Source organism: Brevundimonas sp., from assembly GCF_046295775.1.
GTDB lineage: Bacteria > Pseudomonadota > Alphaproteobacteria > Caulobacterales > Caulobacteraceae > Brevundimonas.
Window position 1 is genome coordinate 219454 of sequence record NZ_JBKBML010000001.1, and the last position, 56094, is coordinate 275547.

At 70.2% G+C, this 56094-nt stretch carries 52 protein-coding genes and 1 pseudogene; 27 read left to right on the plus strand and 26 right to left on the minus strand.

What is annotated here, in order from left to right; translation table 11 throughout:
- Positions 1-115: 115 nt before the first annotated feature.
- Together ACK4I0_RS01165 and ACK4I0_RS01170 are read left to right on the plus strand one after the other, a co-directional pair.
- Entirely contained in the window at positions 116-331 is a 216-nt protein-coding gene (locus tag ACK4I0_RS01165; protein ID WP_409607157.1) for a hypothetical protein, read from the plus strand.
- A 51-nt stretch (positions 332-382) separates the two neighbouring features.
- Positions 383-688, plus strand: coding sequence for a hypothetical protein (locus ACK4I0_RS01170; protein WP_409607159.1), 306 nt, complete (start codon positions 383-385; stop codon positions 686-688).
- A gap of 393 nt (positions 689-1081) precedes the next feature.
- Here ACK4I0_RS01170 and ACK4I0_RS01175 read toward each other — a convergent pair whose 3' ends face one another.
- Positions 1082-2362 (minus strand): glycosyltransferase, encoded by a 1281-nt coding sequence (locus ACK4I0_RS01175; RefSeq protein ID WP_409607161.1) that lies wholly within the window; start codon positions 2360-2362, stop codon positions 1082-1084.
- 157 nt (positions 2363-2519) lie between these two features.
- Here ACK4I0_RS01175 and galE point away from each other — a divergent pair, with 157 nt between their 5' ends.
- The 5 genes from galE (at position 2520) to ACK4I0_RS01200 (ending at position 8156) form a co-directional block, all read left to right on the plus strand.
- The gene (gene galE / locus ACK4I0_RS01180) at positions 2520-3539 is read left to right on the plus strand and encodes a UDP-glucose 4-epimerase GalE (protein WP_409607163.1); all 1020 of its coding nucleotides are present in this window, start codon (positions 2520-2522) and stop codon (positions 3537-3539) included.
- Complete coding sequence (locus tag ACK4I0_RS01185) at positions 3536-4834, plus strand: family 1 glycosylhydrolase (protein ID WP_409607165.1); 1299 nt, start codon at positions 3536-3538, stop codon at positions 4832-4834. Before galE ends, ACK4I0_RS01185 begins: the two co-directional genes overlap by 4 nt.
- An 85-nt stretch (positions 4835-4919) precedes the next feature.
- Positions 4920-7274, plus strand: a complete 2355-nt coding sequence (gene glf, locus ACK4I0_RS01190) for a UDP-galactopyranose mutase (RefSeq protein WP_409607167.1) — start codon at positions 4920-4922, stop codon at positions 7272-7274.
- 4 nt (positions 7275-7278) lie between these two features.
- Positions 7279-7482: a hypothetical protein gene (locus tag ACK4I0_RS01195; protein WP_409607169.1), complete on the plus strand. Its 204-nt coding sequence runs from the start codon at positions 7279-7281 to the stop codon at positions 7480-7482.
- A 95-nt stretch (positions 7483-7577) separates the two neighbouring features.
- Positions 7578-8156 carry a DUF4142 domain-containing protein gene (locus tag ACK4I0_RS01200; protein ID WP_409607171.1) on the plus strand — a complete coding sequence of 193 codons (579 nt, stop codon included), beginning with the start codon at positions 7578-7580 and terminating at the stop codon, positions 8154-8156.
- An 88-nt stretch (positions 8157-8244) separates the two neighbouring features.
- On the opposite strand, the gene ACK4I0_RS01205 is transcribed toward ACK4I0_RS01200, so the two are convergent.
- The 3 genes from ACK4I0_RS01205 to ACK4I0_RS01215 form a co-directional block, all read right to left on the minus strand.
- On the minus strand, positions 8245-8748 hold the full coding sequence (locus tag ACK4I0_RS01205; RefSeq protein WP_409607173.1) for a ferritin-like domain-containing protein: 504 nt from the start codon (positions 8746-8748) through the stop codon (positions 8245-8247).
- A gap of 103 nt (positions 8749-8851) precedes the next feature.
- Positions 8852-9544, minus strand: coding sequence for a Crp/Fnr family transcriptional regulator (locus ACK4I0_RS01210; RefSeq protein ID WP_409607175.1), 693 nt, complete (start codon positions 9542-9544; stop codon positions 8852-8854).
- 323 nt (positions 9545-9867) lie between these two features.
- Positions 9868-10617 (minus strand): SDR family NAD(P)-dependent oxidoreductase, encoded by a 750-nt coding sequence (locus ACK4I0_RS01215; RefSeq protein ID WP_409607177.1) that lies wholly within the window; start codon positions 10615-10617, stop codon positions 9868-9870.
- 171 nt (positions 10618-10788) lie between these two features.
- Between ACK4I0_RS01215 and ACK4I0_RS01220 the strand changes: the two genes are divergently transcribed.
- The 4 genes from ACK4I0_RS01220 (at position 10789) to ACK4I0_RS01235 (ending at position 14552) form a co-directional block, all read left to right on the plus strand.
- On the plus strand, positions 10789-11373 hold the full coding sequence (locus tag ACK4I0_RS01220; protein ID WP_409607179.1) for an SRPBCC family protein: 585 nt from the start codon (positions 10789-10791) through the stop codon (positions 11371-11373).
- A gap of 53 nt (positions 11374-11426) precedes the next feature.
- The gene (locus ACK4I0_RS01225) at positions 11427-12608 is read left to right on the plus strand and encodes a zinc-dependent alcohol dehydrogenase (protein WP_409607181.1); all 1182 of its coding nucleotides are present in this window, start codon (positions 11427-11429) and stop codon (positions 12606-12608) included.
- 125 nt (positions 12609-12733) lie between these two features.
- Positions 12734-13489: a Crp/Fnr family transcriptional regulator gene (locus tag ACK4I0_RS01230; protein ID WP_409607183.1), complete on the plus strand. Its 756-nt coding sequence runs from the start codon at positions 12734-12736 to the stop codon at positions 13487-13489.
- 148 nt (positions 13490-13637) lie between these two features.
- Entirely contained in the window at positions 13638-14552 is a 915-nt protein-coding gene (locus ACK4I0_RS01235) for a manganese catalase family protein (RefSeq protein WP_409607185.1), read from the plus strand.
- Positions 14553-14634: 82 nt separating this feature from the next.
- Here the strand turns inward: ACK4I0_RS01235 and ACK4I0_RS01240 are convergent, their stop codons facing one another.
- Complete coding sequence (locus ACK4I0_RS01240) at positions 14635-15783, minus strand: alpha/beta fold hydrolase (RefSeq protein ID WP_409607187.1); 1149 nt, start codon at positions 15781-15783, stop codon at positions 14635-14637.
- A gap of 143 nt (positions 15784-15926) precedes the next feature.
- Complete coding sequence (locus tag ACK4I0_RS01245) at positions 15927-16664, minus strand: Crp/Fnr family transcriptional regulator (protein ID WP_409607189.1); 738 nt, start codon at positions 16662-16664, stop codon at positions 15927-15929.
- A 33-nt stretch (positions 16665-16697) separates the two neighbouring features.
- Here ACK4I0_RS01245 and ACK4I0_RS01250 point away from each other — a divergent pair, with 33 nt between their 5' ends.
- Complete coding sequence (locus ACK4I0_RS01250; RefSeq protein ID WP_409607191.1) at positions 16698-16922, plus strand: DUF6894 family protein; 225 nt, start codon at positions 16698-16700, stop codon at positions 16920-16922.
- Between the two features lie 59 nt (positions 16923-16981).
- Here the strand turns inward: ACK4I0_RS01250 and ACK4I0_RS01255 are convergent, their stop codons facing one another.
- Positions 16982-17968: an alpha/beta hydrolase family esterase gene (locus tag ACK4I0_RS01255; protein ID WP_409607193.1), complete on the minus strand. Its 987-nt coding sequence runs from the start codon at positions 17966-17968 to the stop codon at positions 16982-16984.
- Positions 17969-18427: 459 nt separating this feature from the next.
- Positions 18428-19033: a cysteine hydrolase gene (locus ACK4I0_RS01260; protein WP_409607195.1), complete on the minus strand. Its 606-nt coding sequence runs from the start codon at positions 19031-19033 to the stop codon at positions 18428-18430.
- Between the two features lie 259 nt (positions 19034-19292).
- Between ACK4I0_RS01260 and ACK4I0_RS01265 the strand changes: the two genes are divergently transcribed.
- From ACK4I0_RS01265 to ACK4I0_RS01275, 3 genes are all read left to right on the plus strand, one after another.
- A complete protein-coding gene (locus ACK4I0_RS01265) occupies positions 19293-19460 on the plus strand; it encodes an endonuclease/exonuclease/phosphatase family protein (RefSeq protein ID WP_409607197.1) in 168 nt (55 codons plus the stop codon).
- Positions 19461-19620: 160 nt separating this feature from the next.
- Positions 19621-19830 (plus strand): hypothetical protein, encoded by a 210-nt coding sequence (locus ACK4I0_RS01270; protein ID WP_409607199.1) that lies wholly within the window; start codon positions 19621-19623, stop codon positions 19828-19830.
- 463 nt (positions 19831-20293) lie between these two features.
- Positions 20294-20482, plus strand: coding sequence for a hypothetical protein (locus tag ACK4I0_RS01275; RefSeq protein ID WP_409607201.1), 189 nt, complete (start codon positions 20294-20296; stop codon positions 20480-20482).
- Positions 20483-20788: 306 nt separating this feature from the next.
- Here the strand turns inward: ACK4I0_RS01275 and ACK4I0_RS01280 are convergent, their stop codons facing one another.
- From ACK4I0_RS01280 to ACK4I0_RS01290, 3 genes and pseudogenes are all read right to left on the minus strand, one after another.
- On the minus strand, positions 20789-21208 hold the full coding sequence (locus tag ACK4I0_RS01280; RefSeq protein ID WP_409607203.1) for a hypothetical protein: 420 nt from the start codon (positions 21206-21208) through the stop codon (positions 20789-20791).
- A 765-nt stretch (positions 21209-21973) separates the two neighbouring features.
- Positions 21974-22207: a cold-shock protein gene (locus ACK4I0_RS01285; RefSeq protein ID WP_409607315.1), complete on the minus strand. Its 234-nt coding sequence runs from the start codon at positions 22205-22207 to the stop codon at positions 21974-21976.
- 87 nt (positions 22208-22294) lie between these two features.
- A pseudogene (locus tag ACK4I0_RS01290) lies at positions 22295-22462 on the minus strand (cold-shock protein); the annotation flags it as partial.
- A gap of 429 nt (positions 22463-22891) precedes the next feature.
- Between ACK4I0_RS01290 and ACK4I0_RS01295 the strand changes: the two are divergent.
- From ACK4I0_RS01295 to ACK4I0_RS01320, 6 genes are all read left to right on the plus strand, one after another.
- A complete protein-coding gene (locus tag ACK4I0_RS01295) occupies positions 22892-23125 on the plus strand; it encodes a hypothetical protein (protein ID WP_409607205.1) in 234 nt (77 codons plus the stop codon).
- Positions 23126-23142: 17 nt separating this feature from the next.
- Positions 23143-23679, plus strand: coding sequence for an arylesterase (locus ACK4I0_RS01300; RefSeq protein ID WP_409607207.1), 537 nt, complete (start codon positions 23143-23145; stop codon positions 23677-23679).
- 437 nt (positions 23680-24116) lie between these two features.
- A complete protein-coding gene (locus tag ACK4I0_RS01305; RefSeq protein WP_409607209.1) occupies positions 24117-25754 on the plus strand; it encodes a sensor histidine kinase in 1638 nt (545 codons plus the stop codon).
- A gap of 153 nt (positions 25755-25907) precedes the next feature.
- On the plus strand, positions 25908-28985 hold the full coding sequence (locus ACK4I0_RS01310; protein ID WP_409607211.1) for a PAS domain S-box protein: 3078 nt from the start codon (positions 25908-25910) through the stop codon (positions 28983-28985).
- A gap of 635 nt (positions 28986-29620) precedes the next feature.
- A complete protein-coding gene (locus ACK4I0_RS01315; protein ID WP_409607213.1) occupies positions 29621-29848 on the plus strand; it encodes a hypothetical protein in 228 nt (75 codons plus the stop codon).
- 457 nt (positions 29849-30305) lie between these two features.
- On the plus strand, positions 30306-31721 hold the full coding sequence (locus ACK4I0_RS01320; protein ID WP_409607215.1) for a dihydrolipoyl dehydrogenase: 1416 nt from the start codon (positions 30306-30308) through the stop codon (positions 31719-31721).
- Between the two features lie 55 nt (positions 31722-31776).
- On the opposite strand, the gene ACK4I0_RS01325 is transcribed toward ACK4I0_RS01320, so the two are convergent.
- A complete protein-coding gene (locus tag ACK4I0_RS01325) occupies positions 31777-32583 on the minus strand; it encodes a glucose 1-dehydrogenase (RefSeq protein ID WP_409607217.1) in 807 nt (268 codons plus the stop codon).
- A gap of 329 nt (positions 32584-32912) precedes the next feature.
- Here ACK4I0_RS01325 and ACK4I0_RS01330 point away from each other — a divergent pair, with 329 nt between their 5' ends.
- Positions 32913-34688 carry a glycoside hydrolase family 15 protein gene (locus ACK4I0_RS01330; protein ID WP_409607219.1) on the plus strand — a complete coding sequence of 592 codons (1776 nt, stop codon included), beginning with the start codon at positions 32913-32915 and terminating at the stop codon, positions 34686-34688.
- Positions 34689-34737: 49 nt separating this feature from the next.
- Here ACK4I0_RS01330 and ACK4I0_RS01335 read toward each other — a convergent pair whose 3' ends face one another.
- Positions 34738-35631, minus strand: a complete 894-nt coding sequence (locus tag ACK4I0_RS01335) for an SDR family oxidoreductase (RefSeq protein ID WP_409607221.1) — start codon at positions 35629-35631, stop codon at positions 34738-34740.
- A 460-nt stretch (positions 35632-36091) separates the two neighbouring features.
- Between ACK4I0_RS01335 and ACK4I0_RS01340 the strand changes: the two genes are divergently transcribed.
- The gene (locus tag ACK4I0_RS01340; RefSeq protein ID WP_409607223.1) at positions 36092-36826 is read left to right on the plus strand and encodes a hypothetical protein; all 735 of its coding nucleotides are present in this window, start codon (positions 36092-36094) and stop codon (positions 36824-36826) included.
- 31 nt (positions 36827-36857) lie between these two features.
- Here the strand turns inward: ACK4I0_RS01340 and ACK4I0_RS01345 are convergent, their stop codons facing one another.
- The 10 genes from ACK4I0_RS01345 to ACK4I0_RS01390 form a co-directional block, all read right to left on the minus strand.
- Positions 36858-37697, minus strand: a complete 840-nt coding sequence (locus ACK4I0_RS01345) for a glycosyltransferase family 2 protein (RefSeq protein WP_409607225.1) — start codon at positions 37695-37697, stop codon at positions 36858-36860.
- Positions 37694-38275 (minus strand): SAM-dependent methyltransferase, encoded by a 582-nt coding sequence (locus tag ACK4I0_RS01350; RefSeq protein ID WP_409607227.1) that lies wholly within the window; start codon positions 38273-38275, stop codon positions 37694-37696. Before ACK4I0_RS01350 ends, ACK4I0_RS01345 begins: the two co-directional genes overlap by 4 nt.
- A complete protein-coding gene (locus tag ACK4I0_RS01355; protein ID WP_409607229.1) occupies positions 38265-38957 on the minus strand; it encodes a PIG-L deacetylase family protein in 693 nt (230 codons plus the stop codon). Before ACK4I0_RS01355 ends, ACK4I0_RS01350 begins: the two co-directional genes overlap by 11 nt.
- Entirely contained in the window at positions 38954-40087 is a 1134-nt protein-coding gene (locus ACK4I0_RS01360) for an acyl-CoA dehydrogenase (protein WP_409607231.1), read from the minus strand. The genes ACK4I0_RS01355 and ACK4I0_RS01360 overlap by 4 nt, the downstream gene beginning before the upstream one ends.
- Entirely contained in the window at positions 40084-41205 is a 1122-nt protein-coding gene (locus ACK4I0_RS01365) for a glycosyltransferase (protein ID WP_409607233.1), read from the minus strand. The genes ACK4I0_RS01360 and ACK4I0_RS01365 overlap by 4 nt, the downstream gene beginning before the upstream one ends.
- A complete protein-coding gene (locus ACK4I0_RS01370; protein ID WP_409607235.1) occupies positions 41202-42179 on the minus strand; it encodes a glycosyltransferase in 978 nt (325 codons plus the stop codon). The genes ACK4I0_RS01365 and ACK4I0_RS01370 overlap by 4 nt, the downstream gene beginning before the upstream one ends.
- Positions 42176-43327 (minus strand): glycosyltransferase family 4 protein, encoded by a 1152-nt coding sequence (locus tag ACK4I0_RS01375; protein ID WP_409607237.1) that lies wholly within the window; start codon positions 43325-43327, stop codon positions 42176-42178. Before ACK4I0_RS01375 ends, ACK4I0_RS01370 begins: the two co-directional genes overlap by 4 nt.
- A gap of 152 nt (positions 43328-43479) precedes the next feature.
- Positions 43480-44748: a sugar MFS transporter gene (locus tag ACK4I0_RS01380; protein ID WP_409607239.1), complete on the minus strand. Its 1269-nt coding sequence runs from the start codon at positions 44746-44748 to the stop codon at positions 43480-43482.
- A 34-nt stretch (positions 44749-44782) separates the two neighbouring features.
- Positions 44783-45907, minus strand: coding sequence for a glycoside hydrolase family 5 protein (locus ACK4I0_RS01385; protein WP_409607241.1), 1125 nt, complete (start codon positions 45905-45907; stop codon positions 44783-44785).
- A 99-nt stretch (positions 45908-46006) separates the two neighbouring features.
- Entirely contained in the window at positions 46007-47239 is a 1233-nt protein-coding gene (locus ACK4I0_RS01390) for an MFS transporter (protein ID WP_409607243.1), read from the minus strand.
- A 114-nt stretch (positions 47240-47353) separates the two neighbouring features.
- On the opposite strand from ACK4I0_RS01390, the gene ACK4I0_RS01395 reads away from it, so the two are divergent.
- The 4 genes from ACK4I0_RS01395 (at position 47354) to ACK4I0_RS01410 (ending at position 54230) form a co-directional block, all read left to right on the plus strand.
- Complete coding sequence (locus tag ACK4I0_RS01395; protein WP_409607245.1) at positions 47354-48388, plus strand: LacI family DNA-binding transcriptional regulator; 1035 nt, start codon at positions 47354-47356, stop codon at positions 48386-48388.
- Positions 48389-48501: 113 nt separating this feature from the next.
- Positions 48502-51231, plus strand: a complete 2730-nt coding sequence (locus ACK4I0_RS01400; protein WP_409607247.1) for a TonB-dependent receptor — start codon at positions 48502-48504, stop codon at positions 51229-51231.
- A 70-nt stretch (positions 51232-51301) separates the two neighbouring features.
- Entirely contained in the window at positions 51302-53806 is a 2505-nt protein-coding gene (locus ACK4I0_RS01405; protein ID WP_409607249.1) for a glycoside hydrolase family 3 protein, read from the plus strand.
- A gap of 79 nt (positions 53807-53885) precedes the next feature.
- Positions 53886-54230 (plus strand): glycine zipper domain-containing protein, encoded by a 345-nt coding sequence (locus tag ACK4I0_RS01410; protein ID WP_409607251.1) that lies wholly within the window; start codon positions 53886-53888, stop codon positions 54228-54230.
- A 230-nt stretch (positions 54231-54460) separates the two neighbouring features.
- On the opposite strand, the gene ACK4I0_RS01415 is transcribed toward ACK4I0_RS01410, so the two are convergent.
- From ACK4I0_RS01415 to ACK4I0_RS01425, 3 genes are all read right to left on the minus strand, one after another.
- Entirely contained in the window at positions 54461-55243 is a 783-nt protein-coding gene (locus ACK4I0_RS01415) for an alpha/beta hydrolase (RefSeq protein WP_409607253.1), read from the minus strand.
- Positions 55244-55334: 91 nt separating this feature from the next.
- Positions 55335-55517 (minus strand): hypothetical protein, encoded by a 183-nt coding sequence (locus ACK4I0_RS01420; RefSeq protein WP_409607255.1) that lies wholly within the window; start codon positions 55515-55517, stop codon positions 55335-55337.
- A 25-nt stretch (positions 55518-55542) separates the two neighbouring features.
- Positions 55543-55950: a GreA/GreB family elongation factor gene (locus ACK4I0_RS01425; RefSeq protein ID WP_409607257.1), complete on the minus strand. Its 408-nt coding sequence runs from the start codon at positions 55948-55950 to the stop codon at positions 55543-55545.
- Between the last annotated feature and the right edge of the window lie 144 nt (positions 55951-56094).

Here is a 56094-nt window from a genome sequence, read left to right on the forward strand (position 1 = left end):
CCGGCTTTGGGCCAACCGGTCCCGGTTCGGGCGACTCGGCGACTGACGCCGGAATGGAAAGCGAGCGGGTGTCGAGTCGGCAGCCGGCTGATGCCGGCGGGGACGGCGGGGCGCGGTGACCCCACGCCCGACCCCGCCTGCCCAGGCGCTGGACGCCCATCCGGAGCCGCCGCGGGTGGTGGCGCTCAATGGGGAAGTGCTGGTTTCCGGGCCGGGCGTGGAGGCGGTCTATACGGTCGAGGCCGCGCGGGCGCTATCGTGCCGCCTGGATCATGCGGCCGGACTGGCGGACATCCAACGGCTGACAGAGCCCTCTTGCGACGACAGTTGATCCCGGCCTTCGACGTGGGATCGGGCGCGCGTGTGGGACGTTGGGACGGTCATGACCGTCCCAACCCCTCACCGCGACCTGTATGTCGTGTGGGCGTCCGCCCCGGAACGCGCGGCGCCGTGGCCCGGCGAAGTGTTCGAACTGACGCCGGGGCTGTGTCTTGTGCGGACCGCCCTCTCCCAGTCCAGGCTCTACCACCGGATAAAGAGGACCCTGCCGGAAGGGTCTGCGCTGCTGGTGGGCACGCTGAAGACCGGACCCAAACACAAAGGCTTGGCCCCGGGGGCGCTGCCCTTTGTCCGTTCCGGCGGGGCTGCCGAGCCGGACGATAGGCACGAGCAGCTCGGTCTGGTCTAGGTCTCTCCGGCCGGCTTGGGCCGATCCCCGCCTGAGCCGTGCTCGATCCGGCCGAGTTCGACCTCCGAGCGGGAAAACACCTCCTCCTGACCATCAATGAGCAGTTCTTCGTCGGCAGGATCGCCCCGCCCGCCTACGGCTGTGGGGCCAGGTCGAAGCGGGCGGCGGGGGGGAGGCGGTTGATCCATCCTGTGAGAAGCCGGGCCGTCTGACGGAGTTCCTCCATCCCCTCGTCAAGCGTCGGGGATGTCGGCGAACCGACACGGCTGAAGCGGACCGTGCAGGGAGCGCCGGCTCGCCCTTCGCCGGTCCCGATCGTCGGGGGGGGGGGGCGGGCGCCGCGCGCGACGCCCATCAGCCGTCGGTCCACACCCCGCGCCGCATACGGGTGGCTCAGGCGGCCCGGGCGACGGACCCTTCGGATCGCACCGTCAGGCCTTCCAGTGCGGCGACGCCGGCGGCCCGCTCCTGCGGCTGATCCGCGAGGATGCGCTTGCCCAGACGGTCCGCGGCCCGAGCATACCGGGCGTCATCCAATAGGCGGAGCGCGAGCGCGCGCAGCCGCCGCGGCGGCGCGCCCTTGCGCGCCATGAGACCGGCCCCGTGCTCCACAAGGCGACGGCCGTTCTCGGGGTGATCCCGGCCCATGGGCAGGCAGAGGACCGGCACCCCATGGCGCAGCGGACGCAGGAGGGTGCCGTGGCCGCCGTGGCAGATCACGAGGCTGCATTCCGGCACGAGACGGTCATGATCGGCCCAGGGCGTCACCTGGGCGTTGGCGGGACACGGCAGGTCCCGCGGGTCGACCGCCGGGCCGGTGGTGGCGATCACATCGACGGGCAGGGGGGCCAGGGCTCGGAGGCACCGCGCCATCACCGCCGTCTGGTTCTGGAAGGTGGTGCTGAAGGAGATCAGCACCTTGGGCCGCGACCCGGGCGCGCTGGTCTCAGGGGGCGCCGGCGGGAAATCGATCAGGGCGCCGGCGTGAACATAGCCCTGCGGCGGCTGAAGGCCATAGTCGAAGGCCCGGCTCGCGCCCAGCACAATCCCCTGGGCGGCGTCGAGCTGGTCGAGGACGGCGTCCAGGGGCGCCAGGCCGAATTCGGCGCGGGCGGCGTTGAGCGCAGGCAGCCCCGCGTCGAACCAGCGGCCGATCAGGCCGCGCCCGTAGTCGTGAGCCCGTCGGGCCCGCTCCGTGCGGGGAGGCGCCCAGCCCGGACCGAAGGGCGGCAGATCGGGCCGGGTCGGATAGGGCCACAGATTGCCGGTCAGCAGGGCGACGGGGCGGGCCCCCGCCTCGGCGGCTAGGAGGCAACCGAGCAGGAGCTCGTTGGAGACGATCAGGTCGGGATCGAAGGCCTGGATCAGGTCGCGGGTGTCTCGGGCGTAGTCCAGGGCCGGACCGGTCATTACGGCCCGACAGACGGCGCGGACCACGGCGGGGGGCCAGCGGCGGCGCCAGTCCTGGAGCGGGTCGTCGACCTGCGCCGTGGCGAGGCGGCGGGGCGCGGTACGCCAAGGCGTGAAGGCCAGGCCGGCGGCCTGGGCCGCGAGAGCGTTGGCGGGATCGGAGACGACCAGCACCTCGTGGCCGCGCTGCTGGAGCGTCCGGGCCATGAGCAGGGCGGGAGGCACATGGCCGCCGCCTTCGAAGGTGGTGAACAGGAAACGCATGGCTCCATCCTCTTCCGCCGCAGACCCAAGCCGCGCCGGCGGGCCGGGGTTCCGACGCTGCGTGATACGCGCCGCCAGGTAAGCTCCATGTCGGCTTTCCGACCTTCGCAACAGCGGACCGGGACAGCGGTTCGATCGGCGTCGAGGAGACGATCGCATGAAGCGCATATTGGTGACCGGCGGCGCGGGCTACATCGGCTCGCACACCGCCAAGGCCCTGGCGGAGGCGGGATATAGTCCTGTCGTGTTTGACGATCTCAGCAACGGCCACCGCGCCGCGGTCCAGTGGGGCCCGCTTGTCGTGGGCGATGTGCGCGACGCGGACGCCCTGACCCGGTGCATGCGCGAGCATAGGATTGACGCCGTCATCCACTTCGCCGGCCTGATCGAGGTGGGCCGGTCCGCCATCGAACCGGACCGGTTCTGGGACGTGAACCTGGGCGGCGTGGCGGCGGTCCTGTCGGCGATGCGTCGCGCCAGGGTGGAGCGGCTCGTCTTTTCCTCGACCGCAGCCGTCTATGGCCAGCCCCTCGACGACGGACCGGCCCCGCTGGTCGAGAGCCTGCCGCTGCAGCCCATCAATCCCTACGGCGATTCAAAGCTCGCGGGCGAGCGCCTGATCTCGGCCTGCGCCCGGGCGTACGGGCTTCAGGCGGTGGCGCTGCGCTATTTCAACGCCTGCGGAGCCGACCGCGACGGGCGGCTGGGCGAGGCCCATCGCGCCGAAAGCCACCTGATCCCGCTGGCGATCGAGGCCGCCCTGGGACTGGGCCCCGCCCTGACCGTATTCGGGACCGACTTTCCGACGCCCGACGGCGCCTGCGTGCGCGATTACGTCCATGTTGAGGATCTGGCGGCGGCGCATCTGCTCGCCCTGACGGCGGATGTGGGCGACAGCGGCTTCATGGCCCTGAACCTCGGTCTGGGACGGGGGCGGTCGGTGCTGGAGGTGATCGAGGCTGTCGGGCGCGCGGTCGGGCGGCGCCCCCCGGCCGAGATCGGTCCGCGGCGCGACGGCGATCCAGCCTGTCTCGTGGCGGACGCCGGCCGGGCCGGCCGCTGCCTGGGATGGCGTCCCGGATGGACCGATTTCGATGCGGTGGTCCGATCGGCGGTGAAGTGGCGCGAGGCCCCGGCCTTCGGCCCGGCCGCGGCGCCGGACCGGGCGGTGGCGTGACGCCGCTCGAACTCTGGGGCGGTCACGAATGCACCGTCAATCGTGTCGGCGACGACTGGCGCGACCAGACAGTCGCATCCGGTCATCATCACCGCATCGACGATCTGGACCGCTTCGCGGATCTCGGATTCACGGCGCTGCGCTATCCCGTGCTCTGGGAACGGACCGAAACCGCTCCCGGCGTCTATGACTGGACCTGGGCTGACGCCCGTTTGCAGCGCCTCCGGGTTCTGGGCGTGCGGCCGATCATCGGTCTCCTCCATCACGGGTCCGGACCCGCCTGGACCGACCTTCTGGACCCGGCGTTCGCGACCGGCCTGGCTCGCTTCGCAGGCGCGGCGGCGCAGCGCTACGACTGGGTGCGAGACTGGACCCCTGTCAATGAGCCGCTGACGACCGCCCGGTTCGCCGCCCTTTACGGCCACTGGCATCCGCATCGGTCCGACGAGGCCGGCTTCCTCACCGCCCTGGTCCACCAGTTGCTGGCTGTCCGCGCGGCGATGGGAGCCATCCGGCAGGTTCGGCCCGACGCCCGGCTGATCCAGACCGAAGATTTCGGACGCACCTGGGGCCTGGGCGCCTGCGAGGCGCAGGCGGATTATGAGAACCGGCGGCGTCTGTTGACCTGGGACCTGCTCACGGGGCGGGGCGCGGGAGGGGCGGATCTCGAGGCGGCGTTCGAGGCGGCCGGACTGGCCGACGCGGTGAACGATCTGAGCCGCCTGCCCTGTCCGCCTGACCTGATCGGGCTGAACCACTATGTCACCAGTGATCGTGTGCTGGATCCGGACGTCTCGGCCTATCCCGAGACCCTTCATGGCGGCAATGGACGGCTGGCCTACGCCGATGTCGAGGCGGTGCGGGTGGCCGAAACGCGCGACTGCGGCTGGACCCACGCCCTGCAGGGGCTGTGGCGGCGGTACGGGATACCCCTGGCCGTCACGGAATGTCACCTGGGGGCAGGGGTCGCCGACCAGCGCCGCTGGCTGGCCGAATGCTGGAACGCCGCGCAGAGGGCGCGCGAGGCCGGGATCCCGGTTGAGGCCGTCACCGTCTGGGCCCTTTTGGGGAGTCATGACTGGGACAGCCTGGTGACCCGCTGGGAGGGGCGCTACGAAACGGGGGTCTTCGACGTCTCAGGCGGCGAACCCCGCAAGACCCCTCTAGCGGACCTGGTGCGGCGCCTGGCCGGAGGCGGCGGGTCCGCCACCGAGGGGGACGGCTGGTGGCGAACGGCCGATCGGCTGATCTATCCGCCGGCGAGACTGAGCCCAATGTTCGAAGTCCGACACTGAGTCGACTGAAAGTAAAGCCTTTTCAGTGCAGTGGAACTCGCAGTGCAGCGACGGCTTGCGCCTTGGCAAGTTCGAAAGGCCGCCGATGTCGTATTCCGCCCCGTCTGACCTGAGCGCTGACGTCCTCCGCCTTCCCGCCGTGGATGCGGCGCCCCTGGTGTGTCTGTCCCATCTCCGCTGGGACTTCGTCTTCCAGCGCCCCCAACATCTGATGTCGCGGTTTGCAGCGACGCGGACGGTGGTCTTTTTCGAAGAGCCGCTGCCGGCCCCAACGGGCGAGGGCGTCAGTCTCGAGGTGCGGTCCTGCGCCGCCAGCGGCGTCCTGGTGGCCACCCCCCGGCTGCCCGACGGTCTGGACGGGGCGAGCCGGAACGCCGTCATGCGGCAGCTCCTTGACGAGCTGCTGGCCGAACGCGACATCCGCGCCCCTGTCGTCTGGTACTACACGCCGATGATGCTGCCGGTGGCGCGGCACGTGCCGGCGGCGGTGGTGGTCTATGACTGCATGGACGAACTGTCCGCCTTCCGGTTCGCTCCGCCCGAGCTGACGACGCTGGAGCGCGAGCTCATGGGCGCGGCCGACATCGTCTTCACGGGCGGCTACAGTCTCTTCGAGGCCAAGCGCGACCAGCATCCGAACATCCATCCCTTTCCGTCGAGCGTCGACGCCGCCCACTTCGCCCGGGCCCGTTCGGGCGCATCGATCCGGGACGATCGGCGCGGGCGCGTACGCATGGGCTTCTGCGGCGTGATCGACGAGCGGATGGATCTGGAGCTGGTTTCCGCCCTGGCCGAGGCGCGGCCGGAGTGGGAGATCGAGATGATCGGGCCGGTCGTGAAGGTCTCGGCCGACGATCTGCCGCGGCGCGCCAACATCATCTGGTCCGGCCCGGCGGCCTATGATCACCTCCCCGAGCGCATGGCGGCCTGGGACGTGGCGCTGATGCCGTTCGCCATGAACGCCTCCACCCGCTTCATCAGCCCCACCAAGACCCCGGAGTATCTGGCCGCCGGCCTGCCGGTGGTCTCGACCCCCATCCGGGATGTCGTTCGCCACTACGGCTCGCTCCAGGGCGTCGCCATCGCCGATACGGCCGAGGCCTTTGTGGCGGCGTGCGAGGACGCGCTGGCTCGGGCGCGTGACCGTTCCGGAGCTTGGCGCGCCGAGGCGGACGACGCCTTGGCCGCCCTGTCCTGGGATCAGACCCAACTGCGCATGAACGCCCTGATCGAACGGGCGGCCTCAGACCGCCGCGGACCGGCCCGCGTCGCTGCGCCGGCGGTGCGGCCGTCGGATCGGATCGCCGCCTTCGACACCCTGGTCGTGGGCGCGGGCTTCGCAGGGGCGGTCATGGCCGAGCGGCTGGCCTCGGAGGGCCAACGGGTGATGGTCATCGACAAGCGGGGACACATCGGCGGCAACGCCCACGACCGCCTGGATGCGGCCGGCCTGCTGATCCACCAGTACGGCCCGCACATCTTCCACACCAACTCCGCGGAGGTCTTCGACCATCTTTCGCGGTTCACCGACTGGCGGCCTTATGAGCACCGGGTGCTGGCCCAGGTCGGGGACGCCCTGGTGCCCATCCCGATCAACCGCACCACCATCAACGCCCTGTATGGCGCCGATCTGCGTTCGGACGAGGCGGCGGAGGCCTGGCTGGCCGAGCGCGCCGAGCCGGTCGAGCGCATACGCACGTCGGAGGATGTGGTGGTGGCGGCCGTGGGGCGGGAGCTCTACGAAACCTTCTTTCGCGGCTATACCCGCAAACAATGGGGTCTGGACCCCTCGGAACTCGACAGGTCGGTGACGGCGCGGGTGCCCACCCGGACCAGCACGGACGACCGCTATTTCACCGACGCCTTCCAGGCCATGCCGGCCGCCGGCTACACGCGGATGTTCGAGACCATGCTGGCGTCCCCGCTGATCACCGTCCAGACCGGCGTCGAATATCGCGATGTCCTGGACGAGGTCCGCCACGACCATCTGGTCTTCACCGGGCCGATCGACGAATTCTTCGACCATCGGTTCGGGCCGCTGCCCTATCGCTCGCTGCGGTTCCGCCACGAGACCCTGGACCAGGCGCAGTTCCAGCCCGTCGCGACGGTGAACTATCCGGACGAGGCGACGCCGTACACACGCGTCACGGAATACAAGCACCTCACCGGCCAGACCCATCCGCAGACGAGCGTGACCTATGAATATCCGGCGGCGGAGGGCGATCCCTACTATCCCATTCCCAGGGCGGAGAACCAAGCGCTGTTCAAGCAGTATGAGGCCCTCGCGATGTCCCGGACGGACGTCACCTTCATCGGGCGGCTGGCGACCTACCGCTACTACAACATGGATCAGGTGACCGGTCAGGCGTTGGCGACATGGCGCAGACAGCGGGCGGCGCGGACGTCCGCGCCGGCCGCGGCGGCGACAGCCCGACTGTGAGGTCATGGTGTACCGCTTTGTCTATTATTACGCCGGAGCGGAGAATCCGGTGCAGGAACGCCACGAATGCGTGGACGACGCGACGGCGACGCAGCGGGGCGCCGCCGAGCTCTTGCGCGCGCCCAGCCGGGACGCGGTCGATGTCTGGGCGGACGCGCGGCTTGTCTACCAGCGCCGCCGGCGCGGTCCGCCGGCGCGGTCGGCCTGACGCCCGGCCTGACGCCGCGTCGGGTTTCGGACATGCCGGAGCCTGGCGCGCGCGGGCGCGTTGGCCCGGCTCCACCCGTGAAAGGATCCACCATCATGAACTTCGTGCTTCGTGGGGCGCTCGCCGCCTCGGCCGCCCTCGCCGTCGCCGCCTGCGGCCAACAGGAGCCTGACGCCGTCGGTTCGGCCCAGGACGCGGCTTCGGTCCCGGTCGGCCAGACCTCGGCCACCGTCATGGGATCGAATATGGTCAGCGCCTATGTGCCCAACGCCGCCATGGGCGACATGTACGAGATCCAGGCTGCGGATATCGCCCTGGAGCGAAGCCAGAACGCGCAGATCCGTGAACTCGCCCAGATGATCAAGGCCGATCATACGGCCGCCAGCGCGGCGATGAAGCCCCTGGCCGCTCAGGCCGCGCCGGACGTCGAGATTCCCGCCGAACTCGACCAGCGTCGCCAGGGCCTGATTGACAACCTCCGCTCCGCCTCGGCCGAGGCCTTCGACCGCACCTGGATCGACCAGCAGGTGGCGGCCCACCAGGAGGCCCTGACCCTGCATCGCGGCTTCTCCGACAATACCGATGCGCCCGCCCTGGCCGAACACGCCCGGACCGTCACGCCTAAGATCGAGGCGCACCTACAGGGGGCGGAGCGTCTCCAGTCTGCACTGTAAAAGCGCGTCGGCTCAGTCCGCTTTCTTTCAACCAAAGCAAAGGGGCGGCCCGCCGGCCGCCCCTTCAGAGCATCTTGATGCAAGCGGTTCAGCGCGCGTCCGCGCCCTGGGCCTTCTCATTGGCCCGGCCGTCGGCCAAGGCTGTCAGGTCCTCATCCGTCCGACTTTCCTCCTGCAGGGTTTCGTCCAGGAGGCGGGCGGCGTCCTCGTAACCCAGCAGCGCGGCCCAGCGCTTGAGGGTGCCGTAGCGCGTGATCTCATAATGCTCCACGGCCTGCGCCGCCGCGATCAGGCCGGCGTCCAGCGCGTCCGTCCCTTTGTATTCCTCGAGGATCTCCTCGCCTTCAGCCAGGATGCCTTCGATGGCGTCGCAGGTCTTGCCCATGGCGCGTTTGCCGATGATCTCGAACACCTGCTGCAGCCGTTCGATCTGGCCTTCGGTTTCTTCGCGATGTTTTTCGAAAGCCGCCTTGAGGTCGGGCGACTGAGCGCCGCGCGCCATCTTGGGCAGGGATTTCAGGATCTTGCGCTCGGCGTAATAGATGTCCTTGAGCGTATCGTAGAAGAGATTGTCGAGAGTCTTCTCGGCCATGGGAACTCCTTGAATGGCAGTGCGCCGCCTAGGCGAGCGTCCTTATCGAACGTCCGGGCGAACCCGGCGTGTCGGAGCGTTCAATCCCCGACACAGCGACCTGTCAGCAGCCGCAGGCCGCCCCCGCCAGGCGTTCATGGCAGAGGATCTGGATCCGGCCGCGACGCAGGCTGACGGCTCCGGCGCGTTCCAAGGCCTTGACGGCGGCGTTCACGCTGGTGCGCTGCACGCCCATGGCCTCGGCGATCGCGGACTGGGTGGTGCGCACGTCCGGACCCGCCGCCTGATAAAGCCGGCGGATCAGGTTGGCGGCGCGCCGGGTGACGGGATGGACGGCGTGGCAGGCCGAGTCGGCCTGAAGCCGCTGGATGCGATCCAGGGCGTGGCGGGCGAAGACGTGCTCCAGCCAGGCCGCGCCCATGGCGTCCCTGAGCCCGCGCACAGGGGTCTCGATCCAGCAGCTGTCCAGCAGGGCCAGGCGCCGGCCGCCGGACGCCGGCGCGAAGGCGGTCTCCCAGCCGAAGGTGGCGCCCGGGCCCAGAAGGCTGACGCAGGCCAGTCCGCGATCGTCGAAAGTGGCGAGCGTCCCGCTCAGCATGAAGCCGACGACGGGGGAGGTCGCGAAAAGGTTGTCACCGGACTCGCAGGCGCACAATCGGCCCTCGCGCCGCGTGGAGTCGCGCAGCGCATGCGGCAGTAGCCGCAAGACCGGATGACGATCGAGCAGCTCGTCCGTCAGGCCAAACGCGGTCGAAACGGCGACCGACGGCGATGTGAAAGCCAGGGCGTCGAGCATTCGACAAGGGTGGCCCCTGGCCTCCAGCCCCGCATTCACATGGGTTAAACGCAACAGGGCGTCCGCACGGACGGTTTGCCGAGCGCGGGGGAACAGGGCGCTCGGATGTTGGTTGGTCTTGCGGCTGTTTGAGCCATCGGAGCGCGGCCATGTCGAAGGATCAGACCAAGGGACGGGACAGGAACGGCGCTTATCCGCCGGGTCGGCCCGACGCCTCAACGTCAAAGGCTGACGTCAAGCGGGTCGGGGAACAGGGCCGACGCCGCGCCGGACCCGACGGGCCCGATGCCCGCGAAGTGGGCGACACCTTCAAATCCTAGGCGTCAACGCTTGGGTTCGGCCATCTTGCGATGCTGCTCGGCTAGTACGGATTGGGGCGTGACGGCGGCCAGGGCGGCCTGCATCCTGTTGCCAAGGCCCGCCACAACGTCGCCGACGCCGTCGTTCATGGCCTTGTAGCCTGTACGGGCCACCTTGGCGGGATCGGCCTTGTGGCCGCTCTGGCCGACCGACGTGTCCAGCATGTCGGCGCGGGCGAAGAAGTCGGTGTCGGTAGGGCCCGGCATGAGACAGGTCACCGTCACGCCGGTGTCCTTCAGCTCGTTGCGCAGGGCGAAGGAGAAGCTGTCAACGAAGGCCTTGCTCGCGTTGTAGACGGCCTGAAAGCTGCCGGGGATCAGGCCGGCGATGGAGCCGATCAGGAGGATACGGCCTTCACCGCGGTCCCGCATCGCCGGGACCAGGCGGTGCAGCAGGGCGACCGTCCCTGTGATGTTGGTGTCGATGACATGGCGGATGTCGTCCCACCTCTGGTCGAGAAAGGCGTGGCCCAGGCCATGGCCGGCGTTCGCGGCCAGGGCGTCCGGGATCCGGGCGCCCATGGTCGTGCAGATGGCCCCGATGCCCTCCGGCGTCGCCAGGTCCGCCTGGACCGTCTCCACGCGCGCCCCCAGCGCCTCGGCGATGCGGCGCGCCTCGTCCAGGGGAGTGTCGGCCGCCAGGGTCAGATCGAAGCCGTCCTCGGCGAAACAGAGCGCCAGCTCCGGTCCTATGCCAGTCGAGGCGCCTGTCACGAGCGCCAGGGGGCGGCGCCGGCGGTTGCAGCGGTGTGGACGTCGGTCATCGGAGACTCCGGCTCGGTGAGCCCGACCAACCCGACGGGGGCGCCAGGGTTCATGCCGCGACGCAGGGGAACGACGAACCGGGCGGAGGGTTGGCTTTGCGACCCCCTTAAGGATGCTCCCATGCCGCAGACCTCATCCGACCCCGACGCGCCCGTCACGGACGCATCGGTCGACTCCACCGCCTTCCTCGACCGGGACCGGCACGAAGGCGATCATGCGTCGGCCAGCGTGCGGGCGGTCCTGATCAACCGGCCGCGCGAAACGCTTTACCGCTACTGGCGCGATTTCCAGAACCTGCCCACCTTCATGGAGACCCTGAAGGCCGTCCGAGTGTCGGATTCCCGACAGTCGATCTGGGTCGTGGAAGGTCCCGGCGGTCACGATGTCGAACTGACCTCGGAGATCACCGAGGACCGGCCCGGTCAGTACATCGCCTGGCGCGCCGCCGAAGGGTCGGACATCGATCATGAGGGATGGATCGAGTTCCGCGACAACGCCTTCGGCCGCGGCACGGAGGTCCGGCTCTTCATCAGCTACGACCCCCCGGCCGGCGTCGTCGGCAAGGTCGTCGCCAAGGTCATGCAGCGCGAGCCCCGCGTTCAGGCCCGACGCGAGCTCCGGCGATTCAAGCAGCTGATGGAGACCGGCGAGGTCTCCACCTCGCGGGCGCCGGACGCCACGCCGCGCGGCTCGCGCCATTTCTGACGGCGAACCCGCCCTCCTGCCCCTGTTCAGACCTCAGTTTCAAGGAAACGCCCATGCGCGCCCTCACCTGGCACGGCAAGCACAACGTCCAAGTGGACACCGTGCCCGATCCTCAGATCATCAACCCGCGGGACGCCATCATCCGCATCACCGCCACGGCCATCTGCGGCTCGGACCTGCACCTTTACGACAGCTATATTCCCGGGATGTCCAACGGCGACATCCTGGGCCATGAATTCATGGGCGTGGTCGAGGAGGTGGGCCGCGGCAACACTTCGCTGAAGAAAGGGGACCGCGTCGTGGTCCCGTTCGTCATCGCCTGCGGGCAGTGCTTCTTCTGCGAAAAATCGATGCCGGCGGCCTGCGACAATTCCAATCCGGCCGACAAGGCCGACGCGACGGAGATCGCCTACGGCCAGTCTGTAGCCGGCCTGTTCGGCTATTCGCACCTGACAGGGGGATATGCGGGGGGACAGGCGGAATACGCCCGCGTGCCCTATTCCGACTACGGTCCGATCAAGATCCCCGACGGCATAGAAGACGAGCGCGTCCTGTTTCTGTCCGACATCTTCCCGACAGGCTGGATGGCCGCGGAGAACTGCCAGATCGAGCCCGGGGACACGGTGGCCGTGTGGGGCTGCGGCCCGGTCGGGCTGTTCGCGATCAAGAGCGCCCTCCTGCAGGGCGCGGGCCGCGTCATCGCCATCGACCATCACCCCAACCGCCTGGCCCTGGCCAGGGCGAACGGCGCCGAGGTGCTCGACTATCATGAGGTGAAGGTTCGCGAGGCCCTGCTGGAGCTGACGGCGGGCCTGGGGCCGGACAGCTGCATCGACGCCGTCGGCATGGAGGCGCACGGCTTCTCCCCGGACAATGTGGTGGACGCCATCAAGACCACGACCCGCATCGGCACCGACCGGACCCACGTCCTGCGCGAGACCATCATGGCCGTCCGCAAGGGGGGCACGGTGTCCGTCCCCGGGGTCTACGGCGGCATGGCCGACAAATGGCCGGTGGGCGCGTTCATGGAGAAGGGGCTGACCCTCAAGACGGGGCAGACCCACGTCCAGCGCTATCTCCCCCGACTCCTGGAGATGATCCTGGAGGGCCGGATCGACACGACCGATCTGATCAGCCACCGGCTGCCGCTGGAGCAGGCGGCCGAGGGCTACAAGAACTTCAAGGAGAACCAGAACGAATGGACAAAGGTCGTGCTCCTGCCAGGAATGAGCTGAGCCGGCCCGGGAGGCTGGCTCCGCTTGAGCTTTCGGCGTCGGAGTCCGGCGGCGCGGTCGGGCGCGGACGCGACTAACCTATGTAAGGGAGGGGCCGGCGGCTGGCGTGCTGTTGCTGATTGCAGATGCCGAATCAGCCCTTCCTGTCCGCGCCCGCGACGTCAGCGACTGTCGCCCTCGAACGCGCCCTCTCCGTCCACAAGCCTCTTGATGAGACGGGGCTGGCGGCGGTGCGGGCCTGTTTCGCGACGAGCGTCGAGATGCTCCACGGCCCGGGCGTGGACCTGACGCCGGAGTTTCGTCGCTCGGCGGCCCGACTGGTGGTGCGTGGCTGGATCGCACGCGGCGCCGCCCTTGAGGATGGCCGGCGCCAGATCGTCGGCCTTCACCTCCCCGGAGACGTAATGGCCGCTCCGGCGGCCAATGAGGCGGATCTGTCCGTCTGGACGCTCACCGACGCCGCCACCATCTGCGCGGAGCGGTTCTGGCGCGAAGCGGAAACGGCGCGCGCGGCCGGGCAGGGCGTCGGCCCCGCCTGGAACGCCCTGAGGGCCGCCGAGCGCACCCGGCTGGTCCATCAGATCGTGCGCCTCGGCCGTCTGAGCGCCTTCGAACGCACCGCCCACCTCCTGGTCGAGCTTCATGAACGCCAGGTGCGCGTCGGTCTCGCCCCTCCCGGCGAAATCGCCCTGCCGCTGACCCAGGACGTCCTCGCCGACATCCTGGGTCTCAGCGTCGTGCACATGAACCGGACCCTGCAGCAGATGCGCCGCCGGGGGCTGATCTCCTACCAGGGCGGCCGGGTGGTGCTGCCGGACCCCGCCGCCCTGCATCAGGCGGGCCGGCGGGTCGCACCGGACGGGCAGGCCCCGTCGTCCTGACGGGTTCGGTTTCCGACACTCGGGCCCGTCTTCGGCTCCGAGCGGTTGGCCTTGGGCGATCAGCATCAGCCGGGTGCTGGCCGACAAGGCTTAACCCGCCGTCCAGGCGAAACCGCGAGCCCTTAGCGCCCGCAGAAGGTCAATCCCAATGTTCATGCATAACAAGCGCTTGATGTACACCGTGCGTGTCGCGGAGCCCAACCCCGGCCTCGCCACCCTGATGCTTGAGCAGTTCGGCGGCCCCCAGGGCGAGCTCGCTGCGGCCATGCGATACTTCACCCAGGGCCTGGCCGACGAGGACGTGGCGCGCCGCGATCTGCTGATGGACATCGCCACCGAGGAGCTGAGCCATCTGGAGGTGATCGGCTCGATCGTGGCCATGCTCAACCGCGGAGCGAAGGGCAAGCTGGCCGAAGCCGCCGAAGAGGAGGCCGACCTCTACGCCAGCATGACGTCCGGCGGCGAAAGCCACACCACCTCCATCCTCTATGGCGGGGGAGCGGCGCTGGTGAACTCGGCCGGCGTGCCATGGACGGCCGCCTATATAGACACCATCGGCGACCCGGCCTGCGACCTCCGCTCCAACATCGCGGCGGAGTCGCGCGCCAAGATCGTCTATGAGCGCCTGATCAACGTCACCGACGATCCCGGCATCAAGGATGCGCTGGGCTTCCTGATGACGCGCGAGGTGGCGCACCAGAAGGCGTTCGAAAAGGCGCTTTACGCCATTCCTGACAACTTTCCGCCCGGAAAGCTGCCCGCGGATCCTCAGTTCGCCGATGTCTATTTCGACATGTCCCAGGGCGAGGGCGAAGGCTCGGGCCCCTGGAACACCGGCGACCAGTGGACGGTCATCTCCGATCGCGAGGCCCAGGCGGCGGTTGACGGCGGCGACGGGCAGGCCAGCGTCGGGCTCGATGAGACGTCCGGCGCGGCGGTCGACGCCTTCGCCGCCCGAACCCGGTCCGACCCCGACAGCGACCCGGTCACCGGCGCGGACCTGGGAGCAGGACCGGGCGCCGGCCGCACGACGCGGCTGGGAGACGAAGACAGCCCGCGCTGATCGGCCGGGTGAACCATAGTGCAGGCTGCGCGGACGTCCGCGCAGCCTGCCTTCGTCCGTCCAGGCTGGGTCAGATGACCGCCTACGTCCCCTTTCGCTCGTCGGGAGCCACGACGGCGTGCCGGGCGGCGAACTCCGTCAGCAGACGCAGATAGTCGGCCCGCTTTTCGACCGGGCCCAGATGGCCGGCGCCCGGGATGGAGACGAGGCGCGCCTTTGGAACGGCCTGGGCGATGGCTGCCCCGGCGCGCGGCCGGGTCACCAGGTCCCGCTCGCCGATGAAGACGAGGGTGGGCGAGCGGATATTCGCCAGGTCCTCGGCGACCGACCAGCGGATCATCGCGAGATTGCCGTGGGCCTGGACGGCGGGGGAGGTGAGGGTCGGCAGCCGGGCGCACAGGTCCAGATCGCCCCAGGCGGGCCGCGAGCCGAAGCCGGCCAGACGCATGGCCAGATGGGTCGAGCCGTTCAGATAGGCCTGCCAGTTCATCAGCCAGATCAGGGGCGAGATCGCGATGTCCAGCCGCAGGACGAGGACGATGAGGGGCTGCAGGGCGCTGAACACCGGGCTGGCGGCCATGGTGCGCAGGGGATTGTGGAAGGTGGTGTTCTCCAGGACGAGGCCCGCGATGCGGTCGCCGGCCCAGACCACGTCGCGTCCACACAGGGTCTGAACGGTCATGCCGCCAATGCTGTGGCCCACGAGAACCACCGGCCGGTCTGCGGGCAGGCTCTCCACCACCGCCTTCAGATCGCCGGCGAAGCCCTCGAGCGACCAGCGACCCTTCGGCCGGCCCGAGCGTCCCGAGCCCGGCAGATCCCAGGTGGTGACGCCGAAATGCGGCTCCAGCGCCCTCCGTTCATCCGCCCAAATGCGGGACGACAGCCCCCACCCATGGGTCAGGACCAGGATGGGGCCGGTCGAGGCGCCCGTGGTCCGGACACTGAGGATGGCGCCGTCAGCTCCGCGGATTTCGACACGGCCCTCGTCCGAGCCAGGCGCGGCCCGCCCGGGGCGGGCCAGAAGCGCCAGGATCAGGAACCGGCCGAACAAGGCCAGGGTGATGAGCGCCAGGGCGATCCAGAGCCTCTGGTCGCCCGGTTCGGGCAGGCCAGCCTGGTCCGCCAGCCGGTGCTGCTCGCGCCACGACCAGATCAGCCAGGCCGCCCCGACAGGGATCGCGAGGGAGAGCACGGCGAGCAGCCGGGTGAGGAGAAAAAGCAGGATCATCGAAGGGGCGTCCGGTTGGGGTGCTGGCCGAACCGCCCCCGTGGACCGCCGTTCCAAGTGCCGAAAACCGACACTGGAGGTCCGCGTCCCGAACACCGGGGGCAACGCCGTCCGCCGGCGTCGTGGGCGGCGTCGCTGAAGTGTCAGACCGGAGCGCGTTCGAGCCGCAGATAGGTCGGATCGAACTCGGCGAGATCGACCAGGCCCTCGCGGTCAAGCAGCCGGACCCGGGCGGCCTGCCAGGAGATCAGGCGGAGCCGGCGCAGCTCCATGAGAGTCCGGTTGGCATGGACGGCCGACAGGCCCAGGCAGTCGGCCAGCTCGTTCTGAGTCAGGGGAAACTCGAAACCGTCCGGTCCCGCCAGGCCGACCACCGCCAGTCGGGCCTCCATCTCGCACAGGATGTGCGCGGTGCGCCCCAGGGCGTTCTGGGTGCCCATGCGGTGCAGCCATTCCCTATGAATGGCGCCGTCGATCACCGTGTCCAGCCACAGCAGTCGCGTCAGATGGGCATGGGTCTGCGACAGGTCGACAAGCCGCTTGTGAGGGGCGGCCGCAGTCACACAGTCCGTCAGGGCCAGCACCCCATGGTCCATCTGCTTCATCAGCAGGCTGTGGAGATCAATGAAGTCCCCGGCCACCCCCAGCTGGGTGAAGGACCGGGTGCCGTCCCGCAGGACGCTGAACCGGGCGATCCACCCTTCCACGAGGAGGGTCGAGCGCGCAGGCCGCTCACCCGGACGGATGATCACACTGCCGGCGGGATGACATCGAGGCGGCTCGAGCAGATCCTCAAGGGCGGCCGCCTCGTCGTCAGAGACCTGATCCCGACGCCTTAGCTTGGCTATGAGTGCCTGTGTCGGCGTTTGGACAGGAGACATCCGTAGTTCACCCCGAAGCGTAGATACCCTTGCATGGCCCAGTTTCAGTACACCGTCACAGACAGCACCAAGGTCACGAGCGTCGAGGACGCGGCGGTGGATGCAGCCGCCGCGCGTCGCGAAGCCCTCATGCTCCTGTCCGGACTGCTGAGGGATTTAGCGATCTCCGGCGGTGAAGGTTCCGGCTTCGTGGTGGAGGTTCACGATGCGCACGGCGCGCTGGTGACGCGGCTGACGGCGGGCCTGACGCAGCACTGATCCAGGTCGCGGACGACAGACGCTTAGCGGCCCGGGTCGGCCGGGCGACGGCGGAACGATCACGCCATCAGTCCCGCCCGCCGGAGCGCCGCGTCGATGACGCCCTGGACGTTCGGCGCGACCAATGGGGATCGCCCCCCGTCCCGCGCTTCGGCCACGGCCGGCTGGCGGACGGCGTCGAGATCCGCCAGGTCCCAGGACAGGGCGCTCTCGAAGCTTGAGGACACCCCGACATCGAAGAGATGCGGGGCGACCGCTCCGCATCCGTGGGGCCCGTCCGTCTTGAGCGGCGTCCCATGGCCCAGCCCGGCGATGCGGTGCACCTCGACGACAGGCGCGCCCCCAGGCGACACCCAAAGCTCGAACTCCCGTCCTGCCGGGGTGCGGGCGCGGCGCGGCTCGGACCGGACCCCATGGACGTCCCGCCATTGGCGCGCCACCGCCTCTCCCACCACGGGGCGTACGACCTGATCGCCCTGGCCCTGCCACACGGCGATCGACGGCCAGGCCGAGGCGCCCGCGCCTGACGCCCTGACCCGGTCGCCCAGGCTTGAGCCGTCCCCGAGCTTGTCGCCCGCCATGAGCGCCAGGGCGTCCGGCACCCCGGCGGCCACGCCATAAGGCAGGCCGGCGATGAGGGCCGCGCCGGCGAACAGTTCGGGATAGGCCGCGGCCATGACGCCGGCCATCGCCCCGCCAGCGGACAGCCCGGTCACAAAGATCCGCGACGGATCGATCGCAAACCGTTTCGACGCCGCACGCACCATGGCCGCGATCGAGGCCGCTTCGCCGGCGCCGCGCCGCACGTCACCGGGTCTGAACCAGTTAAAGCAAAGGTTGGGGTTGTTGCCGCGGGACTGCTCCGGGCACAGCAGAGCGAAGCCGAACCGGTCGGCGAGTTCGATCCAGCCCGCGCTCCGCGCGTAGCCGCTCGCCGACTGCGTGCAGCCGTGGAGCACCACGACCAACCCCGCGCCCGGCGCCAGGCCGGCCGGGGCGTAGGTCAGCATCCGCAGGTGTCCGGGGTTGTCGGCGGAGCTGAGCATTGACGAATGCTCCACGAGGCCTGGCTGTCGCATGCAGAGATCTCCATCACCGGAGAGGCCCGGCCTGCTGAATATGGATGTTGCAGTGCAGCATGCTTGGTCGGGGTGAAAGAATCGGCCGGCGATAAAGGGCAGCCGAGCTGCAAATCGCCGCAGGACGCGCCTCATCAGGCCGGCTGCCGACGCATTCCGACCGTCGGAAACCCGACACGCAGACGAAGCCGGTCCTCGGAGAGGCCGGCTGGAACCGTGGTGAGGCTGGCGAAAGCGGCGGTCCGGTCAACCCTGGGCGCGCCTGCGCGGCGGCGAGCGGACGGACGATCCATCCTCCGACTGGAAGGCGTCCAGCCCCTGTCGCCGCCCGGGCCGCCCTGCGGTCCTTCGCACCACCGTCCGGCCGAATGCTCGCGGCCCAAGCCGGACTTGGGACGGGAGGTCGCCCGTCGGCTGCGGCAGGCTTCAGCGCCATGCGTCGATGATCTCGTCTGTCGCAGCGGTCTCGATCTGCTGGCCGAAGCGCTGGTGATAGAGGCCGAGCAGGCTGTCATGCGTCTCATCGGACGAGCTGCAGACGGCGTCGGAGGCGACGATGACCCGGTAGCCCAGGTCGACGGCGCCGAGGACCGCGGCCAGGACGCAGACATCGGTCTCCGCGCCGCTCACCACCAGGGTGTCCACCCCGGCGCGGGACAGGGAGGCGTGAAGATCGGTGTCGATCCAGGGCGAATAGGTGGCCTTGTCCAGCAGACGCCCCGGCGGCGCGAACGGCTGAAGCTCCGGGACAAGCTCGATGAGGCTGGGGTCGAGGTTTTCGAGCGTAATGGCGGGCCAGCGCCGCCAGTAGCGCGCCCAGGCCCCCTGGGCCGCGTCGGGGGACCGGGCGGGAATGAAGCGGGTGAACCAGATTGCGTCAGGCCGGTGTGCGCAGAGGCGAAGCACGGCGGGGAGCACCCGCGGCATCCATGGCGTGCGCCAGCCGGTGTCCTCGGCGAACAGGCGCTGCATGTCCACGCAGAGATGGACCGCGTCGGTCGGAATGGGGCCGAAACGGAGCCCAGCGGTCATGCGGATCGCTCCAGCGGTGAACGGGCTGAGGTCATCGGCCTTCGGTTCCTGTTCAGGCAGCGGACGGCTGACGAAGCCAAGCGGCCCAGAAGCGTTGCCAGTGTCGGGAAGTCGACCCACCACAGGCTGACGGTTTCGGCCGCCCGGCGGTCGGGGCGTCGGTGGAGCGGGGTGGAGCGCGGTGGAGCGCGGCGCGTCGGCTCCCGCGGAGGCCGCCGCCGCCGCGAGAAGACGGCCACATTTGGACGGGGGAGCCGGCGTGCGCATCGCGACCTACAATGTGAACGGGGTGCGCGGCCGTCTGGACGTTCTCCTGCGCTGGCTGGAGATGCGCCGTCCCGACGTGGTCTGCCAGCAGGAGCTCAAGGCGCCCCAGGACGCCTTTCCCCAGGCGGCGATCGAGGCCGCCGGCTACGGGGCGGTGTAGATCGGGAACGGCGTCGCCATCCTGTGTCGCGGGGCCGCGCCGTGCCCACGCGCCGACGGCTGCCCGGCGACCCGGAGGACGACCAAGCCCGATATGTGCGGCGGCGTCTAACCCAACGAAGTCCGGTGCGGCTGCGGTTCGGCTGCTGTAGAGGGGGCGATTGGCCCTGCGGGATGAAGCAATGAATCACGAAACACAGGTCGAGGCGCTCCTCGGCCTTGTCGACCCGGAACGCGCACGGGACGACCAGGCGGCTGAGGCCCTGGTTGTTCTGGGACTCGCCGAGCGGTGCAGGAAGCGCGGCTACCGGCCGACGACGGCGGGCTGGACAGTCCTCGGGCCGAAGGCGGCTGCGTACCGCGGCTATTAGGCGTTGGCCGGGGCCCTGAGCCGGACCCCAAGCTCCACGGTCGATGGGCCGCCGCTAGAGCGGGGCTGGCGCGTCGGGCGGTCGCAGTCAGTCGCTCACGACCCGGCCGAGATCGATGCTCACGCTCGACTGGAAGCGTTGCAGCAGCCTTTCCGGCGAGGCCGGCGATATGAGGGCCCCAGTGCGATGTTCGGCTCGAGTTCCGGCCGTCGCCGGAGCGACATCGTGCATCGGCGACGGTCGACGGTTTCAGGTGCCGACCTCCAGGGAGTTTGCCAAAGCCGGGCGAAGGCTGACCCGCCAGACGGAAGACCGCACGTCTGACGCGGGGTCGCTTTAAGCGGAGCGTGAAGCAATCCCCGTTCCGACGTCCTCTCCAGGGTTTCTCTATGTTCAATAACCGCCATCGGGGGCGATTGTCGCAAGCTGATCGTTGAACCGTCCCATGGGCTTGGAGGCCGCCATGCTGAACGCATTTCCCTGGGGCGCCGTCGTCATCGGCGGCCCCATCCTGCTTCTCGTTGTCCTTTTCTGGGCGCGCCAGCGAACACGAAGCTATGAAAAGAAGATCGACCCCGACACCCCCTCGGACGATCCGTCTCAAGGCATGACGGGGCACGATACGCCGCCGGCTGACCGCCCTGATCGCTAGGCTATGGTGGCTGCGGGGTGCACTGCTGAGCGGCGAGCGAGCTGAAAGGCGCCCGTCGTTTTAAGGACCAAGGGCGACGGCCCGAGACCCTTGGAGCACTACGCGCCGGACGCCGTCCGATCATGAGAGACGTCATCCGGCCCGGCAAAGGCAGGATGAAAGCGAGATCAAGCTCAAAGACGCTTCTCAGAGCGGCCCTGTCTGAATCGGCCCGTGAGGACGGCGTTGGTCTGTTCGGACTTAAGTCGGTTCGGGCGTCGCTGACCTGGGGCTGATAATATCCGCAGGATTTCAGAGTTCGCTCGCCTACGCGGGCAGAGAGTCGGAAGGTGACGAGGTGGACGCCTCCCTCGCGAATGACATTTCGAGGCGAGCCAGCTCGGCGGACTGGGCCGGTGTCAACCTTTCCGTCCGCTGAAAAACGTGACCTTGAGGCCAGATGACGCCAGCCGACACGGCCGCCGCCTTGAGCGCTTCGATATCCGTGACACGGCGATAGGCCCAAATGCGCCATCGACCCACCTGGATCGACCAGGCCCACCATCCCGCCGTAAAGGATATCATAAAGCTCAGGATCATCCCCGCCATGATCGCGACATCGCCAATCTTGCCGGCCCCCGCCCAGATCAAGCCGGAAATAGTTCCCGCGAAACACAGGGTGAAGGCTGCCAGGACGCTCCCGTTGACCCACATCGTCCCAACAAGGACGGCGCGTCCGACACTCATATTGGCATGCCCCCGATACTGAGTGTCTGATTGCCGCATTCGCCGTGTGGGCGCAAGAAGCCGACCCTCTATTACCTAAAGCCGCCGCCTGTCAGACTGGTTCTAAAATCGTCGTCTTAGATGCGCCGCGTGCGGCGACGGTCCGGGCTTGCAACGCAAGACCCGCGACGCGCTTGGACCCTCCAGATCTGGATCATATCGCGACAGCCCGAAGGATGCCGGCGTTCCCGGGGATGAACCAGAGCCCCGCGCGCCGACAGCGGCGCGGGTCATGCTCACCGTTTGTGCTTGTCCGAAGCCTGCCCAGGGCGACCCGGGTCGAGGGATGCTCAAAAGCGTCCGACCCTATTCGGAACTGCAGCGTCAGAAATTGCTCTGAATGCCGCTTTCAGTCGAAGCGTGGTCGCTATTAGAATACGCAGAGCAGTGAGGCGACGAGCGTAGCGGCTGAGTGCGCCATGGCGCTTGCAATAACATCGACCGGAAGTTTGTATAGGCGGTGTCCTCAACGTGCACTTAGGATCATGACCTACCTGTGCTTTGTCGAGTCCGACATTCTCGCCTCGCCGCGCACGCAACCACTTGCTGCGGAGACGGCTGCGGAAGCTCGGGCCGAGGCCGAGCGTCTCCTGCGCGCTCATGCCGGCGGCTATGCTATACATGTGTTTGAAAATGAGCGTCGGCTGCTGACGATACGCCGTCCGAAGCCAGGCCCGACACCGCCCTAAGGGTGTCCGCCGCTGGCTAGCGGCAGGCCCGTCGAACTCATGCCGGCGCGACGCGCTCCGCTGAGACCCTGCCCGTGCGTTCGTCGCGCTCGAGGTCGTAGCGAATGGCCTGGCCTTCCCTGAGCCCGAAAATACCGGACCGCTGCACGGTACGGGCGTGAACGAAGACGTCAGCATCGCCGGAAGCGGGCGTGATGAAACCGAAGCCTTTGTCGGCGTTGAACCATTTCACGACCCCCTCGCCGGAGCCTGCCTTACGCCGGACCGCCAGCCGCGCGCTCGACCGGTTCACCCCGGCGGCTCGGGGGGAGGCGGCGTGAAGACGAACCAGATTGACCGCCGCATGGAGGGCCCCGCGCCGGTCCGGCTCCAGCTGGTACCGGACCACATCGCCCGCGTTCAGCTCCGTGAGGCCTGCCGCCTGGACCGCCGAGATGTGTACGAAGACGTCGGTCCCGCCGTCGTCGGGCGTCAGAAAGCCGAAGCGCTTGCTGCTGTTGAAGAACTTGACCGTCCCCTGGGCCATTGCCGGTCTCCGCGCTCGATCCTGAAGCGTTACAATACGGGGTTTAAGTCTCTCGACAACGCCTCCACCCGCGGCCTTTCCGGCGCATGGGGTTGGACCCGGTCTGCATCCATTGATGTGGGCGGGTTATCGGCAGGGGCAGACTGAACGCTCGGGACGGGCCGTCCGAAACGCCGCGTATTCAGCGCGGTCGGGGCGTGACCTTCGCGACCGGGATCTATGGCGGCCCGCCAAAGGGCGGCCGGCTTTTAAAATGTGAGGTAGCTTGCGGCCCCGCGTGGCTGGCTTGGTCAGGTCCGGCGGATCGTCCGCGAGAGCCGTCGCATCATGGCTGCGGCGCCCCGGACGGTCGCCGAACCCGTACCCGCCCGGCTTCAGGAACCCAGAGGACAGATTGCCGTTTCCGGGGGCGCCTCGGGAGTGTTTCGCGTGAAGGCCTACTACTGCATCGTCAACATGCCGGGCGTGCCGGTCCGGGAGATCGCCGCCTTGCAGGCGATTGACGACGTCGCCGCCGGCGGCGAGGCCCATCGTGTGGCGGACGTGTGGCCAGGCTTTGAAACGGTCGCTCTTTACGAGGGCGAGCGCTCTGTCCTGGTCATCGCCAATCCGGCGCTCGGCTTCAGCACCCGATCCCTTTGTCTGGAGACTCAGGCCGCGTGACACCCAGGAGGATCGTCATGCTCGGGGACTCGCTCACGGCAGGGTTCGGGTTGAGACCAGCGGAGGCCTTGCCGGTCCGTCTTCAGTCGGAACTGGCGGCGCTGGGCGTGTCCGCCGTCGTCGCTAACGCGGGCGTGTCGGGGGATACGACCGCCGACGGCCTGAGCCGCATCGACCAGGATGTGCCGACCGACGCAAGGCTCTGCCTTGTGGCTCTGGGCGCCAACGACATGATGCAGAAGGCGCCGACGGCGGTTATCCGCCAAAACCTGGAGACCATCGTGGACACCCTCGCGGCGCGAGGCGTCCCGGTCATGATCTGCGGCATGCGCGCGCCCCCCTGGTTCGGACCGTATGCTGTCGCCTTCGACAGCCTGTTCGGCGAGGTCGCACGTGCGCGCGGCCTGCCCTTTGATCCGTTTCTGCTTGAAGGCGTCGCCCTTGACCCGGCACTGGCGCTACCCGACCGCATCCACCCGAACGCCCTGGGGGTGGAGACTGTCGCCCGACGCCTGGCGCCGCTGGTCGTGGAAGCGCTGGAGCGCTCTGCCTGACGCCGTTGCTCACGGCGCGCCCCGCCTGACCGCTTGAGTTTCGACGTGACCCCGTTGGGACGGCTTCGCCCGAAAACCTGAAGTGGGTAGAGTCGGCAGGTTCGCGACACCGTGGCGCTTGTCGCGGACATCCGCCGTGCCTGGGCCCCTGAACGCGCTGCTGCCCACGATCGCGCCGGCGGGCCTGGCCGGCGCGCGGCAGGCGGCGTTCCACTCTTGCGTCAGCCAGGCGAGGGGGGCGCGCCCGCATCGAACATCTCGCCGCGGCTATCGGCGGACTGAGTCCGGCGACCGCGCCCAAGTCCAGCGCGTCTCGCCCCCTTGGAGCTCGTTGGCGCTCCGGCCAACCTATGATGTTGCGTCAAGAGCCGATACCGCTGACACCGTCCGGCGCGGTCGGGTGGTTTCGGCGTGCCGCGAGCCGGAGGAGTGTCCTGGTGGCTACGGTTCAATCCATCGAGGGACGCCTTGCGGTTTTCGCTGCGGCGGTCTTCCTTCCAGGCGTCCTGGCCCTGGCGGTCCTGCTCGGGCTGAACATCCTTGAAGCCCGGCGCGCACAGGAAGCCTCGCTGCTGGCGGCGGCGCGCGCTGCGTCGACTGCGGTGGATCTCCAGCTGGCGACCCTGGCCGCCACCGCTGAAAGCCTGGCCGAATCCGACGCCGTCGAGGCCGGCGACTGGGTTCGGCTGAGCCGCCGGATCGACCGGGCCGATCTTCCGGCAGGTGTCGTGCCAAGGGTCGAAGGCTCCGCCAGCCCGCGCACTGTGTTCACGACGCCGCCATCCGGGCTGATCGCGCGCCGGGCGGGACCGGTCGTCGACTGGGGCGGCCAGCCGCCGACGCCCGCCGACCGGCGGACGACCGTTTCAGGCGTCATCACAGGGACGGACGTCCCGGCCGCCGTGGTGGTGTCCGCGCCCGCCCCCGGTGCGGCAGAAGACGTCTCGGTGGCGTTGTGGATTGACCCCCGCTTCTTCCTGTCCGGCCAGACGTCATGGGGACTTCCCGAGACCGCGATGGTGACGCTGGTGGACACGCATCGGCGCGTTGTTGCGCGGTCCCGACATCATGACCGGTTTGTCGGCCGTTCCGCCACCTCGGGCATGATTGCGGCCATGGATGAGGCGTCGGAGGGGGTCACCGCCAGCCGGTCCCTGGAGGGGCAGCCCACGGTGGTGGCCTATCATCGATCCAGGCTTTCCGGCTGGACGACCATGGTGGTGGTGCCCCGGTCCTTCATTCTGGAGCCCGTCTGGATGAACGCCTTCGCCTTGGCCATTCTGCTGACGGGTCTCGGCGCCGCGAGCCTGTGGGCGGCGCGCCGGCAGGTTCACGCCCTGACCGCTGACATTCACGCCCTTGAACAGGACGCGCGGTCAATCGCTGAGGGCCGGCTCGTGGATCGGCAGCCTGTGCGAGTGGTCAATCTGGATCGTATTCAGTCCGCGCTCAGCGAGGCGTCGGCCGAACTGCTGCGTCGCCAGGAGCGGCAGATGCTTCTGATCAATGAGCTGAACCATCGCGTCAAGAACACCTTGGCGACGATCCAGTCCTTGGCCGCCCAGACCTTCCGGGGTGCGGATGACGAGTTGCGGGCGAAATTCGAGCAGCGACTCGAAGCTTTGGCGGCGGCCCACGACCTGCTTACCCAGACTACATGGTCCTCCGTAGACATCCGCCAGGTCGCGGCCCGCTGCGGCGGCCCAGCCGGGGCCGAACAGGTCCGCGTCGACGGACCTGCGGTCCTCCTGCCGCCAGAGGCCGCGCTGGCCCTGTGCATGTGCCTGCATGAACTGACGACAAACAGCCTGAAGTATGGCGCCCTGTCGCGCTCGCACGGCCGCGTGGATCTAAGCTGGACGATTGATGGTGATGGGGTGGAGTTGACGTGGCGCGAGCGCGGCGGACCACCCGTCCGCCCCCCGGAGCGGTCGGGTTTCGGCAGCCGTCTGATTGATCGCCTCGTCAAGCATGAGCTGAACGGGCGTCTCGAGCGTGACTACCGACCTGAAGGCCTGATCGTGGTCGGGCGCTTCAGGCCGAGCGGAAGGGGCCGGTGGAATGCGGAACTGTAGCGGCGCAGGGCCGTAGTGACGAGGGGGCTGGCGGCCGCGGTTCTGGAGGCTGCCCGGGAGCAGGCTGTACCCGGGGCGCCGTAGCCCCTAGATTGCGGCAGTGACCGTGGCCGGCCTTCAAGCAGGACAGGCCGCCGGCGGCGGGAGGACAGTGTGCTGGGCGCAGACGAACAGGCCGCGGAAGAGGCTGAGCGCCGTCGCATGGTCAACGACCTGACCGACAGCGAAGAGCTCTATCGAACCCTTTTCGGCCAGAGCACGACCGGTCTCTGCATCATAGAAATGAAGTTCGATGCGGCGCTCCGGCCGATCGACTATCTGATTGTCGAGGGCAACTCCGCCTTTGAACGGCAGACCGGGCTGAGGGGCGTCAACGGGCGCTGGGTGTCGGAGGTCGCGCCCGGCCTGGAGCAGCACTGGTTCGATCTCTACGGTCAGGTGGCGCTGACCGGCGAGCCGGTCCGGTTCGAAAATCCCGCCGACCTTTTCGGCCGATGGTATGACGTGCAGGCGATGCGCATTGGCGCGCCGGAGGCGCGCCGTGTGGCCATCCTGTTCAACGACATCACGTCCCGAAAGGCGCTCGAGGTCCGGCAGCAGGTCCTGCTCGAGCTCAACGACGCCATCCGCGACCTCGCGGATCCGTCCGAGATCGCTCAAACCTCAGCACGCATCCTGGCCCAGGCGCTGAAGGTCAGCCGCGTCGGATACGGTGTGATGGACGTGGCCGCCGAAACGGTGACGATCGATCGCGACTACAACGCCGAAGGCGTCGACAGTCTCGCAGGGGTGATCCATTTCCGCGACTTCGGCGACTATGTCGACGACCTGGCGCGCGGTGAAATCGTGGTGCTGAACGACGCCGGCGCAGACCCGCGCATCGCCGACCGCGGCGCCGCTCTCGAGCGCGTCAGCGCGCGGGCGCTTATCAACCTGCCCCTGGTCGAACGCGGCGAAGTCGTCGCCCTGCTGTTCGTGAACAACGCCACGCCGCGGCGCTGGTCCGACAGCGATGTCTCCCTTGTGCGGGAAGTGGCAGAGCGCGTCCGCACCGCCACCGAACGGGCACGGGCCGGCGTTGCTCTCAGCCGGAACGCCGCAAGGCTGCGCTTCCTGGACGCCTTGACCGGAGAGGTCGCGCGGGTCGCCGGCGCTAATGAGGTCCTGGCCGTCACCACCCGCATGACCGCGCATCATCTTGGCGCGGCCAACTGCGCCTACGCCGACATGGATCCGGACCAGGACGGCTTCAACATTCGCGGCGACTGGGCGGAGCCCGGCATGCCGAGCATCGTCGGCCGCTATAGCCTGGCTGAGTTCGGGGCTCGGGCCGTGGAGGAGCTGGGCGCCCAAAGGCCGTTGATCATCAACAGCCTGACTGAGATCGCCCCTCACGAGGCCGAGACGTTCCGAGCCCTAGGCATCGGCGCAACCCTCTGCATGCCGCTTGTGAGGGATGGGCGTCTCACCGCACTGATGGCCGTACATCATAGGGACGCCCATGTGTGGACAGCGGAAGAGCTGGAGACGATCCGGGAGGTGACGGAGCGGTCTTGGGCCTATGTGGAGCGGGTGCGCGCCGAGGCCGAACTCCGCGAAAGCGAAGGGCGCTTCCGCAATATAGCCGACAACACGCCCATGATGATGTGGGTGACAGACGCCTTGGGCCGCTGCACCTATCTGAACCGGACGTGGTACGTCTTCACTGGCCAGAGCGAAGCCGAAGCCGAGGGCTTCGGCTGGCTGGAGGCCACCCATCCTGAGGACAGGGCGCGTGCGCACGAGGTCTTCGTGACAGCCAATGCGGCGCGCCAACCCTTCAGCCTGGAATACAGGCTGCGCCGGGCGGACGGAACCTACAGGTGGGCCATCGACGCCGCCAGCCCGCGCTTCGGCACGGCGGGCGAATATCTGGGCTATGTCGGCTCGGTGATAGACATCGATGAGCGGCGCGAGATGGAGGACGCGCTGCGCCTTCGGGAGGCGGAGCTGAGCCACCTGAACGCCACCCTGGAGGCGCGCGTCGAGGAGCGCACCTACGAGCTTCAGGCCGCCCACGAGAGCCTGCGCCAGAGCCAGAAGATGGAGGCGGTCGGACATCTCACCGGAGGCATCGCTCACGATTTCAACAATCTGCTGGCGGGCATCTCCGGCAGCCTAGAGCTCCTTTCCCGGCGGCTGTCGGAGGGGCGTCTCGCGGGCATGGAGCGCTACATCGACGCCGCCCTCGCCAACGCCGGGCGCGCTGCCGCCCTGACCCAGAGGCTGCTGGCCTTCGCGCGCCGACAGACGCTCGCCCCGACCCCGACCGACGTGAATCGGCTGATCCGGGGGATGGACGACCTTCTTCGGGGCAGCATCGGCCCGGGCGTGGAATTGGCGGTACAGGGCGCAGAGGATCTGTGGATCACCAAGGTCGACCGCTCGCAGCTCGAGAATGCGGTTCTAAACCTGTGCATCAACGCTCGTGACGCGATGGCGCCCGCCGGCGGACGGCTGACGATCACGACGTCGAACACGACACTGGCCGCCCAGGACACCCTGGACCAGGACCTCCCGCCCGGGGACTATGTCTCGCTGCGCGTGACCGACACCGGTTCGGGAATGCCGCCGGAGGTCCAGGCTAGGGCGTTTGATCCGTTCTTCACAACCAAGCCCCTGGGCCAGGGGACCGGCCTCGGCCTCTCCATGATCCATGGCTTCGTACGCCAGTCGGGCGGAATGGTGCGGCTCGCCTCCGAAATGGGTCGCGGCACCACCCTGTGTCTCTATCTGCCGCGGCATGCGGGTGTGGCCGAACCGTCCGACGCGATGTCGGACGAGGGTCTGGCAGAGGGCGGAGACGGCGAGACCGTGATGGTCATCGACGACGAGCAAACACTTCGCATGTTGGTGGCGGACGTGTTGGGCGAGGCCGGATACCGCGTCGTCCAGGCGGCAGACGGCCCTTCGGCGCTGCGGCTGCTGCAGTCGGACCGGCGAATCGACCTGCTCGTCTCCGATGTGGGCCTTCCCGGAGGCCTCAACGGGCGGCAGGTGGCGGACGCTGCGCGCGAGACGCGCCCCGATCTGAAGGTCTTGTTCATCACCGGCTATGCCGAGAACGCCGCCGCTGTAGGAGACGGTGATCTGGCGCCGGGCATGGAGGTCATGACCAAGCCGTTCGGCATGGCGGAACTGACGAGGAGGGTCCGGCAGATGCTTCTTTCTCCGGCAGCCCCAATCGATTGACGCCCGTTCGCTGCGGGCGTCGGGCGAGGAACGCCGGATCCGGGACATCTTGAAGCTTCCGCAGGGCGGGCGCACGTCCCAGCGGTACGGTCGGACGGTCTCATTGTTGCGGTCTTGACTATTCAGTGGTCCTGGGCCCGCATGATCGCTATTGCGGGGTCCTGCGCCATCGCCGACGCCGCCTTGGCGCCTGCCTCGGGCCACGAAGACTGCCCCCCCCCCTTCTCATGAAGCGCGAAAGCCGCGCCGGCACCCGGACCTTGGCGCCGGTCCGGCACGAGCCGGAGGCGACGGAGTGATGTGTAGGAAAAAAGGCTCCCCGAAAAAGTCCGGGGAGCCTTTCGACCGGCGGGGTCATCGGGGGGGAATCGCCGCCTCGCCCACATAATCCGTGAAGACCGGGCGGGTTCCAGTCGCCATTTGCGTTTCATGCGCGTGACTCGGCCGGGTTATGATTCCGGCGCGAGGCGTCTGCGACCCTGACCACTCCCTTCGGCCGTTGCGATGGCCCGCTAGGGAGGGACAGTCGCTCTATGGCCCCGCAGTTCCTACGGAAACCGGGAGTGGGTCGGCTTTCGGCTGCACGCCTCGCCAGGCGTCGTGGAACCCGTCCTCAGCTTGCGGCTTGCAGACCCATGAAGACCAAAGACGCCAGCGCTTCCGCAGCCCCGAACACGGCCGAATTTCATCTCAAGGCGGGTCCGGTACGCCTGCGGGCGCGCGTGGCGGTGACGGCGGAAGGGCTGATCGCAGTCGGCGGCCTTGTCTCTGGCGTCCTGCTGTCGACCGCGGCCCTAGTCTGGGTGTCGACCGCCCCTGTGCGTCGACATCCCGTGTCGACGCGCCTCGGCCCCCGACGCTGAGGACCTGTGGATCGTGCCGCCCAAGGCGAACTGAGGCCGACATCGTGCAGGCCGGCGATGGACTGCGGACCCCGGGCCTCGGGCAAGCCGCTGTGCGGACGTTCCAGAGATGGGCGCATCACGAACCTCGACGCGCAAATGGAGCGTGATCAGGTCTGAGAGGCGGGAGCTGTTGCTGATGCCCAGCCGCCGCTCGGGGGCGAGGCCCAGTCCGCCCCAGCGGGGTCCTCCGATTTTGCCTTGGCGGCGACTAACGCGACATCTCTGTTGGGGGACAGGCCCAGGCGTCATCCATTGACCTGCCGTAGGCGAACGTCTGCCTGAGCGGGGCTGGATCGGACGCGCGGCTGATCATCGTCGATCGATGGCGGAGGACCCCGGCGCACGCCGGCGCAGCCCAGCGGCGAACGCCGCGAATACTCCTGCGTTGGGTCTTCAGTTGCGTGAGCGGCCGCCCATGGCGCCACGATCCGACGAGGATGATCTGATGCTCAAACCCCGGACCTGCGACGTCGCCGTAATCGGCGCCGGCTCCGCCGGTCTCGCCGCCTACAGGGCGGCGACCGGGGCCGGCGCGCGCACGCTTCTGATGGAGGCCGGGGAGGGCGGCACGACCTGCGTCCGGTACGGCTGCATGCCGTCCAAGCTCCTTCTCGCCGCCGGCCGCGCCGCGAGAGACGCGCGCGAAGCCTTGGTGTTCGGTGTGAGCGCGAAACCGGTCGAGGTGGACGGCCGGGCGGTCATGAGACGGCTTCATCGCCTCAGGGACGACTTCCTCGCCGATGTGATGGAAACGGTCGCCGCCATCCCGGAAAGGGACAGGATCCAGGGGCGGGCCCGGTTCGCGGGACCGACCGAACTGACGGTCGACGACCATACGCGCGTCTCCGCCCGCACCGTCGTCATCGCCACCGGCGCCCGTCCGACGATGCCCGACGATCTCAAGGCCGCCTGCGGGGACCGGTTGCTGACCCACGAGACGATCTTCGACCTGACGGACCTGCCGCGCGCCCTGGCGGTGATCGGGGCGGGGCCGCTCGGCCTGGAGCTCGCCCTGGCCTGCGCGAGGCTGGGGGTGCGCACCGCCCTGTTCGACGAGGGATCGGAGATCGGCGGCGTCGGCGATCCGGTGGTGGCCGAGGCCGTGCGGTCGGCGGTCGAAACGGAACTGACCCTGCACCAGGCGGTGAGGGTGGCGGCCAGACGCGCGGGGGACGGCGACGTCACCCTGAGCTGGACGGATGCGGCCGGCAAACACCGGCGGGGCCGGTTCGACTACGTCCTCGCCGCCGCCGGACGGCCGCCGGCGGTCGATGGGCTCGACCTCAACCTGGCGGGCGTAGAGCGGGATGAAACAGGGGTTCCGGTGTTCGATCCGCGGACGCTGCAGTGTGGACGGTCCAGCCTCTTCATCGCCGGCGACGCCAATGCGGACCGTCCCGTGCTGCACGAAGCGTCGCTTCAGGGGCGTCTGGCGGGCGCCAACGCCGCGCGCTTCCCGGACCTGGAGCGTCGGGCGCCGATGCCGGAGATGGCCCTGATCTATGCCGATCCGGACATCGCCCGCATCGGCCCCGGCTACAGCGAGGACGCGAGCCGGGACTGGGTCATCGGCTGCTCCGACAGCGTGGGCCGCGCCAGGGTCGACGGGCGGGACCCCGGCGTGTCGCGGGTCTACGCCGAAGCCGCCACGGGCGTGCTTGTGGGCGGCGAACTGTTCGGCCCCGACGTCGAACATATAGCGCATCTGCTGGCCTGGGCCGTGCAGCTGAAACTGACCGCCGAGGCTGTGCTGGAGCTGCCCTTCTATCATCCGACGGTGGAGGAGGGGTTCCGCACGGCCCTGCGCGACATCGCCCGACAGCTCGGCTGACGGCTCGCTCGATGTCTGGGTCGGTTGGCTGGGTCAGACGGATGGCCTTGGCGGCTCAGCCGCCGTCGGCGAAGCTCGGATAGAGGCTCATGCCGCCATCGACGAACAGGGTGGTTCCGACCACATAGTCGGCCTGGTCGGAGGCCAGCCAGACGGCGCTCGCGGCTATGTCCTCCACCTCGCCGATACGGCCGTAGGGGATGAGCTTCAGCAGCTTGCGCGCGGCGGCCGGCGTATCCCAGGCCTCGGCGTTGATCGGCGTCTTGATCGCGCCCGGGGCGATGGCGTTGACCCGGATCTTCTCGCCCGAGAGCTCCTGGGCCATGGATTCCATGAGCAGCTTCACCCCGCCCTTGGCGGCGGCGTAGTTGGCGCGCCCGGCCCAGGGGATGCGCTGGTGGACCGAGCTGACGAACAGGACCTTGCCGAGCGCGGCCGACCGGTTGGGTTCAAGCCCCTGGCGCCGGAACCGTCGCGCGGCTTCCTGGGCGCAGAGGAAGGCACCGGTCAGGTCGAGGTCGATGACCTTGCGCCAGTCCTCCAGCGTCATCTCCAGGAAGGGGGCGTCGGCCTGGGCGCCGGCGTTGGCCACCAGGATGTCCACCCCGCCGAAATGGGCGTCGGCGGCGTCGAACAGCTTCAGGACATCGCGGGGTCTGGAGACATCGGCGCCCACCGAGACCGCCCGGCCTTCCATTGAGAGGATGTCCTTCGTCACCGCCTCGCCGGCCTCGGCGTCGCTGTGGTGGTTGACGACGACCGCGGCGCCGGCCTCGGCGAAGGCGAGCGCGATGGCCCGGCCGATCCCCGAGCTCGCGCCGGTGACGACGGCCCGCTGGCCTTCGAGCGGCCTGGGCTTCACGGCTGGGGCCTCGCGCCGGGAAGGCGCGGCGCAGGGCCGGGGTGGCACAGGGGCGGGCGAAGGATCATGGGGCGTCTCCGGCGGATGGAGACAACGCCGCTTCAGCGTCGGGGTTTCGGGACGCAAGCGGGCCCGGCAGCCGGTCGGCCGCATTGCAGAGAGATCGCCGTTTGGCCTGCGGGGCTCGTGCCCCCCAGGGCCCGGCCAGGTCCGGCCTCGTCGTCGGGGAGGCGAACGCGATGCGGCGTCGTGCGTTTGAGGACGCCCGCCCGGCGGCGGGCTCCTGTTGCGCCGGCCGGCGGGCGAGGATGACCCAGCCGAGATGTCGAATGCCTGCAGTTGAGAGACGCGGCGGCTTCCTGCCGCTGAACGCCTATTCCGGCCTGGGCGACGGGCGCGCGGTGGCCCTGACCGGCGCCGACGGATCGATCGACTGGTGGTGCGTTCCCAATATGGATTCGCCGCCCCTGTTCGACCGGCTCCTCAATCCCGAACAGGGGGGGCGGTTCTCCATCACCCCCGTCGGTCCGTTCTCGGTGGAGCGTCGCTACCGAGCCGAGAGCAATGTGCATGAAACGGACTTCGTCACCCCGACCGGGCGGGCTCGGCTGACGGAATCGCTGAACAGCGGCACCGCCGGCCGTCTGCCCTGGGCCGAACTGGCGCGCCGGCTGGAAGGGCTCGAGGGGGAGGTCGAGTTCGCGGTCGAGGTCGTCTTCGGCGATCGCGCGGGGACCCGCAGCCCCTATCTGGCCGCCAACGCCAACGGAACGGTGTTCCACGTCGGCGCCGTCCTGGGCCTGCTGCTGTTCAGCGAGGCGGTCGTCGTCGACGTCCGCAGCGACCGCCGGATCGCGGGGCGGGTGACGGTGGCGGCGGGCGACCGCGCCGTGCTGGCGGTTGTCGCCGGACGCGACGAGCCCCTCGTGCGGCCGGCGATCGAGGACATCGACGCCCGCATCGACGTCTCCGACGCGGAGTGGAAGACGTGGAGCGAGGGCGTGGTCTACGCCGGCCCGCACCGCGACGCCGTCCTGCGCAGCGCCCTGGCGCTGAAGCTGCTGCTCTATTCGCCCACGGGGGCGATCGTCGCGGCGCCGACCACCTCCCTTCCGGAGCGGATCGGCGGGGACAAGAACTACGACTATCGCTTCGCCTGGATCCGCGACGCCGGCTACAGCATCAAGGCCTTTCTCCGGATCGGGGTGCAGGCGGAGGCCAAGGCCGCTTTCACCTGGCTGGTGGCGCGGGTGGCCGAGCACGGCTGCCGCGTGCTCTTCACCCTTGAAGGCGACACCGTCGACGACGTCTCGGAGATCGACCTGCCCGGCTATCGCGGCTCCAAACCCGTCCGGGTCGGCAACGCCGCGACCAGCCAGCATCAGCATGGGGTCTATGGCGACCTGTTCGAGGTGGCCTGGCGCTTCGTGGAGGCCGGTCACATCCTCGACGACCGGACCGCGGAGGTGCTGATGCGGCTGGCCGACGTCTGCGCCGACGGCTGGCGCCGGCCGGACGCCGGCATCTGGGAGCTGCCGGAGGCGAGGCAGTACACCATGTCCAAGATCAGCTGCTGGCAGGCGCTGACGCGCGCGGTCGCCCTGGCCGACGGCGGCCACATACCCACCACCTGCCGCGATCGCTGGGCGCGGGAAGCCGACCGGGTCCGGGACTGGGTCGACCAGGAATGCTGGTCGGAAGCGCTCCAGGCCTATGTGGCCTGGCCGGGGTCCGAGGAGATCGACGCCTCCGTGGCGCTCGCCGTGCGGTTCGGCTTCGACGCGCCGGAGCGGCTCGCCGGGACGCTCGACGCGATCGACGCGCGCCTGGGCGCCGGGCCGTTCCATCACCGGCTGACGGCGACGAAGGACGAGGAGGGGTGTTTCCTCGCCTGCAGCTTCTGGATCGCGGAGGCGCGGGCCCTGCTCGGTCAGACGGACCGGGCGCGGACCGCCTTCACGGCCCTGCTCGAAAGTCTCGACCAGGAGGGGGTCTATCCGGAGATGATCGATCCGGACACGGGCGAGTGGCTCGGCAATCTGCCCCAGGGCCTGACCCACCTGGCCCTCGTCGAATGCGCGGTCGCCCTGTCCGGCCAGGACTAGGACGCAGGAGGCGGGGGCCGGCGCCGGAGCGCCGGCCCCCCGTTCCGCATCAGGCGATCCCGGCACCGCCCGTCACGCCGAAGACCTCGCCCGAGATGTAGCTGCCTTCCTGGGAGGCCAGCAGGACATAGACGGGCGCGATCTCGACGGGCTGGCCGGGACGGCCGAACGCGCTCTGCTCGCCGAACTGGGTCACCTTGTCCATCGGCTGGCCGCCGCTCGACTGAAGCACGGTCCAGAAGGGGCCCGGCGCGACGACATTGGCGCGCACGCCCTTCTCCATCAGCTGTTTCGCCAGGGCCTTGGTGTAGGCGACGATGCCGGCTTTGGTGGTGGCGTAGTCCAGCAGGATGGCGGACGGCTCATAGGCCTGGACCGAGGCCGTGGTGATGACCGAGGCGCCCGGCTGGAGGTGCGGCGTGGCGGCCTGGGCGATCCAGTGCAGGGCGTAGAGGTTGGTCTTCATCGTCTGGTCGAAGTCCTCGCTCGAGACCTCGGCGATGCTGTCGCGATACTGCTGGCGGCCTGCGTTGATCACCAGGATGTCGAGCCCGCCCAGCTCGGAGACGGTCCTGGAGACGAGCTCGCGGCACCAGGCCTCGTCGGTGATGTCGCCGGGCAGGGCGACCGCCTTGCGGCCCTCCGCCTCGATCAGGGCCACCACCTCCCGGGCGTCCTTCTCTTCGGACGGCAGATAGGAGAGGGCGACGTCGGCGCCTTCGCGCGCATAGGCGATGGCGGCCGCGCGGCCGATGCCGGAATCCCCGCCGGTGACGAGCGCCTTTCGGCCCTTCAGCCGGCCCGCGCCCGTGTAGGAGGTTTCTCCGTGGTCCGGCTCGGGGTCCATCTTGACCGCCAGGCCGGGCGCCGGCTGCGGCTGTTCGGGGAAGGGCGGCTTCGGATATTGCTCGCGCGGGTCTTGCATCGGCAGGCGGTCGGCCATGAGGTCTCCAGGGGTTCGGGGATGGACCTCGAAAACCCGGGGCGCAGGCGGCTGTTCCAAAAGGGCGGCGACCGACATTGCTGCAGAGTGCGAGGCGCGGACCGGCGACCGCCGGCGCCACGACCGCATCCGGCGGCTGGGCGCCGCAGGCCGTCCCGGATGGGGCGCAGACCGGCGCGACTCCGGCCGCTGCCGACATCTCGCCGTGATCGCCTGATCTCATCCAGGGCGAATGGCGGGCTCGATCACGCCTGGAGGGGATGGGACGAGAATGACGGTTCTGCGAACAAGCGTCGGAGGGGCGGCTTTGGGCCTTGGGGCGGTGCTTGGCCTGATGGCCTGTACGCCGACGCCGGCATCGCCCTCATCGGCGCGTGACGCGAGGGGGCAATCGACGGCGTCGGCTGAGCCGCACGCACCCCGCCCGGCCGACGCCAGATCGGTCGCGGGTCAGTGGGACGTGGTCAGCTTCGAGGGATACCGGCCGGGGCGACTGTCCGGAACCCGACGCGCCGCCTATGCGGACTTCGGGCCCGAGGGCGTGAGCCTGCAGCTGGAATGCAACGCCTCGGGTCGGCCCGGGACGGTGCGCGACGGGCGGTTCGTGCTGGGGGGGAACAACAGCCGCATCCAGACGGCGATCGGGTGTGGCCCGGAGCACGGTCCGCGAGAGGTCCGCTTCTTCGACTTCTTCGAACAGTCGCCGACGGTCGAGACCCTGGGCGCGGATCGGCTGCGGCTGCGCGCAGGCGGCGCCGAACTGGTGCTGGAGCGGCCGGCGGTGCGGCGGCTGGCCCATCTGCCGAGCCCTGCCGAACTCGACGGCGCCTGGCGCATGATGGAGGTCACCCGCTATCTGCCGGAGGGCGGCGTCGCCGGCGTGGGCCTGTCGGAAATCCCGGGCCGGTTGATCATCGCCGGGGATCGCCTCCATTTCAGCGCCTGTCCGGAACTGGGCCTGCGCTTTCGCCATGCGTCCGAGGGGCGGCTGGTGAAGACCGGGGGTCCGACGCCGGCGTCTGGACCGCTGGGATGCGCGGGCGTGAGCGATGAGGCCGACGCGCCCTTGCTGCCGGGCCCGTCGCAGGCGCTGCGGCTTCTGCACGCCGATCCCCTGGTGGAGAAGACGGGAGACGGCGGCCTGCTGCTTTCGACATCGGACTACGGCCTGTTGCTGGTCCCTGACGGTCGCTAGTCGCGGCAGACCGACCGGACCGCATCGCCGGTCAGCCCGTGACGCGGGCGGCCTGGATCTCGGCCGGGGTCGGCGGGCGCGCGACCGTGAGCCGGTCGGGCGACCAGTCGACGAGACCCCGGGCGGCCAGGGCGTCGAGCCAGCCTTCCATGGGCCAGACGCCCCATTTGGCGTGGAACAGGCGCGCGTTGCGCACCAGGGCGTCGAAATGCTGCAGGGGCGGATCGTAGACGTCGTGATGCTGGTGGAAGACCGGCGCGCCGCCCATCAGGACCAGCGGCGTGCCGTTCGCGTGCGCCTTGAAGCCGAAGTCGGTGTCTTCCGCCCCGTAGCCGGTGTAGCCCTCGTCGAACCCGCCCAGGGCCTTGAAGCCGGCGGCGGTGACGCCGAAGGCCAGCGACCAGAACAGGCCGGGATTGGGTTCGGCGATGAGGCCGGAGGCCGGGAAGGGCCGGACGGGGTGGGGCGCGGCGCGGCGCATCAGCTCCACCTCCGTCCAGGCGCCGCGGGCGTCGTCCGGGCCCAGATAGAGGACCTCCGCGCAGACCAGGGCCCGGGTGTCGGCGACGGCCTGGGCCAGGGCGTCCAGGACCTCGGCGCCGGGGATGCAGTCCACGTCGAGGAAGATCAGGGTGTCGCCCCGGGCGTGGCGCGCGGCCTGATTGCGGGCCGCCGCCAGCGGCAGTCCGTCCGTCTCCAGGCGGATCACCCGCACCGGCCAGGCGGTCGGGCCGATCTCGACCGGCGTGTCGCTCATGTCCACGACGACGAGTTCGTCGGGCGGCCGCCGCGACCGGCGCAGGCCCTCGACCAGCTGCTGCAGATGGGCCTCGCGGTTCTTCACGAGGGTGAGGACGGACAGGCCGGTCATCGACGTCTCCACAGGTCCAGCCGATAGGCCGTCGTCGTCTCTTCCCGAAGGCGGAGGAAGTCGGCGGACAGGGCCGTCCAGAGTTTCGCGACGGCCGCGTCGCCGGACTGCGGATAGTCGGTTTTGCCGGTCCAGTGGACGAGGAGCAGATCGCCGTCGGGCTCGACAGCCGTCCGGAGCCAGGCGGCGGCGCGCTCCAGATCGGCGTCGCTCCAGTAGTAGGCGACCTCGGACAGGACGACGAGATCGAAGAGGCCGGAGGGGGTTTCGGCGGGAAAGGTCATCCGGCGGACCTCCACCTGGGTCAGGTCCGCCGTGCGGTCGCGCGCCCGGGCCGCCGCCGTCTCGCTGATGTCCAGGGCGGTCAGGTGGTCGCAGCCCGGCGCCAGACGCCGGGTCAGGGCGCCCCCGGCGCACCCCACCTCGAGGCCCCGGCGATATCGGCGGCCGCCCAGGGCCTCGACCGTGGCGGCGTGTTTGGCGGCCTCATAGGGGCTGGAGGAGAGGGCCCAGGGATCGGGGTCGTTGCGGAACATCCCCTCGAAATAGTCCGCCTTGAGGCTGTGTTCAGAGGGCATGGCCGGGCCGGTCCGTATAGAGGCGCAGACGCGCGCGCCCGAAGCTGGGCGGCGTCTGCAGCCGGAAGCCGGGTCCGGCCAGCGGCGTCAGCTGGCTGCGGTGGGCCGACAGGGCATGGGCCAGGCGCCCCGGGGCGCCCTGGGGCACGGAGACGCAGAGCCGGGCGCCCGCAGGGGGCGTGCGGCCCCAGACCACATCGCCGAACAGCCTGCCCGGCGGGCGGCTGCGACGGGCGGCCGACCGGGCCAGGGCGGCGGCGGCCGCATGGTCGCAGTGCGGGTCGTCGGCCGCCGTCACCGCCAGGGCGTCGACGCCCCTCAGGCGGCACAGGGCGGCGAGACGGCGGCGGGCGCGGCTCCAGGCCGGGCTTCCCGGATTGTGAGGGCGGGCGTCGGGCCAGTCGAGAAAGACCGGGGGCGGACCCGCGCCCGCGCCGAGCCGCGACAGCGCCCGCCGGGCCTCGGACCGCCGCAGGGCGGCCAGGCGGGCCGCCCGGGCCGGTGCGTCGCAGGCGTGGGAGCCGGCGCCGTCGGTGAGGAAGACGACCTGGGCCGGCCGGCCGAGCCCGGCCAGATGGGCGATCAGGCCGCCGGCCCCCAGGGTCTCGTCGTCCGGGTGGGGGGCGAGCACCAGCCAGCGGCTGGCTCGCCAGGGGCTGTGCTCCAGGGGGAGGGGCGTCACCACAGGGGGTCCTCGACGAAGGGGTCGCGTTCGAGCCAGGCCCGGGCCGCCTCGTCCCGGGCCTGGTCCGGCTGGGCCTGCCGCAGATACAGGCTCAGGTCGCGGATCATGCGGTCGGCCGGCTGTCCGTCGAAGGCGCTGCGCGTGCCCAGGCCGCGCGCCGCGGTCTCCATCAGCTCCAGGCCGGCGCGTTCGACGACCCCGCGCGTCATCCTGGCGATCGGCACGGCCTCCTCGGCGTCCCGCGCATGGGCGAGGGCGGCGCGTCGCACCCAGAAGCCCGCGGACCGGACCGCGGCGACCGCATCGGCGAAGCGGGCGCGCTGCAGGGGATCGGCACGGGCCGCCGGCGACAGGCCGTCGCGCAGATGGACTAGAAGTCCCTCGACGCCGCCCAGCTGGACGGCCGTGAACCGCCAGGCCCCGGCCGTGAATCTCGGATCGCGGTCATAGTCGCCCGGCCGGCCGAGACAGTCCTCGGGCCCGGCCGGCAGGCCGGACAGGTCGTAGAGGCCGCTGCCGGTGGCCCGCATGCCGCGCACCGTCCAGCCGGACAGGTCGGCGCGGTCCGCGGCGTCGGCCCGGGCGATGACCAGCCGGCGCTCGGTCGCCGGGTCCTGGGCGGTGACAAGCGCGTAGTCCAGTCCGCCCGCGCCTGTGGCGAAGCTCTTGCGGCCCGACAGGACGGGGCCATCGTTCCGGTCCTCGATCCGCACCCCGGGCGGGGGCTCGGTGGCCCAGACGCCGAACAGGGCGCCCGCCTGGAGGCGTTCTCCCAGCCAGGCCTTCTGGGCGGGCCGGCCGTACCAGTCGAAGAGCTGCAGCGCATTGACGTGGCCCTCGTAGAGGCGGCCCAGGCTGAGATCGACGCGGCCCACGGCCCTGAGCCCATCCATGAGGGCCAGCGCCCGGTCCTCCACGCTCGCGAAGACCTGCCCGCCGCTCTCGCGCGGCGCAAAGGTTCGATGGAGGTCTGCGGTCTTCAAGAGGTCCAGAGCCGGCGCGGGGAAGGACGGCTCGGCGTCGTGCTGCGCCGCGAGCGCCTGGAGCCGGTCCGCCAGGGCGGCGACCCGCGCGGCGGGGGGCGGCTCCGACGGAGCGGCGGCCGGTGCGAAGGCTGCGGGCGTCATGTCGACGGTGCCGTCGCTGGGCGGGTTATGGGCGGGGGTGCGGCGCGGGCGGCCAGGCTCTCGAGCGCCCGGACAGCCTGCGTCAGCCCGTCCGAGGGATGCAGCCGCGCCGCGACCGACGGGTCCAGCGCCAGGGCGCGGTCGATGAGGCCGGGCCAGGCCGCGCCGGCCGGCCAGGCGTCCAGGCGGAGGGCCGCGCCGGCCGCCTCCAGCCGTTCGGCCTTGCTCTCCTGTTCGCCATAGGGCCGCGCCTGCGGCAGGCAGACGAAGGGGCGGCCGGCGGCGAGAACGGCCTCGACCACGCCGTCGCCGGCCGAGCCGACGACCAGGGCGGCGGAGGCGATGCGCGTCTCCGCATCCGTGACCCAGCCCTCCAGCTGCAGATTGGGCGGGAGGTCGCGGGACACGCCCGCGGTCGGGCCGAGCACGCTCCAGGTCCAGTCCGGCGTGGCCCGGGCCGCCTCGGCCAGGGCCCGGACATCGGCGCGGCCGCCGCCGCCGCCGAACACCACGACGATGCGGCGCGGATCGACCGGCGCGGCGGCCGGGCGTGGCGCGAGTCCTGGCATATAGAGGGTCTCGGCGCGGACAGAGGCGGGCGTCGAGGCGTCCTCCAGGTCGGGATGGAAGGGGGCGATCGTCGCCAGGGCCCAAGCGAAGGCCTGGGCGTGGGCCGGATCGCTTCGGTCGCCGTTCAGGCGGACGCAGGCCGTGGGCGTGGCGGACAGGCGGGCGAGCAGCGCCATCTCGACAGAGACGTCGCTGATGAAGAGGTCGGGGCGCACGCGGTCGATCCAGTCCGTGACCAGGGCGTTCCGGCGTCGCACGCCGACGTGGTGCAGCGGAGCATAGTGGACCGCGCTCGGACGGCGCGCCGCCCCGTCCGCCCCGTCGAAGGCCCCGGCCTCGGGTCTGCCGTAATCCGATCGCCGGCCCGCGAGGCGGTCGCCGTCCAGCCTGTCGTCCGGCAGGTCGACGAAGGGGGTGTCGGGCCGGCGGGCGGCCAGTCCGGCGCCCAGCAGGACGATGCGGTCCGGCAGGGCGCGCGCCAGCCTCTGTGCGCGCCGGTAATGCCCCTCGCCCTGGTGGTGGACATAGTAGCCGATGACGCCGGTCACGCGGCCGCCCTCTCGACGGACTGCGGACCGACGGGCGCGAGGACCAGATCCATCGGCAGGGGGGCGAGCGCCGCCTCGGCCTCGATCCGCGCGGCCTCGCCGTGCAGGGCCCGGAAGGCGCGCCGCCACAGGACGCGCGCCCGCCAGTGGGCCAGATCCGGCGCCCGGAGCGGCGCGCCGCCCTCGGCCTGGCGCTCGAGGCCGGCCATCCACTCGGCCATGCCGCCCTCGGCCCGGCCCACGCGCCGCGGCGAGACGCGGGTCCAGACGGCCTCGGGATGGCGCAGCCGGGCGCCCAGGGCCTGGGCTGCGCGGACGAAGGCCACATCCTCCCCGGCGGGAAGCGGCGGGACGCCGCCCACCGCCTCGTGGAGGGACAGGCGGATCGCCAGGCTGGCGCCGGTATGGTCGCCGTGACGCGGCGCGGGGTCGTGCGGGCAGGGATCGTAGGCGTCCTCGATCCGGCGGACCTTCGCCCAGTAGGCGTCCCAGAAGCCGCGGAGGCGCGCCGCCGCGGGCGACAGGGGCTCGGCCTCGTCCAGCGCCAGCCGGCCGCCCACCAGATCCGCCCCGGCGTCGATGGCCCGGAGATTGGCGGAGATCCAGTCCGGCGGCGGCCGGGTGTCGGCGTCGGTGCTGATGAGGACGCCGTCGGCCCGGCCGTCGAGCCGGAGGGCGCCCAGCTGCAGGGCGCGGCGCCGCGCCAAGCCGGCATGGGCCAGGGCCGGCGGGAAGCAGACCTCGTCGACGGTGACGCGGAGCCGGCCGAACCGCGCCGCGGCCGCCTCGACGACGGATCGGGAAGGGTCCGCAGTGTTGTTCAGCGCGACCACTACGGGGACGGGGCCGGGGACGTCCTGGGCGGCGAGGGCTTGGAGAAGGGCGCCGAGGCGCTTCGCCTCGTTGCGCGCCGGCACGCAGACGATCCAGCGGCTGGCGACTGGATCGGGCCTGGACCCTGGCGTCGCGGTCACGCGACCGCCCGTTCGGACGGGCGCTCGGCCGACCGGAGGCCCGGCGCGGCGGCGCGAACCGCCGGCGCGCGCTCTGCGGCCGCCCGGCGGTCCGGCCAGCGGGCGACCTCCGCGCCATAGCAGGCCTCATAGGCGTCGATGGCGGCGTCGACGCCGCAGTGCTCCAGCGCCCGGCGGCGGCAGGCCTGGCGGGAGAGGTCCAGGACCTGGCGGGCGGCGCGGGCGAGGGCGTCGACGTCGTCCGGGGCGGCCAGGCGGCCGCAGCGGTCGTCGAGGATTTCGCTCATGGCGCCGCGGTCGAAGGCGGCCACGGGCGTGCCGCAGGCCAGGGCCTCGGCCACCACCAGCCCATAGGGCTCCTCCCAGCAGGGGGTGCAGAGAAAGGCCCGGGCGCCCGCGATCTCGCGGGCCAGGGCCGTCTGGTCGAGGTGGCCGAGCCACTGGACCGGGCCGCCGAGCCGGGGCGCGATCAGGGTCGAGAAATAGGCGTCGTCGGAGACCGGGCCCGCGATCCTCAGCGGAAGGCCCAGGCGCGCGGCGGCGTCGATGGCGTGATGCAGCCCCTTCTCCGGCACGATCCGGCCGTACCAGATCAGATAGGGGGCGGGATCGGGCTCGGGGCTGAAGGGGAAGCGCGCCAGGTCGATTCCGTTCAGGATGACCCGGTCCACGGGCGTGATCGGGCTCCAGGCCCGGGCGACCGCCTGCGACACGGCGACGAAACGGGACCGCAGGCCGACATTGGCGCGCACCCCGCTCTCCAGCCAGCAGAAGGGCGGCGTATGCAGGGTGGTCACCATGGGACACGGCAGGGCGCCGGCCATGGCGACGGGGAGGTAGTGGAGGGCGTTGTTGTGGACCACATCGAAGCCGCCCCCGCTGAGGCGCCGCATGAGATCCAGATAGGCGTGGTGTTCGGTGAAGAAGGCCACGTCGCCGGCCTCGGCCAGGCCGACGTCGGCCAGGGCGGTCTCGTCGCAGATGGCCTCCAGACCGAGGGCGGGGTCGGAGCGTGTGGAGGCGTAGAGCACGACGTCGTGACCCCGGTCCCTGAGCCTGCGGGCGAGGAGGTGGGTGTGGCTTTCCAGGCCGCCGGCGAACGGCTCCGCGATCGGATGCTTCAGATGCGCGATGACGCCTATCCGCACGACGCGGTCCTCCCCGTGGTCCGGGCAGGCCGGCGGACTCGTAAGCCCCCGGGCGTCAAGGCGTTCCTATGTCGGATATCCGACCCTGGGCGGCCGAGCGCCCAGGGGCCGATGTCGTTTCGACGCCGTTCGCCGCTGTCGAGGCGCGGGGTTTAGACCGCAAGCCGTCTCCCGGCCGTGCGGACGCAGGCGACGGCGAAGACCACCAGGATGAGATAACCGACGAAGGGCACGAAGAAGGCCGGCGTGACCGCGCCGTAGGTGTCGGCCACCAGGCCCGCGAGCGGCGGGAGGATGGCGCCGCCGATGATGCCGAACACCAGCAGGCCGGAGGTGGCGGCCGGGGAGGCGCTGGAGCGCTCCAGGGTCAGGCTGAAGATGGTCGGGAACATGATGGAGTTGAAGAAGCCGATCGCCAGGGCGGCGTAGGCCGCCGTGGGTCCGTCCGACTGGGTGACCACGAACGCCAGACAGGCCGCCGCGAGGGTGCAGACCGACAGGAGGACGGAGGCCCTAACGCGGGTCAGCAGGGCCGAACCGACGAAGCGGCCCACCATGGCCGCGCCCCAGTAGTACCAGCCCACCATATGACCGGCCTCGTGGGCGGGGAGGCCCAGGCCGTCGGCGGAACTGATGAAGGGGATCAGCAGGGCCCCGATCGTCACCTCCGCCCCGACATAGAAGAAGATCGCCAGGGCGCCGAACACCGCCCAGCGCGACCGGAAGGCGGTGAAGGGCGAGACTACCGGGCCGCGCGCGCGGCCGGCGACCGAAGCCTCGATCCGCTTGCGCGCCGTCCAGATGAAGATGGCGACGAGGGCGAAGAAGGCGCCGACCGCCAGGAAGGCGAGGTCGATCGACCGCAGGGATTCGCCGCGCGTCGCGGGGGTGACGATGGCGTCCGCGGCGAAGACGCCGCCGGTCAGGAGGATGGTCGAGCCGATCACCGGGCCCAGGGTGGCGCCCAGCGAGTTGAAGGCCTGGGAGAAGGTCAGCCGCAGGTGCGCGGTCTGGGGCGCGCCGAGCGCCGTGGACAGCGGATTGGCCGCGACCTGCAGGAGGGTCACCCCGCAGGCGATGACGAAGAGGGAGGCCAGCACCAGGGGATAGAGATCGACGATGGTGGCCAGCGGCACCAGGATGCAGCCGGCGATCATGGCCCCCAGGGCCGCCAGGATGGCGCGGCTGTAGCCGAGGCGCGACAGCACCCAGCCGGCGGGGAGGGAGGCCACGCCATAGGCGATGAACCAGGCCGACGCCGTCAGCATGGCCTCGGCGGTGGTCAGGTCGAACACCCGCTGCACTGCCTGGATCAGCGGGTCGATCAGGGAGGTGACGAAGCCCCAGGCGAAGAAGAGACTGGTCACATAGGCGAAGGCCAGTCGCGTCCCCTGACGCGGTGCGGTTGCTGCGGTGTCCATGCGAACTCGTCCTGAAGAAGGTGGAGGGCGGCCGTCAGAAACAGGCCGGGTTGAAGCGGTCTTCGCCGGTCCAGGCGCAGGAGCCGTCGATGCAGTCGATGAGGTCGCCGTTGAAGGCGTCGCGCGCGTGGTCGTAGAGCTGGTACCAGCCGCCATCGTCCCAGACGGCCGTGGGCATGCCCATCTCTGCCGCGTGCCCGACGTGGAAGCGCGCGTACCAGAGGCGGACATTGTTGCAGTCCGGCGTGGCCAGGCGGCTGCCCCAGCCCACGCCCCATTCGCCGATGAAGACCGGCATGCCCCGGCCCGTGGTCCGCGCCCAGTCGGCCATGACCTGCATGGGTTCGCGGATATCGGCCTCGGTCCAGGGGTCGGCGTAGTCGCCCTGATTGTCTCCGGCGAAGGTCCACGGACTGTAGTGGTGGAAGGTCGCCATCAGATAGGGATCGCGGCCCGAGCCGACGTCCTCCAGGTGCGGCCAGGTCTTGGCCATTTCGCCGGCGCCGAACCACTGGTTCCCGCCGATGATCACGATGCGGTCGGGTGACCGGTCGCGGATCCGGCGATAGGCCCCGCCCGTCATGGCGCGAAGGGCCTCGGGCGCCATGGGGTCGCCGTTCTCGAGGTGGGGCTCGTTCAGGATTTCGAACAGCAGCCGCGGATCGCGGTCCGCCAGCATCGCGGAAATGTCGGCCCAGAGCCTTTCGAGCACCTCGGCGCGGGCGGCCTCCTTGAGCGACTTTTCGTGGTGGGCGTTCAGGACGACGTAGAGGCCCGGCCTGGACAGCGCATGGTCGATGATCCGGACCAGGGCGGCCAGCCGGGGCGCGTCGAGATCGACGGCGCCCGTGTCCGGATCGGCCAGGGGATAGCCGCCGATCGGCTCGGTCCAGGTGACAGGGATGCGCAGGGTCCGGAACCCGCGGTCATAGTAGGCGTCGATCTTGGGCCGCGCCGCCTCGAAGGTCGGCGGGTGCTGATCGTTGTCGAACATCTGGCCCAGGTTGAACCCCTTGCCCATGGCGGCGGCCGCCTCGTGGGCGGTTGGAGCCGGGAGGATCGCCTGGGCCGGGACGGGGGCCGCGCGGGCCGGGTCCGGCGGCGCGGCGCAGAGGACCGCGCCCGCCAGGAGCAGAGCCTGGACGAGGGTTGCACGCATGTCGTCGAACTCCTCCCGTCCCGACCATGAACAATTGACAGCGCTGTCGCAACCCTTGTCGCCTGTTGTCGACAGCATGGGCGCTCAGTCCTGGTCCGCTTACCGGACATGCCTTACCGCCATCACCAGCAGGCCGCCGACGAGTGCGGCGCCGGCCGAAAAGGCCATCAGCGTGGGCCAGTCCGAACGGTCGGGGCCCAGCGCCAGCAGGGCCAGCAGGGGCGCCGCGACGGCGGGCAGGGTGTTGGTCAGGTTCATGACGCCCAGGTCGCGGGCGGCGTCGCGGCGGGAGGGCAGGACCTGGGCCACCAGGGCGGCGTCCACGGTCGTATACAGGCCGAAGCCGACGCCATAGAGGGCGTAGCCGACCAGCGGCCCTGGCCATTGGGGCCACAGGGCGAAGATCGTCAGTCCGGCGGCCAGGATGACGGAGGCGGCCAGGATGAACCGGCGTCGGCTGCCCAGCCGGTCCGACAGCAGGCCGCCGACAAAACCCGAGGCGACGATCAGAACGGTGGAGAAGGCGATCAGCCGGGCCAGTCCGCTCTCGGCCGACTGGCCCGGAAACTGTTCGGCGTAACGGGCGTGGTCGGCCAGATAGAAGAGCATGAAGGCGTTGATCACGCTGGCGGCGATCTGGAAGCAGAAGCGCGACATCCAGGCGAAGCCGAAGTCGGCGGTGAAGTGGAGCCGCGACCGCCGCGGCCTATCGAGGAGCTGGGCGGCGGGTTCCTTCCAGGCCAGCAGGAGCGGCAGGACGCAGGCGGCGACGATCACACCGAGCGCGGCCAGCCGGGCGCCGGCGTCGGGCAGGGCCGGCCCGGCGATCAGCACGCCTGTCGCCGCCCCCATCGGCGCGCCCAGGCCGAGGAAGGCGGCGACGCGGCCCTTCTGGGCGTCCGGAACCCGGTCGGCCAGGATGGCGGTCAGGGGGGCGAACATCAGGTTGAACGCAAGCTGGAAGGCGATCACGCCGACGATCAGGCCGGCCGGCGTGCGGGCCGCGCCGATCAGGCCGTAGGCGGCCAGGACGCCGACGAGTCCCAGCAGGATCCACGGCCGCCGGCGTCCCCAGGCCGACCGGGTCCGGTCGCTGCCCCAGCCGGCGGCCAGATTGGCGAGACTGGCCACGCCCGCGCCCCAGGCGGTGGCGACGCCGAGCAGGCCGACCTTGTCGACCACGGACACCTGCTGGGCCTGCAGCGGCACGATGATCGACAGGAGCGGCACAAAGGCGCTGAAGGCGCCGACATAGGCGAGGGTGAGCAGGGCGACGAAGCCGGGTCCGACGCGCGGCGAGATGGAGGTGTCGGGGTGGGTCTGCGTCGGCATGAGGGGGCGACACTGGTGCAGGACGGCGTCGGGATGCGAGGGAAATCTTGCGCTTGGGCGACGGAGCAAAGCATATCTGGGCTGCGGACAGGGTTCGCGGCGGGGCGGTGGACCATGGCAGCGACAATCTACGATGTGGCCGCCCTGGCCGGCGTCTCCATCAAGTCGGTTTCGAGGGTTCTGAACCGCGAGCCCAATGTCAGTGCGGCGCTCCAGGAGAAGGTGAGGGCGGCGGTGGAGACGCTGGACTATCGCCCCAGCCTGTCGGCGCGCAGCCTGGCCGGGGCCTCCTCCTATCTGATCGCGGCCTTCGTCGACGCCGCCCTGACCCTGCAGCATATGCGCAGCGGACGGGGCAACGACTATCTGAGCCGGCTGGAGCTGGGAGCGCTGGTCGAATGCCATGAGGCCGGCCACCATCTGCTGGTCGAGCTGATCGACTACGGCTCGCCCAGTCTCGAGGCGAGACTGACCGCCCTGCTGAAGGCGTTGAGGCTGGACGGCGTGCTTCTGACGCCGCCCAACGCCGACGATCCGCTGGTGCTCGACATTCTGGAGCGTTCGGGCACGCCGTTCGTGCGGCTGGGCGCCGAGCGTGACCTGGACCGGGGCATGCGCGTCCACATGGACGACCGGCAGGCGGCGCACGACATGACCCGCCATCTCATCGACCTGGGCCATCGGCGAATCGGTTTCGTGTCGGGACCGCCGGCCTATGCCGCCAGCCAGGCGCGGCGGGAGGGATTCCTGGCCGCGCTGTCGGAGGCGGGCCTCGCGCCCGCGGGCGTGGCCGATGGAGACTTCACCTTCGATTCCGGTCGGCGGGCCGGGGGCGCGCTCCTGTCCGACCAGGAGCGCCCGACCGCCATCTTCGCCAGCAATGACGACATGGCGCTGGGCGTGCTGGCCGCCGCCGCCGATCTCGGGGTCCGAACCCCGCACGCCCTGTCGGTGTGCGGCTTCGACGATACGCCGGGCGCCCTGTTCAGCAGCCCGGCCCTCACCACCATCCGCCAGCCCGTGGCCGAGATGGCGGCCGCCGCGACCCGCATGCTGCTCGCCGCCAAGAGGGGCGAGGTCTCGCCGAGCCAGAAGATCGACTACGTCCTGCTTCCGAGGCCCTCCACCCAGCCGCCTGCGCAAAACTGACGCGAGGCGCGTTGACAGCGCTGTCAAAGCGGGACACCTTCCGCTTCGGAAACGCTGGGCTCCATCAGAGCCGCAAACATGGGCGCCCGAAAACGGGGCCGGGGGAGGATACTATGGTCCGTTACAGGAATGCGCTTCTGCTTGGCTGCGCCGCAGTGGCCCTGACCGCCACGATGGCGAACGCCCAGGCGCAGCCCCAGGCCGACCCGCCGGTTCAGACTGCGCCGGAGCCGGAGACCGCGACCCAGGTCGGCGACATTGTCGTGACCGCCGAGCGTCGTCAGCAGAACCTCCAGGACTATGCGGGCGTGGCCCAGTCGATTACGGGCGAGGACCTGCGGGCCGTTGGCATCGACCAGATCGAGGACCTGCAGTCGGCCGTGCCGGGTCTGTCGATCTCGAACCAGGAAGGCAACGTCCAGATCTACATCCGCGGCGTGGGCACCGCCAATAACACCGAGCTCGGCGATCCGTCCGCCGCGACCCACCTCAACGGCGTCTATCTGCCCCGACCCCGCGGGCTGGGCGGCATGTTCTTCGACCTGGCGCGGGTCGAAATCGCCAAGGGCCCCCAAGGCACGCTGCGCGGCCGCAATGCGGTGGCCGGGACGCTGAACATCATCCCCAACATGCCGCGTCTGGGCTCGCGCGAAGGCTTCGTCCAGGGGGAGATCGGCACCCTGGACACCACGGGCTTTGAAGCCGCCGTCAACCTGCCGATCGGCGACACCCAGGCCGTGCGCCTGGCCCTGTACGGCATGGACAAGGGCACAGCCTATGAAAATGTGGGCGCCGACTCGTCGCTGAAGCCGACGGGCCTCCAGGAGCTGTTCTCGGCCCGCGCCACCTATCTGTACGAGCCCAATGATCAGTTCCGGCTGACGCTGATGGGCGACTATGAGTCCGAGCGCGGCACCGGATATCCGGCCACCAACATCCGCAACGGCCTGGTCAACGGCGGCACGCCGGACCAGCTGGAGCTGCGCGAGGTGCTGTTTCGCGGGCCCCAGGGCCTGGTCGAGAACGACAACTGGGGTCTGGCGCTGAACGCCTCCTACGATCTCGGGCCGGCGGTCGTGGAATACATCGCGAGCCGGCGCAGCGTGGACTACTATCAGGTCAACGCCGCCAATGAGGGCGTGGTGCGGCCGGGCTATGGCGCGGGCGACGTCGACTACGACAATTTCGGCACCCAGTACTGGCTGACCCTGTCGACCTCGGACATCCACGAGCTGCGCCTGTCGTCGCCGGCGGACTCCAGGGCCGTCTGGTCGACCGGCCTGTTCTATTTCAAGGAAGAGCAGGAGGTCGGGTTCCTGTCGGTGGTGGACAAGGGCCTGTTCTATTCGGGGACCGAATTCACCTTCCCGGAAGTGAAGTCCGAATCCTTCGCCGCCTATTTCGATCTCACCTATCCGGTGACCGAGCAGCTGCGCCTGAAGGGCGGCTTCCGCTACACCGACGAGAGCAAGTCGCGCCGCGGGATCGGCGGCAACTGGTCGCTTGGACTGGGCTCGGAAGGCTTCGGCTGCTGCTTCACCACCCGTCTCGGCACCGAGGGCTTCCGGCCGATCTTCCGGGGCCGGACGAGCTATGCGGCGCCGGCGCCGGGCGACAAGGCCGCCGCCGCGCAATACTTCCTGGGCGCGTTTCGCCCGGGCGCACGCGACACCTTCCTCGACCAGATCGCCGGGGTTGCGGACGGCTCCCGTCCGAACGGCACCTGCGTGAACCGTCCCGACACCCAGCCGGACTACGGCGGCCAGGTCTGCCCCGCCGATGGGCAGCACAGCTTCTTCGAGATCAGCGCCCCGGGCGAACAGGTGGGGTCCTACGAGGACTCGTTCAGCGATTACCGGGTCGGGTTCGAGTACGACTTCACCTCGGACAATCTGTTCTATGGCGCGATTTCGACCGGGCATAAGTCCGGCGGCTTCAACGACACCATCACGATCAACGGGGTCCAGACCGCCCCGACCTTCGCGCCGGAGGCTGTCACCCTCTACGAGCTGGGCACGAAGAACACCTTCCGCCTGGACACCGGCCGGATCGATGTGAACGCCAACGTCTTCTACTACGACTATTCGGATCAGGTGTTTCAGACCCTGGTGTCGCTGGGCGTCGGGCCGGGCGGCTCGAGCGCCGGCTTCTCGCAGCAGAACATCAATGTGGCCCAGTCGACGATCAAGGGCTTCGAGCTGGAGACCCGGTTCGACCTGCCCTGGGACATGCGCCTGGACCTGATCGGCGCCTATATCGACGCCCAGGCCGACAGCGGCGCCCTGACCGACACACGGGGCACCGACTACGGCGACGGCACGCCGAACTTCAACATCGACATCGCCGGCAACGACCTGCCGAACGTGTCGAAGGTTAACCTCAACGCCCACCTGCAGAAGACGGCGACCCTGATGGGCGGCCGCGCCGACTTCCACCTGCTGGCCAACTATCGCTCGTCCTACCAGCTCAACATCTACAATGAGCTGCCCGTCATCCAGTTCGTCGACCGGCCGACGGATCCGGCCGCCCAGGCCGCCTACGACGCCTTCAAGGCCTCGGTCGAAGGCGCGACGATCAACCCGACGGCCCCGCTGGCCAGCCCCTTCCTGCGCAGCACCGACGCCCGGGACGGCGGCTTCTGGGCGCGGCAGGGCGGCTATGTGACGGTCAATCTGGGGGCCGGGTGGGAGCCGGACAGCGGCCGCTATCGCGTCGAGGCCTACGTCAACAATGTCTTCGACAAGACGGTGGTCGAGAAGCAGCTGGTGTCCGACGAGGTCGTCAATGTGCTGTTCCTGAACCAGCCGCGGACGATGGGCGTGCGGCTGCGCGCCAACTTCTGAGCTCCTGAGCCTTGGGGCGGCGCGGCCTCCGCTGCGCCGCCCGTTTTTTTTGCCGTATCGAGGTCCCCGCATGTTCCTGCAGCGCCCCGCCGTCATCTCCGCCCTGGCCCTGACCGTCGCGCTCGTCGGCTGCGCGACGGCGGCGGAGCCCGCAGCAACGCCGGCCCAGGCGCGGGCGACGCCTGCGCTGTGGCCCCAGGCCGCCAGCCCCGACGCCCTGACGGACGCGCGGACCGAAGCCTTCATCGACGCGCTGATCGCCCGCATGACGCTGGAGGAGAAGGTCGGCCAGATCATCCAGGCCGACATCGCCTCGATCACGCCCCAGGACCTGGCGACCTATCCGATCGGGTCCATCCTGGCCGGCGGCAACTCATCGCCCGGCGGCAATGAGCGCGCGCCTCTGGCGGAGTGGGTCGCCCTGTCGCGCGCCTTCCGCGAGGCCGCAGAGGCGAGACCGGGCGCGGCGGTGCCGCTGATGTTCGGCATCGACGCCGTGCACGGCCACAACAACATCGTCGGCGCCACCCTGTTTCCGCACAACATCGGCCTGGGCGCGGCCCGCGATCCCGACCTCATCCGGCGCATCGGCGAGGCCACGGCGCTGGAGGTGGTGGCGTCCGGCGCCGACTGGACCTTCGGGCCCACTCTGGCCGTGCCGCGCAACGACCGCTGGGGGCGGACCTACGAAGGCTATGGCGAGGACCCCGAGATCGTGAAGGCCTACGCCGGCCCGATGACCCTGGGCCTGCAGGGGGCCTTGCAGGCCGGGCGGCCGCTGGCGGCCGACCGCATCGCCGGATCCGCCAAACACTTCCTCGCCGACGGCGGCACGACCGACGGCGTGGACCAGGGCGACGCCGTGATCTCCGAGGCCGAGCTGATCGGCGTCCACGCCCAGGGCTATGTGCCGGCGATCGACGAGGGGGTGCTGACCGTCATGGCCTCCTTCTCGAGCTGGAACGGGGTCAAGATCACCGGCAACCGGTCGCTGCTGACCGATGTGCTGAAGAACCGGATGGGCTTCGACGGCTTCGTGGTCGGCGACTGGAACGCGCACGGCCAGATCCCGGGCTGCAGCAACGAGAGCTGCCCCCAGGCGATCAACGCGGGCCTGGACATGTTCATGGCCCCCGACAGCTGGCGCGGCCTGTACGACAACACCCTGGCCCAGGCGCGCGCCGGCGAGATCCCGGCTGCCCGGCTGGAGGACGCGGTGCGCCGCATCCTGCGCGTCAAGGCCAAGCTGGGGGTCTTCGACCGCGACCGGTCCTTGGAGGGACGCGCCGAACTGCTGGGCTCGGCCGATCATCGCGAACTGGCCCGCGAGGCCGTTCGCAAGTCCCTGGTGCTGCTCAAGAACGAGGGCGTGCTGCCGATCCGGCCGGGGGCGCGGGTGCTGGTGGCGGGCGAGGCGGCGGATTCGATCGGCCAGGCCTCGGGCGGCTGGACCATCACCTGGCAGGGCACGGACACCACCAACGCCGACTTTCCCGGCGGGACGTCCATCTGGGCCGGATTGCGCCAGGCGGTCTCCGAGGCCGGCGGCGCCGCCGAGCTGAGCGCCTCGGGCGCCTTCACGCAGAAGCCGGACGTGGCCATCGTCGTGTTCGGCGAGACCCCCTATGCGGAGTTCCAGGGCGACGTGCAGACGCTGGACTTCCTGCCCGAAGGGCCGCTGGAGATGCTGCGGCGCTTCAAGGCCCAGGGCATTCCGACGGTGTCCGTCTTTTTGAGCGGGCGGCCGCTCTGGACCAATCCCGAGGTCAACGCCTCGGACGCCTTCGTCGCCGCCTGGCTGCCGGGGACGGAGGGCGCCGGCGTCGCCGATGTGCTCGTGGCTGGGCGCGACGGGGCTTCGCGTCACGACTTTTCCGGCCGGCTGTCCTTCTCCTGGCCCAGGACCGCCGCCCAGGACGTGCTGAACGTCGGCGATCCCGGCTACGATCCGCAGTTCGCCTATGGCTATGGGCTCAGCTACGCCCGGCCGGCCGCTGTCGCCGCCCTGGGCGAAGACCCGGGCGTGGAGATCACGCGCAGCAATCTGGACCGTTATTTCGCGGACGGCCGGGTCCAGGCCCCGTGGTCGCTTTTGCTGCGCGACGGCGGCGGCGACACGCGGGTCGGACAGGTTTTGGGGGGCTCCAGCCCGCGCGGCGCCGTCAGCGTGCGCTCGACCGACGGGACGGCCCAGGAAAGCGCCATGGCCCTGACCTTCTCCGCAGCCGGAGAGGCGGCCATCTTCGGGCCGGCCGTCGATCTGTCTCGCCAGCGCAACGGCGACATGGTGCTGGCCCTGTCGGTCCGGCTGGATGAGGCGGCGCGCGGCCCGATCGTCCTGGGCTTCGGCGCGGAGCGTCACGACATCGCGCCGCTGCTGGCCGATGCGGCGGTGGGGCAGTGGCGTCACCTCCGGCTGCGTCTGGCGTGTTTCGACGGCGAGGCCGCCGGCGTATCCGCCGTGGAGACGCCGTTCTCCCTGAGATCGAGCGCTCCCCTGCGCGTCTCCGTCGCCGATATCGCCCTGGTCAGCAACGACTCCGGGGCCGTCTGCCTGGAGGGCCGCACCCCCTGACCGCTCTCGCCCCCATGCGGGAACGAGCGCCGGACCGCAGCGTTTGCGGTTTGGAGCGTATCGGCGAGAGGGTGAGTTCATGCGCATGGGTCTGAGCCTGGCGGCCCTGACGGGTTGCGGACTGATCGTCAGCGGTTGCGCGACGACCGACGGCTACGCCTCTCGGTGCGAGCGCGACTACGCCCAGAACCGCCAGTATGCGACGGCCAGCGGCGCGGCCCTGGGCGCGCTCGCCGGCGCGGCGATCGCCGGCGAAGGCAACCGGGAACAGGGCGCAGCCATCGGCGCCCTGGCGGGCGGACTGCTCGGCAACCAGTTGTCGGAGCGCGAGGATCCCTGCGGCTACGGGTTCGGCGGTTACAACCGCGACGGCCGCTACGGCTATACGCGCGTGCCGCGTCCGGGCGCCTATCGCTACTATTGAACCGGGCTCGATGCGGCGGCGTCGCCGGCCCGACGTCCGATGAGCCGTTGAACCTCGGGGCGGAAGCCAGCGCATCGACTCTGGCTGTGTCTCGGCGATGGGAGCCGCCGAGCGGTGGATAGGACTGGCGCGTTTGACGATCAGCGCTCTGGCCGGACCCCAATCGGCGCGGCGGGCCGGATGTGACATCCCTGCCAATCTTGGACGGCCGCGAGGCGTGCCTTTGACGCTCAGTCCAGAGACGGAACGGGGGCGAGCGCCGCCCAGACCCTCGCGGCCAGCCGGCGCATGTCCGGATGATGACCGGCGCCGTTGAGAGGCAGGATCCGAGCCCACCCTCCAGACGCCCGTCGGAGCGTTTCGGCCGAGTCATAGGGGACGATGTCGTCGGCGGTTCCGTGGAAGAGCGCAATGGGGGCCGAGATCCTGGCGATCGCCTCGGCGTTGTCGAAGCGGTCCGGCATGAAGGGTCTGACGCCCCAGGGGGCCAGATCGCCGATCCGCGCAAAGGTCCCCAGCGTGGCCACGCCGTCGACCGGCTGCCGGGCGGCGGCGCCCAGGGCGACCGCCCCGCCCAGGGAATGGCCGAAGACGAAAAGCCGGCCGCCGGGCGGGAGGCGCCGGCGGGCCTCCGCCAGAAAGGCGTCGGCGTCGGCGGCGAGCCCCTGTTCGGTGGGGCGGCCGGGGTTGCCGGAATAGCCGCGATAGCTGGTCATCAGCAGGCCGCGGCCGTCGCCGGCCAGAGGCGAGGCATAGTCGCCGTCGTCGTTCAGATTGCCGCCATTGCCGTGGAAATAGACCAGGATGTCGCGGTGATCGCCCTGCGGCGCCCAGAACAGGCCGTTCAGGGTCAGTCCGTCCGCGGTCGTGACCTGCAGCGTCTCCGGGGTGCGGACCCAGACAGGAGGCTGCGCCAGAGGCGAGGGCTGGAAGACCTGGTTGCGAATGACATCAGCGCAGCCGCCCAGCAGGGCGGCGGCGGCGATGGCGGCGATCAGCGGCTTGCGGTTCATCGGCGGCCTTCCCCCTCGGTCCGGCATCGACGATAGGGCCATGCGCCCGCGCGCGGCAGCCCCTGAAACGCAGTCCAGGCGTCCCGCGGCCTCAGGCGGGGTTCAAGGCCGCCTCCAGGCCGAACAGGACGATCAGGGCCAGGCTCGCCAGGACCAGGACGTCCAGCACAAGCGGGGCGGCGCCTCGCCTTCGGCGGCGCCGATGGCCCCGGAGGTAGACCGGCGGTCCGGGCCGGCCGGCTTCATTGCCGGCAATGGTGCGGCGGGCGCGCATCAGCGCCGGCCTCCGTGGGCGCAGATCATCGGTCTTCGCCTTCGCCCGAGACCGAGAGAAGCTGCAGGCGATGCCGACGGCCGCGCGTGTCGGTCCATTCGAACCGGGCTCCGGCCTTGAGGCCTATGAGGGCCGCCCCAACGGGGCTGAGGACGGACACGCGTTTCTGGTCGATATCGGCGGCGGCCGGCAGGACGAGCTGCACGCGGCGGACCGGACCGTCGTCGTCGGTGCGGTATTCGACCCAGTCGCCGAGGCGGGCGGCGCCGCGCGCGGCGGCGTCGGAGACGACGGCGGCGCGGGACAGTTCGGCCTCAAGCAGGCTGCGGGCGGGCGTCGGGGCCCCGGAGGCGAGCAGCCCCTCGATTATCTCGATGTCTGAAGCGGTGAACGCGACCGGCGGAAGCCGGCGGCGTGGAGCGGTGGCGGTCATGTCGGACACTCTTGCGGTGCGGGCCTGGGCCCGGAAACGCCGGCCCTGGGCCCGGCGTCGAAAACGGTCCGGCGCGGATCGCATCGATCCAGTGCGCCGAAACCCCGAACGTCTTCCCCGAAACCCGGCCGCCTGAAGGCGTGC

Coding starts and splice junctions, on each gene's coding strand:
- ACK4I0_RS01170 (WP_409607159.1), top strand. CDS start 383: ATGACCGTCCCAACCCCTCACCGCGACCTGTATGTCGTGTGGGCGTCC.
- ACK4I0_RS01175 (WP_409607161.1), bottom strand. CDS start 2,362: ATGCGTTTCCTGTTCACCACCTTCGAAGGCGGCGGCCATGTGCCTCCC.
- galE (WP_409607163.1), top strand. CDS start 2,520: ATGAAGCGCATATTGGTGACCGGCGGCGCGGGCTACATCGGCTCGCAC.
- glf (WP_409607167.1), top strand. CDS start 4,920: ATGTCGTATTCCGCCCCGTCTGACCTGAGCGCTGACGTCCTCCGCCTT.
- ACK4I0_RS01195 (WP_409607169.1), top strand. CDS start 7,279: ATGGTGTACCGCTTTGTCTATTATTACGCCGGAGCGGAGAATCCGGTG.
- ACK4I0_RS01200 (WP_409607171.1), top strand. CDS start 7,578: ATGAACTTCGTGCTTCGTGGGGCGCTCGCCGCCTCGGCCGCCCTCGCC.
- ACK4I0_RS01205 (WP_409607173.1), bottom strand. CDS start 8,748: ATGGCCGAGAAGACTCTCGACAATCTCTTCTACGATACGCTCAAGGAC.
- ACK4I0_RS01210 (WP_409607175.1), bottom strand. CDS start 9,544: ATGCTCGACGCCCTGGCTTTCACATCGCCGTCGGTCGCCGTTTCGACC.
- ACK4I0_RS01220 (WP_409607179.1), top strand. CDS start 10,789: ATGCCGCAGACCTCATCCGACCCCGACGCGCCCGTCACGGACGCATCG.
- ACK4I0_RS01225 (WP_409607181.1), top strand. CDS start 11,427: ATGCGCGCCCTCACCTGGCACGGCAAGCACAACGTCCAAGTGGACACC.
- ACK4I0_RS01230 (WP_409607183.1), top strand. CDS start 12,734: ATGCCGAATCAGCCCTTCCTGTCCGCGCCCGCGACGTCAGCGACTGTC.
- ACK4I0_RS01235 (WP_409607185.1), top strand. CDS start 13,638: ATGTTCATGCATAACAAGCGCTTGATGTACACCGTGCGTGTCGCGGAG.
- ACK4I0_RS01240 (WP_409607187.1), bottom strand. CDS start 15,783: ATGATCCTGCTTTTTCTCCTCACCCGGCTGCTCGCCGTGCTCTCCCTC.
- ACK4I0_RS01245 (WP_409607189.1), bottom strand. CDS start 16,664: ATGTCTCCTGTCCAAACGCCGACACAGGCACTCATAGCCAAGCTAAGG.
- ACK4I0_RS01250 (WP_409607191.1), top strand. CDS start 16,698: ATGGCCCAGTTTCAGTACACCGTCACAGACAGCACCAAGGTCACGAGC.
- ACK4I0_RS01255 (WP_409607193.1), bottom strand. CDS start 17,968: ATGCTCAGCTCCGCCGACAACCCCGGACACCTGCGGATGCTGACCTAC.
- ACK4I0_RS01260 (WP_409607195.1), bottom strand. CDS start 19,033: ATGACCGCTGGGCTCCGTTTCGGCCCCATTCCGACCGACGCGGTCCAT.
- ACK4I0_RS01275 (WP_409607201.1), top strand. CDS start 20,294: ATGCTGAACGCATTTCCCTGGGGCGCCGTCGTCATCGGCGGCCCCATC.
- ACK4I0_RS01280 (WP_409607203.1), bottom strand. CDS start 21,208: ATGAGTGTCGGACGCGCCGTCCTTGTTGGGACGATGTGGGTCAACGGG.
- ACK4I0_RS01300 (WP_409607207.1), top strand. CDS start 23,143: ATGCTCGGGGACTCGCTCACGGCAGGGTTCGGGTTGAGACCAGCGGAG.
- ACK4I0_RS01315 (WP_409607213.1), top strand. CDS start 29,621: ATGAAGACCAAAGACGCCAGCGCTTCCGCAGCCCCGAACACGGCCGAA.
- ACK4I0_RS01320 (WP_409607215.1), top strand. CDS start 30,306: ATGGCGCCACGATCCGACGAGGATGATCTGATGCTCAAACCCCGGACC.
- ACK4I0_RS01330 (WP_409607219.1), top strand. CDS start 32,913: ATGCCTGCAGTTGAGAGACGCGGCGGCTTCCTGCCGCTGAACGCCTAT.
- ACK4I0_RS01335 (WP_409607221.1), bottom strand. CDS start 35,631: ATGGCCGACCGCCTGCCGATGCAAGACCCGCGCGAGCAATATCCGAAG.
- ACK4I0_RS01345 (WP_409607225.1), bottom strand. CDS start 37,697: ATGACCGGCCTGTCCGTCCTCACCCTCGTGAAGAACCGCGAGGCCCAT.
- ACK4I0_RS01350 (WP_409607227.1), bottom strand. CDS start 38,275: ATGCCCTCTGAACACAGCCTCAAGGCGGACTATTTCGAGGGGATGTTC.
- ACK4I0_RS01360 (WP_409607231.1), bottom strand. CDS start 40,087: ATGACGCCCGCAGCCTTCGCACCGGCCGCCGCTCCGTCGGAGCCGCCC.
- ACK4I0_RS01380 (WP_409607239.1), bottom strand. CDS start 44,748: ATGGACACCGCAGCAACCGCACCGCGTCAGGGGACGCGACTGGCCTTC.
- ACK4I0_RS01385 (WP_409607241.1), bottom strand. CDS start 45,907: ATGCGTGCAACCCTCGTCCAGGCTCTGCTCCTGGCGGGCGCGGTCCTC.
- ACK4I0_RS01390 (WP_409607243.1), bottom strand. CDS start 47,239: ATGCCGACGCAGACCCACCCCGACACCTCCATCTCGCCGCGCGTCGGA.
- ACK4I0_RS01395 (WP_409607245.1), top strand. CDS start 47,354: ATGGCAGCGACAATCTACGATGTGGCCGCCCTGGCCGGCGTCTCCATC.
- ACK4I0_RS01400 (WP_409607247.1), top strand. CDS start 48,502: ATGGTCCGTTACAGGAATGCGCTTCTGCTTGGCTGCGCCGCAGTGGCC.
- ACK4I0_RS01405 (WP_409607249.1), top strand. CDS start 51,302: ATGTTCCTGCAGCGCCCCGCCGTCATCTCCGCCCTGGCCCTGACCGTC.
- ACK4I0_RS01410 (WP_409607251.1), top strand. CDS start 53,886: ATGCGCATGGGTCTGAGCCTGGCGGCCCTGACGGGTTGCGGACTGATC.
- ACK4I0_RS01415 (WP_409607253.1), bottom strand. CDS start 55,243: ATGAACCGCAAGCCGCTGATCGCCGCCATCGCCGCCGCCGCCCTGCTG.
- ACK4I0_RS01420 (WP_409607255.1), bottom strand. CDS start 55,517: ATGCGCGCCCGCCGCACCATTGCCGGCAATGAAGCCGGCCGGCCCGGA.
- ACK4I0_RS01425 (WP_409607257.1), bottom strand. CDS start 55,950: ATGACCGCCACCGCTCCACGCCGCCGGCTTCCGCCGGTCGCGTTCACC.